The sequence below is a fragment of the Streptomyces sp. NPDC088116 genome, from assembly GCF_044741745.1.
Lineage (GTDB): Bacteria > Actinomycetota > Actinomycetes > Streptomycetales > Streptomycetaceae > Streptomyces.
In genome coordinates this window covers 170,985-227,221 of sequence record NZ_JBIUTF010000010.1, presented here as the reverse complement: position 1 = coordinate 227,221, position 56,237 = coordinate 170,985, and the positions used below count along the sequence as shown (strand labels likewise).

Annotated in this window: 53 protein-coding genes (2 of these 53 cut by a window edge); 23 read left to right on the top strand and 30 right to left on the bottom strand. The window is 70.2% G+C overall.

Features of this window, described 5'->3' with window-relative positions:
• Window positions 1-1,038, top strand: partial view of a DNA integrity scanning diadenylate cyclase DisA gene (gene disA, locus ACIOJD_RS33145; protein ID WP_401889866.1) — the 3' portion only. 87 nt of this gene lie to the left of the window's left edge; 1,038 of the gene's 1,125 nt are visible here — the last part of the coding sequence; its start codon lies off the left edge, out of view; the stop codon is at window positions 1,036-1,038.
• 185 nt (window positions 1,039-1,223) lie between these two features.
• On the opposite strand, the gene ACIOJD_RS33140 is transcribed toward disA, so the two are convergent.
• The gene (locus ACIOJD_RS33140; RefSeq protein ID WP_401919990.1) at window positions 1,224-2,096 is read right to left on the bottom strand and encodes a hypothetical protein; all 873 of its coding nucleotides are present in this window, start codon (window positions 2,094-2,096) and stop codon (window positions 1,224-1,226) included.
• 320 nt (window positions 2,097-2,416) lie between these two features.
• Here ACIOJD_RS33140 and ACIOJD_RS33135 point away from each other — a divergent pair, with 320 nt between their 5' ends.
• The 6 genes from ACIOJD_RS33135 (at window position 2,417) to cseC (ending at window position 8,330) form a co-directional block, all read left to right on the top strand.
• Window positions 2,417-3,106, top strand: coding sequence for a phosphatase PAP2 family protein (locus ACIOJD_RS33135; protein ID WP_401919989.1), 690 nt, complete (start codon window positions 2,417-2,419; stop codon window positions 3,104-3,106).
• Between the two features lie 478 nt (window positions 3,107-3,584).
• On the top strand, window positions 3,585-4,505 hold the full coding sequence (locus ACIOJD_RS33130) for an A/G-specific adenine glycosylase (RefSeq protein ID WP_401919988.1): 921 nt from the start codon (window positions 3,585-3,587) through the stop codon (window positions 4,503-4,505).
• A gap of 236 nt (window positions 4,506-4,741) precedes the next feature.
• Window positions 4,742-5,398 carry a SigE family RNA polymerase sigma factor gene (locus ACIOJD_RS33125; RefSeq protein ID WP_401919987.1) on the top strand — a complete coding sequence of 219 codons (657 nt, stop codon included), beginning with the start codon at window positions 4,742-4,744 and terminating at the stop codon, window positions 5,396-5,398.
• Window positions 5,386-6,255, top strand: a complete 870-nt coding sequence (locus ACIOJD_RS33120) for a hypothetical protein (RefSeq protein ID WP_401919986.1) — start codon at window positions 5,386-5,388, stop codon at window positions 6,253-6,255. The genes ACIOJD_RS33125 and ACIOJD_RS33120 overlap by 13 nt, the downstream gene beginning before the upstream one ends.
• 10 nt (window positions 6,256-6,265) lie before the next feature.
• Window positions 6,266-6,970, top strand: a complete 705-nt coding sequence (cseB, locus tag ACIOJD_RS33115; RefSeq protein WP_401919985.1) for a two-component system response regulator CseB — start codon at window positions 6,266-6,268, stop codon at window positions 6,968-6,970.
• 34 nt (window positions 6,971-7,004) lie between these two features.
• Window positions 7,005-8,330, top strand: a complete 1,326-nt coding sequence (cseC, locus tag ACIOJD_RS33110) for a two-component system sensor histidine kinase CseC (RefSeq protein ID WP_401919984.1) — start codon at window positions 7,005-7,007, stop codon at window positions 8,328-8,330.
• Between the two features lie 100 nt (window positions 8,331-8,430).
• Here the strand turns inward: cseC and ACIOJD_RS33105 are convergent, their stop codons facing one another.
• Window positions 8,431-8,877 carry a VOC family protein gene (locus tag ACIOJD_RS33105; protein ID WP_401919983.1) on the bottom strand — a complete coding sequence of 149 codons (447 nt, stop codon included), beginning with the start codon at window positions 8,875-8,877 and terminating at the stop codon, window positions 8,431-8,433.
• 175 nt (window positions 8,878-9,052) lie between these two features.
• Window positions 9,053-10,753, bottom strand: a complete 1,701-nt coding sequence (locus tag ACIOJD_RS33100; protein WP_401919982.1) for an MDR family MFS transporter — start codon at window positions 10,751-10,753, stop codon at window positions 9,053-9,055.
• Between the two features lie 127 nt (window positions 10,754-10,880).
• On the opposite strand from ACIOJD_RS33100, the gene ACIOJD_RS33095 reads away from it, so the two are divergent.
• Window positions 10,881-11,459, top strand: a complete 579-nt coding sequence (locus ACIOJD_RS33095) for a TetR/AcrR family transcriptional regulator (RefSeq protein WP_401919981.1) — start codon at window positions 10,881-10,883, stop codon at window positions 11,457-11,459.
• Here the strand turns inward: ACIOJD_RS33095 and ACIOJD_RS33090 are convergent.
• Window positions 11,449-12,162 carry a M23 family metallopeptidase gene (locus tag ACIOJD_RS33090; protein WP_401919979.1) on the bottom strand — a complete coding sequence of 238 codons (714 nt, stop codon included), beginning with the start codon at window positions 12,160-12,162 and terminating at the stop codon, window positions 11,449-11,451. The genes ACIOJD_RS33095 and ACIOJD_RS33090 overlap by 11 nt on opposite strands.
• Window positions 12,163-12,943: 781 nt before the next feature.
• Window positions 12,944-15,466, bottom strand: a complete 2,523-nt coding sequence (locus tag ACIOJD_RS33085) for an ATP-dependent Clp protease ATP-binding subunit (protein ID WP_401889898.1) — start codon at window positions 15,464-15,466, stop codon at window positions 12,944-12,946.
• A gap of 433 nt (window positions 15,467-15,899) precedes the next feature.
• Between ACIOJD_RS33085 and ACIOJD_RS33080 the strand changes: the two genes are divergently transcribed.
• A complete protein-coding gene (locus ACIOJD_RS33080; RefSeq protein WP_401919977.1) occupies window positions 15,900-16,574 on the top strand; it encodes an SCO3374 family protein in 675 nt (224 codons plus the stop codon).
• Here ACIOJD_RS33080 and ACIOJD_RS33075 read toward each other — a convergent pair.
• The 10 genes from ACIOJD_RS33075 to ACIOJD_RS33030 form a co-directional block, all read right to left on the bottom strand.
• Complete coding sequence (locus ACIOJD_RS33075; protein ID WP_401919976.1) at window positions 16,553-16,888, bottom strand: Lsr2 family protein; 336 nt, start codon at window positions 16,886-16,888, stop codon at window positions 16,553-16,555. The genes ACIOJD_RS33080 and ACIOJD_RS33075 overlap by 22 nt on opposite strands.
• A 144-nt stretch (window positions 16,889-17,032) precedes the next feature.
• On the bottom strand, window positions 17,033-17,572 hold the full coding sequence (locus ACIOJD_RS33070) for an amino-acid N-acetyltransferase (protein WP_401919975.1): 540 nt from the start codon (window positions 17,570-17,572) through the stop codon (window positions 17,033-17,035).
• 9 nt (window positions 17,573-17,581) lie between these two features.
• Window positions 17,582-18,109: a BlaI/MecI/CopY family transcriptional regulator gene (locus ACIOJD_RS33065; RefSeq protein WP_401920036.1), complete on the bottom strand. Its 528-nt coding sequence runs from the start codon at window positions 18,107-18,109 to the stop codon at window positions 17,582-17,584.
• Between the two features lie 190 nt (window positions 18,110-18,299).
• Window positions 18,300-18,485: a hypothetical protein gene (locus tag ACIOJD_RS33060; RefSeq protein ID WP_401919974.1), complete on the bottom strand. Its 186-nt coding sequence runs from the start codon at window positions 18,483-18,485 to the stop codon at window positions 18,300-18,302.
• Between the two features lie 14 nt (window positions 18,486-18,499).
• Complete coding sequence (locus ACIOJD_RS33055; protein ID WP_401920033.1) at window positions 18,500-19,144, bottom strand: hypothetical protein; 645 nt, start codon at window positions 19,142-19,144, stop codon at window positions 18,500-18,502.
• A 243-nt stretch (window positions 19,145-19,387) separates the two neighbouring features.
• Window positions 19,388-20,185 (bottom strand): type III pantothenate kinase, encoded by a 798-nt coding sequence (locus ACIOJD_RS33050; protein WP_401919973.1) that lies wholly within the window; start codon window positions 20,183-20,185, stop codon window positions 19,388-19,390.
• Complete coding sequence (gene nadC / locus ACIOJD_RS33045) at window positions 20,185-21,231, bottom strand: carboxylating nicotinate-nucleotide diphosphorylase (protein ID WP_401919971.1); 1,047 nt, start codon at window positions 21,229-21,231, stop codon at window positions 20,185-20,187. Before nadC ends, ACIOJD_RS33050 begins: the two co-directional genes overlap by 1 nt.
• 2 nt (window positions 21,232-21,233) lie before the next feature.
• The gene (locus ACIOJD_RS33040; protein ID WP_401919969.1) at window positions 21,234-23,243 is read right to left on the bottom strand and encodes an L-aspartate oxidase; all 2,010 of its coding nucleotides are present in this window, start codon (window positions 23,241-23,243) and stop codon (window positions 21,234-21,236) included.
• Entirely contained in the window at window positions 23,240-24,298 is a 1,059-nt protein-coding gene (gene panC / locus ACIOJD_RS33035) for a pantoate--beta-alanine ligase (protein WP_401919968.1), read from the bottom strand. The genes ACIOJD_RS33040 and panC overlap by 4 nt, the downstream gene beginning before the upstream one ends.
• Window positions 24,295-25,260 (bottom strand): Rossmann-like and DUF2520 domain-containing protein, encoded by a 966-nt coding sequence (locus ACIOJD_RS33030; protein ID WP_401919967.1) that lies wholly within the window; start codon window positions 25,258-25,260, stop codon window positions 24,295-24,297. The genes panC and ACIOJD_RS33030 overlap by 4 nt, the downstream gene beginning before the upstream one ends.
• Before the next feature lie 146 nt (window positions 25,261-25,406).
• Between ACIOJD_RS33030 and ACIOJD_RS33025 the strand changes: the two genes are divergently transcribed.
• Entirely contained in the window at window positions 25,407-26,681 is a 1,275-nt protein-coding gene (locus tag ACIOJD_RS33025; protein ID WP_401919966.1) for a threonine aldolase family protein, read from the top strand.
• A gap of 250 nt (window positions 26,682-26,931) precedes the next feature.
• Here ACIOJD_RS33025 and ACIOJD_RS33020 read toward each other — a convergent pair whose 3' ends face one another.
• The 3 genes from ACIOJD_RS33020 to ACIOJD_RS33010 form a co-directional block, all read right to left on the bottom strand.
• Window positions 26,932-27,531 (bottom strand): AAA family ATPase, encoded by a 600-nt coding sequence (locus ACIOJD_RS33020; protein ID WP_401920031.1) that lies wholly within the window; start codon window positions 27,529-27,531, stop codon window positions 26,932-26,934.
• 14 nt (window positions 27,532-27,545) lie between these two features.
• Window positions 27,546-28,217 (bottom strand): response regulator, encoded by a 672-nt coding sequence (locus ACIOJD_RS33015; RefSeq protein ID WP_401919965.1) that lies wholly within the window; start codon window positions 28,215-28,217, stop codon window positions 27,546-27,548.
• A gap of 95 nt (window positions 28,218-28,312) precedes the next feature.
• Window positions 28,313-29,509 carry a sensor histidine kinase gene (locus tag ACIOJD_RS33010; protein WP_401919964.1) on the bottom strand — a complete coding sequence of 399 codons (1,197 nt, stop codon included), beginning with the start codon at window positions 29,507-29,509 and terminating at the stop codon, window positions 28,313-28,315.
• 225 nt (window positions 29,510-29,734) lie between these two features.
• Here ACIOJD_RS33010 and ACIOJD_RS33005 point away from each other — a divergent pair, with 225 nt between their 5' ends.
• On the top strand, window positions 29,735-30,751 hold the full coding sequence (locus ACIOJD_RS33005) for an SAM-dependent methyltransferase (RefSeq protein ID WP_401920029.1): 1,017 nt from the start codon (window positions 29,735-29,737) through the stop codon (window positions 30,749-30,751).
• 210 nt (window positions 30,752-30,961) lie between these two features.
• A complete protein-coding gene (locus ACIOJD_RS33000; RefSeq protein ID WP_401919963.1) occupies window positions 30,962-32,113 on the top strand; it encodes an NADH-quinone oxidoreductase subunit D in 1,152 nt (383 codons plus the stop codon).
• 75 nt (window positions 32,114-32,188) lie between these two features.
• Here the strand turns inward: ACIOJD_RS33000 and ACIOJD_RS32995 are convergent, their stop codons facing one another.
• The 4 genes from ACIOJD_RS32995 to ACIOJD_RS32980 form a co-directional block, all read right to left on the bottom strand.
• Entirely contained in the window at window positions 32,189-33,328 is a 1,140-nt protein-coding gene (locus ACIOJD_RS32995) for a hypothetical protein (RefSeq protein WP_401919961.1), read from the bottom strand.
• Between the two features lie 185 nt (window positions 33,329-33,513).
• Complete coding sequence (locus ACIOJD_RS32990) at window positions 33,514-34,497, bottom strand: ABC transporter substrate-binding protein (protein WP_401919959.1); 984 nt, start codon at window positions 34,495-34,497, stop codon at window positions 33,514-33,516.
• 48 nt (window positions 34,498-34,545) lie between these two features.
• Window positions 34,546-35,355 (bottom strand): ABC transporter permease, encoded by an 810-nt coding sequence (locus ACIOJD_RS32985; protein WP_401919958.1) that lies wholly within the window; start codon window positions 35,353-35,355, stop codon window positions 34,546-34,548.
• Between the two features lie 2 nt (window positions 35,356-35,357).
• Entirely contained in the window at window positions 35,358-36,155 is a 798-nt protein-coding gene (locus ACIOJD_RS32980; protein WP_401919956.1) for an ABC transporter permease, read from the bottom strand.
• A 144-nt stretch (window positions 36,156-36,299) separates the two neighbouring features.
• Here ACIOJD_RS32980 and ACIOJD_RS32975 point away from each other — a divergent pair, with 144 nt between their 5' ends.
• Entirely contained in the window at window positions 36,300-37,472 is a 1,173-nt protein-coding gene (locus tag ACIOJD_RS32975) for an ABC transporter ATP-binding protein (RefSeq protein WP_401919955.1), read from the top strand.
• A 32-nt stretch (window positions 37,473-37,504) separates the two neighbouring features.
• Here the strand turns inward: ACIOJD_RS32975 and ACIOJD_RS32970 are convergent, their stop codons facing one another.
• Complete coding sequence (locus tag ACIOJD_RS32970; RefSeq protein WP_401919953.1) at window positions 37,505-38,617, bottom strand: alpha/beta hydrolase; 1,113 nt, start codon at window positions 38,615-38,617, stop codon at window positions 37,505-37,507.
• A 148-nt stretch (window positions 38,618-38,765) separates the two neighbouring features.
• Between ACIOJD_RS32970 and ACIOJD_RS32965 the strand changes: the two genes are divergently transcribed.
• From ACIOJD_RS32965 to ACIOJD_RS32940, 6 genes are all read left to right on the top strand, one after another.
• Window positions 38,766-40,661, top strand: a complete 1,896-nt coding sequence (locus ACIOJD_RS32965; RefSeq protein ID WP_401919951.1) for a phosphatidylglycerol lysyltransferase domain-containing protein — start codon at window positions 38,766-38,768, stop codon at window positions 40,659-40,661.
• A gap of 75 nt (window positions 40,662-40,736) precedes the next feature.
• A complete protein-coding gene (gene folP / locus ACIOJD_RS32960) occupies window positions 40,737-41,597 on the top strand; it encodes a dihydropteroate synthase (RefSeq protein ID WP_401919949.1) in 861 nt (286 codons plus the stop codon).
• On the top strand, window positions 41,594-42,052 hold the full coding sequence (locus ACIOJD_RS32955) for a nuclear transport factor 2 family protein (protein WP_401919947.1): 459 nt from the start codon (window positions 41,594-41,596) through the stop codon (window positions 42,050-42,052). Before folP ends, ACIOJD_RS32955 begins: the two co-directional genes overlap by 4 nt.
• A 191-nt stretch (window positions 42,053-42,243) precedes the next feature.
• A complete protein-coding gene (folB, locus tag ACIOJD_RS32950; RefSeq protein WP_401919946.1) occupies window positions 42,244-42,603 on the top strand; it encodes a dihydroneopterin aldolase in 360 nt (119 codons plus the stop codon).
• Complete coding sequence (folK, locus tag ACIOJD_RS32945; protein ID WP_401919944.1) at window positions 42,600-43,214, top strand: 2-amino-4-hydroxy-6-hydroxymethyldihydropteridine diphosphokinase; 615 nt, start codon at window positions 42,600-42,602, stop codon at window positions 43,212-43,214. The genes folB and folK overlap by 4 nt, the downstream gene beginning before the upstream one ends.
• Before the next feature lie 87 nt (window positions 43,215-43,301).
• Window positions 43,302-43,796, top strand: coding sequence for a DUF3180 domain-containing protein (locus tag ACIOJD_RS32940; RefSeq protein ID WP_401919943.1), 495 nt, complete (start codon window positions 43,302-43,304; stop codon window positions 43,794-43,796).
• 64 nt (window positions 43,797-43,860) lie between these two features.
• Here the strand turns inward: ACIOJD_RS32940 and folE are convergent, their stop codons facing one another.
• From folE to dacB, 6 genes are all read right to left on the bottom strand, one after another.
• Complete coding sequence (gene folE / locus ACIOJD_RS32935) at window positions 43,861-44,466, bottom strand: GTP cyclohydrolase I FolE (protein WP_401919942.1); 606 nt, start codon at window positions 44,464-44,466, stop codon at window positions 43,861-43,863.
• A 112-nt stretch (window positions 44,467-44,578) separates the two neighbouring features.
• The gene (gene ftsH / locus ACIOJD_RS32930) at window positions 44,579-46,606 is read right to left on the bottom strand and encodes an ATP-dependent zinc metalloprotease FtsH (protein ID WP_401919940.1); all 2,028 of its coding nucleotides are present in this window, start codon (window positions 46,604-46,606) and stop codon (window positions 44,579-44,581) included.
• 273 nt (window positions 46,607-46,879) lie between these two features.
• Window positions 46,880-47,440, bottom strand: a complete 561-nt coding sequence (hpt, locus tag ACIOJD_RS32925) for a hypoxanthine phosphoribosyltransferase (protein WP_401889973.1) — start codon at window positions 47,438-47,440, stop codon at window positions 46,880-46,882.
• 82 nt (window positions 47,441-47,522) lie between these two features.
• A complete protein-coding gene (tilS, locus tag ACIOJD_RS32920) occupies window positions 47,523-48,551 on the bottom strand; it encodes a tRNA lysidine(34) synthetase TilS (RefSeq protein WP_401919939.1) in 1,029 nt (342 codons plus the stop codon).
• A gap of 187 nt (window positions 48,552-48,738) precedes the next feature.
• A complete protein-coding gene (locus tag ACIOJD_RS32915; protein WP_401919938.1) occupies window positions 48,739-49,869 on the bottom strand; it encodes a zinc-dependent metalloprotease in 1,131 nt (376 codons plus the stop codon).
• 386 nt (window positions 49,870-50,255) lie between these two features.
• Window positions 50,256-51,716 (bottom strand): D-alanyl-D-alanine carboxypeptidase/D-alanyl-D-alanine-endopeptidase, encoded by a 1,461-nt coding sequence (gene dacB, locus ACIOJD_RS32910; RefSeq protein ID WP_401919937.1) that lies wholly within the window; start codon window positions 51,714-51,716, stop codon window positions 50,256-50,258.
• 157 nt (window positions 51,717-51,873) lie between these two features.
• Here dacB and ACIOJD_RS32905 point away from each other — a divergent pair, with 157 nt between their 5' ends.
• Window positions 51,874-52,368: an inorganic diphosphatase gene (locus ACIOJD_RS32905; protein ID WP_401890054.1), complete on the top strand. Its 495-nt coding sequence runs from the start codon at window positions 51,874-51,876 to the stop codon at window positions 52,366-52,368.
• A gap of 227 nt (window positions 52,369-52,595) precedes the next feature.
• The gene (locus ACIOJD_RS32900; protein ID WP_401920027.1) at window positions 52,596-54,302 is read left to right on the top strand and encodes a threonine/serine exporter ThrE family protein; all 1,707 of its coding nucleotides are present in this window, start codon (window positions 52,596-52,598) and stop codon (window positions 54,300-54,302) included.
• A gap of 112 nt (window positions 54,303-54,414) precedes the next feature.
• Here the strand turns inward: ACIOJD_RS32900 and ACIOJD_RS32895 are convergent, their stop codons facing one another.
• Entirely contained in the window at window positions 54,415-55,140 is a 726-nt protein-coding gene (locus tag ACIOJD_RS32895) for a DedA family protein (RefSeq protein WP_401919935.1), read from the bottom strand.
• Between the two features lie 242 nt (window positions 55,141-55,382).
• On the opposite strand from ACIOJD_RS32895, the gene ACIOJD_RS32890 reads away from it, so the two are divergent.
• Window positions 55,383-55,751: a YbjQ family protein gene (locus tag ACIOJD_RS32890; protein ID WP_401919934.1), complete on the top strand. Its 369-nt coding sequence runs from the start codon at window positions 55,383-55,385 to the stop codon at window positions 55,749-55,751.
• Window positions 55,752-55,931: 180 nt separating this feature from the next.
• On the top strand, window positions 55,932-56,237 hold the 5' end (the start) of the coding sequence (locus tag ACIOJD_RS32885; RefSeq protein WP_401919933.1) for an ion channel protein. 969 nt of this gene lie beyond the right edge of the window; only the first 306 of its 1,275 coding nucleotides appear in the window; its start codon is at window positions 55,932-55,934; its stop codon lies beyond the right edge, outside the window.

Genomic DNA, 56,237 nt, shown 5'->3' with positions numbered 1-56,237 from the left:
GTCGCGCCGGGGATGGCCCTGCGCGACGGGCTGGAGCGAATCCTGCGCGGTAACACCGGCGGTCTGATCGTCCTCGGCATGGACAAGACCGTCGAGTCGATGTGCACCGGCGGTTTTGTGCTGGACGTGGAGTTCACCGCGACGCGCTTGCGCGAACTGTGCAAGCTCGACGGCGCGCTGATTCTCGACAAGGACATCACCAAGATTCTGCGCGCCGGCGTGCAGCTGGTGCCGGAGTCCTCCATCCCCACGGAGGAGACCGGCACCCGCCACCGCACGGCGGACCGCGTGTCCAAGCAGTGCGGCTTCCCGGTGGTCTCCGTATCGCAGTCGATGCGGCTGATCGCGCTGTACGTGAACGGGGAGCGCCGGGTCCTGGAGGAGTCGGCGGCGATCCTGTCGCGGGCGAACCAGGCGCTGGCGACCCTGGAGCGCTACAAGCTCCGTCTGGACGAGGTCGCGGGCACGCTCTCCGCCCTGGAGATCGAGGACCTGGTGACGGTCCGGGACGTGACGGCGGTGGCGCAGCGTCTGGAGATGGTGCGCCGGATCGCCACGGAGATCGCCGAGTACGTGGTCGAGTTGGGCACCGACGGCCGGCTTCTCTCGCTCCAGCTGGACGAGCTGATCGCGGGCGTGGCGCCGGAGCGGGATCTGGTCGCGCGTGACTATGTCCCCGAGCCGACCGCGAAGCGGTCCCGTACGGTCGACGAGGCGTTGTCCGAGCTGGACTCGCTGAGCCACCCGGAGCTGCTCGAACTGCCCATCGTGGCGCGGGCGCTGGGATACAGCGGCTCGCCCGAGACGCTCGACTCGGCGGTCTCACCGCGTGGTTACCGGCTGCTGGCCAAGGTGCCCCGGCTGCCGGGCGCCATCATCGAGCGGCTGGTCGAGCACTTCGGCGGGCTCCAGAAGCTGTTGGCGGCGAGCGTCGACGATCTCCAGACGGTCGACGGCGTCGGCGAGGCGCGGGCGCGCAGTGTGCGCGAGGGCCTGTCGCGGCTGGCGGAGTCGTCGATCCTGGAGCGGTACGTGTAGCGGGCGGTACGCACGTAAGCGGCGACAATGCCCCGGCCTCATGCGAGAGGCCGGGGCATTGTCGTCGCCGGTCGCGTCAGCGTTCCTGGTTCCTTGGTTCCTGGTTCCTTGGTTCCTGGTTCCTGGCTCTTTTTGTTCTTGGCTCCCGGATCCCGGCTCCCGGATTCTGGTGAGTTGCCCTGTGCTCAGTCCTTCTCCAGGCGGATCGACTGCTGTCCCTGCTTCACCGTCGCGCCCGACGTCTTGGCCTCGACCAGATACGTCCCCGGCCCGACCGCGCCGGGGGGCGCGGTGGCGCACTCCGGGGCACTCTTCTTGCGGTCCCACTCGACGGTGCGCGTGATGGTGCCGTCCGCCGGGACCTGGAACAGCTGCGGGCCGACCTTCGGGCAGTCCTTGGAGGACCACACCTGGTCGTCATCGGAGTTGGTGATGGTCAGCACCACGGCCTTCGGTCCGAGGTCCACCTTGCAGCCGGTGCCGGAGGTGTTCTCGGCGGTCAGTCTGAACGTGGGCTTCTCGCCCGGCCCGTACGCGACCTTGGTGGTGGTGAGGCGCAAAGTGAGCGACTTCGGGGGGCAGTTGGGGAGGCTGGACCCGGCCGGTACCTGTTGGCCCGAGGTGGTGCTGCCGACGCCTGAACCGCCCGTACCGCCGCCACCGGAAGCGCCTTCGGCGCCCGAGCCGTCCACTCCGCCGGAACCGCCCGCGCCGCCGGAGTCTGCGGTTCCGCCGCTGCCACCGTTCTTGCCGCCGTCGCCACCGGCGTCCGTACCGCCGCCGCTACCGCCGCCGTTCTCACCGGACGCGCCCGAGTCGTCCCGGCCGCCCGGCTGTTCACTGATGGCGGGCCCCGATCCGGAGGGCCCGGGGGTGATGGACGTCGCGGGATTCGCGCCGTCGGATGTGTCGCCGTCCTTCTTGCCGCCGCCTCCACCGGAGGTGACGGCCCATACGACCAGCACGGCGAGCAGCGCGATCAGCGTCGCCGCAATTGCCCTCCGTCGCCAGTAGATGGTGGAGGGTAGCGGCCCGACCGGATTGCGCAAAGATCCCACAGCGCAAACTGTACGAGAGATCGGGCCCAACTCCCGCCCCATATGCCGCTCGTCTTGGCAAGTTTTACGGATCATCATCCCGGAGTGCGACGATCACGTCTCCCGCGTACGTATCCGTACGGATACGGCAGCGTCGTCGGCCCGGTGGCGACAACCACGTCCGTACGGCGGCGGCGACCACGTCCGTACGGCGGCAGCGACCACACCCGTACCGGATCCGGCAGCCGATTCGGCCGGAAACACCCGCGAGGAACGCCCCAAGGGCCGCACAGATCCCGGCCCGTGGCGGGAACTCCCGGCGAACTCTGTACGTTCTCCTCATGAACAGCAGCGCAACCAGCGATCTGTATCGCGATATCACCGATTTCGCCCATACCACCCCATCCTGGGTGCAGCACCTGGCCGAGCTCTGGACGGAGGCCGGACTGCTGTTGTTCGGTGTGCTCTTCATTGCCGTCTGGTGGTACGCCCGTGCGGCGCCCTCACGAGCCGTCGCCGTGGCGGTACTTGCCCCGCTCGCGACCGCCGTCGCCTATGTGTGCAGCGAGGCGTTCAAGTCGGTCGTGGACGAGGAGAGGCCGTGCCGGGCGGTGGCGGGAGCCGCCGCCTCGCTCGTCCCCTGCCCGCCGGTCGGCGACTGGTCCTTCCCGAGCAACCACTCCACGATCGCCGGCGCCGCCGCGATCGCGCTGGCCCTCGCCCGGCCCCGTCTCGCGTTCTTCACCGTCCCGATGGCGCTGCTGATGGCGTTCTCCCGGGTCTTCGTCGGCGTCCACTACCCGCACGACGTGGCGGTGGGGCTGGTGTTCGGCGCGGTCGTGGCCACGCTCGTGGTCCTGGCGGCGACCCGGCCCGTGGCGGCGCTCGCGGAGACGATGCGCACCAGCCGGTCGGGCCTGGCGCTCCTGCTGGCCGGACCGGGCGACGAGGACCGGCCGCGCGGACGGCACGCGGACGCGGCGGGCGGAGTCGGCCGCCAGGACCACCCGACGCGGGCGGGCCGCCGCTAGGGCCTCTCGTTTGGATCTTGCCGGGCTCGCGTGCCCCGGCACCGCGCCTCGCCGCGTTGCCGTCACTCCACGACGCTCCGCGTCGCCTCACTCCTCCGCCTTGCGATCCACGGCACCAGACCCCGCTCCCTGATCCGGCCTGATCCAAACGAAAGACCCCAGGCCCCGTCCGGCCGAAGGTCCCGTCCGGCCGGTCTTCGCCGGGCCCGGACCGCCGGGGACCGGCCACGTACCCCTCGCGCGGCCGGGGCCGGTCCCCCTCGCCCGGCCGCCGCGACGGACAGCAGGACCGGAAACCAACACGGAATCGGGCGCGGGAACGGCTCGGAGGAGTACGTTCCCGAGCCCGAGCCGGGGTACCGACCGGGCACTTCAGGCCACCTGAGGGGCTGATCGCATGCACCCCCGCGACAACCTCGGGCGTACGCCCGCCCGCTGCGCCGTCCGCGGCACCGGACGTGCCAGGATCGGTGGTGCCATGACTGCTACCTCCGCGCATTCCGCGACTCCTCCGACCGCGGGCGATCCCTCCGCCCTCCACACCCCCGTCATCGCGTGGTTCGAGACAAACGCGCGCGACCTGCCCTGGCGCAGCCCCGAAGCGGGCGCCTGGGGTGTGATGGTCAGCGAGTTCATGCTTCAGCAGACCCCGGTCAGCCGGGTCCTCCCGGTGTACGAGCAGTGGCTCGCCCGCTGGCCCCGCCCCGCCGACCTGGCCGCCGAGGCCCCCGGCGAGGCCGTCCGCGCCTGGGGCCGGCTCGGCTATCCGCGCCGTGCGCTGCGGTTGCACGGCGCGGCCCAGGCGATAACTGAGCGTTACAGCGGTGACGTCCCCCGCGAGCACTCCCAGCTGCTGTCGCTGCCCGGGATCGGTGAGTACACGGCGGCCGCGGTGGCCTCGTTCGCGTACGGACAGCGCCATGCCGTGCTCGACACGAATGTGCGCCGGGTCTTCGCGCGCGCCGTGGCCGGCGTCCAGTACCCGCCGAACGCGACCACGGCCGCCGAGCGCAAGCTGGCGCGCGCCCTGCTGCCGGAGGACGCGCCGACCGCGGCGCGCTGGGCCGCGTCCTCCATGGAGCTGGGCGCGCTGATCTGCACGGCGAAGAACGAGGGCTGCGTACGCTGCCCGATCGCCACGCAGTGCGCCTGGCGACTGGCCGGCAAGCCGGCGCACGCGGGCCCGGCACGGCGCGGCCAGACGTACGCCGGCACGGACCGCCAGGTGCGCGGCAGGCTCCTCGCCGTACTGCGCGACGCGGTCGGCCCGGTCCCGCAGGCGGCCCTGGACACCGTGTGGGACGAACCGGTGCAACGGGCAAGGGCGTTGGACGGCCTGGTCGCCGACGGACTGGTCGAGCCGATGGAGGACGGCGTCTACCGGCTGCCGCAAGGCTGAGGCCGCCGAACCGCATCGGCCGCCATCCGGACCCCGCGGGTCCGCGGTCCGCGGTAGGCCCGGCGGCCCGGCACCGGGATTCCGTCGTCCAACGGCCGTTACCCAGCGTCGTTACACAACCGATGGACAGCCGTGCGTCCCCCGACGGCTGTCCCCCACATCCTCGTGACAACCGCTCCGTAATTTCGGTGTCGTAAGCGAACGGCATGGTTGTCACGGGGTCGGAGGCGGTTGGCATGGCGCACAGCGAGGTGCTCGGTTTCGAGGAGTACGTACGGACCCGGCAGGAGGCCCTGCTGCGCAGCGCACGGCGTCTCGTGCCCGACCCCGTCGACGCGCAGGACCTGCTCCAGACCGCCCTGGCCCGTACGTTCGGCCGCTGGGACGGCATCGCCGACAAGTCCCTCGCCGACGCCTACCTGCGACGCGTCATGATCAACACCCGTACGGAGTGGTGGCGGGCGCGGCGGCTCGAAGAGGTCCCCACCGAGCAGCTGCCCGACGCGAGCGTTGAGGACGGCACGGAACAGCGCGCGAACCGCGCCCTGTTGATGGACATCCTCGGAGTTCTGGCTCCGAAGCAACGCAGTGTCGTCGTGCTGCGACACTGGGAGCAGATGAGTACGGAAGAGACGGCCGCGGCCCTCGGAATGTCGGTGGGTACGGTCAAGAGCACACTGCACCGCGCGCTGGCCCGGCTCCGTCAGGAGCTGGAGAGCCGGGACCTCGACAGCCGAGCGCTGGAGAACCGGCGGCCGGGCGGCCACGCGCCGGAGCAGCCGAATCCGCGTCGTGCCGTTCGACGTGACAGGGGTGACGCTCGGGGCGGTCGCGACGCACGCGGCGGCCGTGAGGGTCACGAGGAAGTGGGGCGGGAAAGGTGCGCGGCCTGAGAGGTCCCGGCTGGTGGGGCCGAGGATCGTTCGCGGCGGGTGGCACGGCCATGGCCGGCCTCGCCGCGATATGCCTGCTCACGACGAGTTGTTCGACCGGGGGGACCGGGACCAGGGACGAGGGCGCGGCCGTGCACACACCGGCCCACCGAGGCGGCCCCACTCCCAAGGTGACCGCGTCGTCGCCCGCCGCCACGACCGTCGAGCCGGTGTCGCTCCTCCGGAGCGATCCCAAGGTCAGCAAGCGGATCAAGACGGATCTCAAACCGTGTTCCGGGGACGCCTATCCGGTGGACACCTCGTACGGAGACCTCACCGGCGGCCCGGTGCCCGATGTCGTGATCAATGTGATGACGTGCGACGACTCGGTCGGCATCGCGACGTACGTCTATCGCGCGAAGAGCGACGCGAATGACGCGGACGCCGCGCGTGACGGGACCGGCGCGGACGACGCGAGCGGCGCGGACAGCCCGGCCGAAGCGAGCGGTTCGGACGGCGCGAACCGCTCGGAGCGCGCAGACGGCAGAGGCGGCGCGGACGGCGCGAGCAGCGCGGGCGTCGAGAGCGGCAAGAGCCCCGCGGACAGCGCGAGCGGCGCGGACGGCACGTACCAGAACATCTTCGCCGTCGAGGAACCCGCGGTCTACGCGACGATCGACCGGGGCGAACTGGTCGTCACCCAGCAGGTGTACGGGAAGCGCGACCCGGTCTCGTACCCTTCGGGGGAGGACGTGGTGACCTACACCTGGGCCGATTCCAAGTTCACCGAGCGCTATCGCGTACACAACGACTACAGCAGAGCGGTGGGCAACGGCGACGTGGACGCCCCCACCCAGACCACGCCGAGCGAGAACTGAGAGCCGGGGGATGGCAGAGACCCATGTCCTCTTCGTCGAGGACGACGACGTCATCCGGGAGGCCACACAGCTCGCGCTGGAGCGCGTCGGCTTCACCGTCACCGCCATGCAGGACGGACTTTCCGGCCTGGAGGCCTTCCGCGCCGACCAGCCTGACATCGCGCTGCTCGATGTGATGGTGCCGGGCCTGGACGGGGTCAGCCTGTGCCGGCGTATCCGTGACGAGTCGACCGTGCCCGTGATCATGCTGTCGGCGCGCGCCGACTCGATCGATGTGGTGCTCGGCCTGGAGGCCGGCGCCGACGACTACGTGACCAAGCCCTTCGACGGGGCGGTGCTGGTCGCCCGCATCCGCGCCGTACTGCGCCGCTTCGGCCACGCGGGACGGTCGGCGGGCGAGCTGGACGGAACCGGGGAACCCGACGAGCGCGGTGTGCTGACCTTCGGCGATGTGGAGATCGACACGGAGGGCATGGAGGTACGCAGGGGCGGCGCTCCGGTGGCTCTGACGCCGACGGAGATGCGGCTGCTGCTGGAGTTCTCGTCCGCGCCCGGGACCGTGCTCTCCCGCGACAGGCTGCTGGAGCGGGTCTGGGACTACGGCTGGGGCGGCGACACCCGGGTGGTGGACGTCCATGTCCAGCGGCTGCGCACGAAGATCGGCCAGGACCGGATCGATACGGTCCGGGGCTTCGGCTACAAGCTCAAGGCATGAATCGGCACGGCTCCGGCATGAAACGGCTCACGGCATGAAGCGGCTCGCCCTGCGCACCGGCGTCAGGTGGAAGATCAGCATCGCCATCGCGGGCGTCAGCGCGCTGGTCGCGGTGGCGCTGAGCCTTGTGGTGCACAACTCGGCCCGGGTCTCGATGCTCGACAACGCCCGTGAGGTGCAGCTGGAGCGGCTGCTGTTCGCGCAGCGGATGTACGAGTCCACCAACGAGCCCAAGTTCGGCATGAAGGTCGACGACCCGACGCTGCCGCACGAGCTGCGGTCCAAGACGAACCAGGGCCGGCGCGCGACCTATGTCCAGGAGAACGTGAGCGGCGTGCCCGACGTCTGGGCGGCCGTCCCGCTGGGCAACGGGACGGTGCTCTCGCTGCACAGCAAGTTCGCCGACCGCTCCACCACGATCATGAAGTATCTGGACCGGTCCCTGATCATCGGTTCGGTCTCGGTGGTCTTCGGCGGCTGCGCCCTGGGCGTGCTGATCGGCGGCCAGCTCTCGCGCCGGCTGCGCAGGGCGGCCGCCGCGGCGAGCCGGGTCGCGCAGGGCAATACGGAGGTACGGGTCGGGGAGGCCGTCGGCGGAATCGTACGCGACGAGACGGACGACCTGGCCCGCGCGGTGGACGCGCTGACCGACGCGCTGAACGAGCGGATCGAGGCGGAGCGCCGGGTCACCGCGGATATCGCGCACGAGCTGCGGACACCGGTGACGGGCCTGCTCACGGCGGCCGAGCTGCTGCCGCCGGGACGCCCCACGGAGCTGGTACGGGACCGGGCCCAGGCCATGCGGACGCTGGTCGAGGACGTCCTGGAGGTGGCCAGGCTCGACAGCGCGTCGGAGCGCGCCGAACTCCAGGAGATCGCGCTCGGCGAGTTCGTCGAGCGGCGGCTGACCCTGCTGAACCCCGAGATCAAGGTCCAGGTGGTGCACGAGTCCTGGGTCAGCACCGATCCCCGGCGGCTGGAACGCATCCTGGGCAATCTGCTGGCCAACGCGGCCAGGCACGGCGGCACCCCGGTCGAGGTGACGGTCGAGGGCCGGGTCGTGCGCGTACGGGACCACGGCCCCGGCTTCCCCGAGGCGCTGCTGCGCGAGGGCCCGAGCCGCTTCCGGACCGGCGCGAGCGACCGCGCGGGGCACGGCCACGGCCTGGGCCTGACGATCGCGGCGGGCCAGGCACGGGTCCTCGGGGCGCGGCTGACCTTCCGCAACGTGATACCGGCGGGCGCGAAGGGCCGGGCGGGCGAGGGAGGCGCGATCGCGGTGCTCTGGCTCCCGGAACACGCTCCTACGGCGACGGGCAGCTTCCCGATGCTCTCGTTCCCGGACCTTCCGGACCATTAGCGCCTGTCGGGGCGGTCGGGGCTGTCGGGGCTGTCGGGGCTGTCGGGGCTGTCGGGGCTGTCGGCCCAGGACGGCCGAAGGCACCGTGGTGCGTCCCGTGTCAGCGGGCCCATTCCTTCTCCAGGTCCAGCTCGCCCTCGCGTGGCTGCGTGAAGGAGAACCAGTTGCCCGAGTCGTCGCGCAGGATCGCCTCCGTGCCGTATGGACGCTCCTGCGGCGGCTGGAGGAATTCGACGCCGCGCGCCCTGAGCCGCTCGTAGTCCCCGTGGACGTCGTCCGTGGCCAGCACTCCCGCGCCGAGCACGCCCTTGGCCACGAGCTTCCTGACCGCCTCGGCGGACTCCTCGTCCATCCCGGGGCCGCCGGGCACCATGAGGGTCAGCACCACGTCCGGCTGGTCCTTCGCCCCGACCGTCAGCCAGCGCATCCCGCCTTCGCCCAGGGTCATGTCCGTACGCACCTCCAGGCCCAGCTTCTCGGTGTAGAACTCCTTCGCCCGGTCCTGGTCGAGGACCCAGACGGTGGAGATGACAAGCCCCTTGATCATGATGTGCTCCCTCAGCCGTGCCGTCCCGTATGACCCACACCTACGATGCTGGCACGAGCCACTGACAACGGCCCCGGCGCACACTTTGTGCGCCGGGGCCGTTGTCAGTGGCTCGTGCCAGTGGATCTCGTGAGAATCAGTGGCTCTCGCGAGGATCAGGTACCCCTCGCGGGGATCAGGCGGACTGCGGAACCTTGCCTCCGGCCGCCGCGGCTCCGTCCCGTACCTCCGGCGCCTCCGGTCCGGCGCCCCGCAGCGGGACCTCCTTGACGAAGAAGGCCGCGACGAAACCGATCACCGCGACCGCCGCCCCCAGCGTGAAGGCCGCGTGCGTACCGGACGACACCGCGTGCTGGTACACCTCCCGTACCGCGTCCGGCAGCTTCGCCAGGCTCGCGGCGTCCAGCTGCGCGGACTTCTCGGTCACTCCGGATCCGCCGGAGGACGCCATCTCGTCCTGCACCCGGCCGTTGAACAGGGCGCCCATGATCGCGACGCCGAAGGAGCTGCCGAGCGTACGGAACAGGGTGGTCGAGGAGGAGGCGACGCCCATGTCCTTCATCTCGACGCTGTTCTGCGCGACGAGCATGGTGATCTGCATCAGGAAGCCCATACCGGCGCCGAGCACGGCCATGTAGACGCCCGAGGTCAGCCGGGAGGTCTCGGTGTCCATCTGCGCGAGCAGGAAGAGGCCCGCGACCATCAGCCCGCCGCCCATGATCGGGAAGATCTTGTACTTGCCGGTGTTCGTGGTGACCCGGCCCGCCAGCAGCGAGACGGCCATCATCGACAGGAGCATCGGCAGGAGCAGCAGACCGGAGTTGGTGGCCGAGGCGCCCTGTACGGACTGCTGGTACAGCGGCAGGAAGAGCACCGCTCCGAACATCACGAAGCCGGTCAGGAACCCGATCACGGACATCAGCGTGAAGTTGCGGTTGCGGAAGATGTGCAACGGCATGATCGGCTCGGGGGCCTTGGTCTGCACGATGACGAAGCCGATGAGGGCGACGACACCGATCGCGATCAGCTCCATGATCATCGCGGAGCTCCAGGCGTACTCCGTACCGCCCCAGGTGGTCACCAGCACGATCGCGGTGATGCCGACGGTCAGCAGCGCGGCACCGAGGTAGTCGACCTTGACGCCCGAGCGCTTCTTGGCGGGCAGGTGCAGGACGATCGTGATCATCGCGAGCGCCACCGCGCCGAGCGGCAGGTTGATGTAGAAACTCCAGCGCCAGCCGAGATTGTCGGTGATGGTGCCGCCGACCAGCGGTCCGCCGATCATGGCGAGCGCCATGACGCCGGCCATCATGCCCTGGTACTTGCCACGCTCGCGGGGCGGGACGAGGTCTCCGATGATCGCCATGACGCCGACCATCAGACCGCCCGCGCCAAGGCCCTGAACAGCTCGGAAGCCGATCAGCTGGCTCATGTCCTGAGCCATGCCGCTGAGTACCGATCCGATCAGGAAGATCACGATCGAGGTGAGGAAGACACCCTTGCGCCCGTAGATGTCGCCGAGCTTGCCCCAGATCGGCGTCGAGGCAGCGGTCGCCAGGGTGTAGGCGGTGACCACCCAGGACAGATGTTCGAGGCCGCCCAGCTCGCCGACGATGGTCGGCATCGCGGTACCGACGATCATGTTGTCCAGCATGGCCAGCAGCATCGCGATCATCAGCGCGAGCAGCACCACGCGTACGCTGCGCGGCTGCGGCGCGGCCTTCTCGGCGGCGTCGCCCTTCTCGGCAGCCTCGGCTATTCGGCCCTTACCGGTCCCGTCGGCCGCATCAGCCCTGCCGGCCTCCCCGACCTCTCCGACTTCGCCGGTCCCGTCGGCCGCCGCGGCGTTCCCCGCCCGTTTCCCGGTTGAACTCATCTTCCCCATCCCCTGTACTCCCTGCGCCCCGATACACTTACTTGCCGCCCGGCAAGTTCACTACACTGGGGAAAGTAGACCCTTCACTTGCCGGTCGTCAAGTAAGCAACTTCTCGGGAGAGCACCCATGGGCAGCACGCAGCACCCGCGGCGGGGCAACACGCGCCAGCGCATCCAGGACGTGGCCCTGGAGCTCTTCGCCGAACAGGGATACGAGAAGACCTCGCTACGGGAGATCGCGGAGCGGCTGGATGTCACCAAGGCGGCGCTGTACTACCACTTCAAGACCAAGGAAGACATCCTGATCGGCATCTTCCAGGACCTGAGCCGGCCGATCGACGACCTGATCGCGTGGGGCCGGACGCAGCCGCACACCCTGGAGACGAAACAGGAGATCCTGCACCGCTACAGCGCCGCGCTCGCGGGTGCGGCCCCGCTGTTCCGCTTCATGCAGGAGAACCAGGCGACCGTACGCGAGCTGAGCATCGGCCATTCCTTCAAGGACCGGATGCATGACCTGCTCGAACTGATCCAGGAGCCGGAAGCGGCCATGAAGGACCAGGTGCGCTGCGTCAGCGCGCTGTTCACCATGCACGCCGGGACGTTCGCGCTGGGCGACATGGCAGGAGACCCCGAGGAGAAGCGTCAAGCCATCCTCGAGGTCTCCATCGATCTGATGAGCCAGGCCCACCAGGTCACACCTTGACGCCCACCGACTTCAGGAACGGGACCGGGTTCACGGCGGAGCCGTAGTTCGCGGTCTTACGGATCTCGAAGTGCAGGTGCGGGCCGCTGGAGTTGCCGGTGTTGCCGGACAGGGCGATCTTCTTGCCCGTCTTGACCTGCTGGCCGACGTACACCTTGACCTTCGACAGGTGCGCGTACTGCGAGTACGTACCGTTCTTGTGCTTGATCACGATCGCGTTGCCGTACGCGGGACCGTCACCGGCGCCGTTCGGGCCGGCCTTGACCACGGTGCCGGTGTGGGCGGCGTGGACCGTCGTACCGACCGGCACCGCGAAGTCCTGGCCGGAGTGCTTGTGCGCCCACATGTTGCCGCCGTTGCCGAAGCTCGCGCTCAGCGTGTAGCGCTTGACGGGGTCGGTCCAGGAGGCGGCCTGCTTGGCGTTCGCCTTGGCCTTGGCCTGCTCGGCCTTCACCTGTTTCACCTTGGCGTCGTGCGCCTTGACGGCGGCCTTGGCCTGTATCGCGGCCTGCTGGTGGACGGCACCGGCGGCCGTGGTGACCGTGGTGGTGGTCGCGCCGGCGGCAGCGTCACCACCACCGGTCGCGGCGAACGCGGCCCCGGCCCCGGCCACCACGGACACACCGAGTCCGGCGGCCAGGACTCCGGCACGGGCACGCATGGCGGTCGGGCGGGAGAGACGGAACTGGTTGCGCTGCGACATACGGGAAACCTCCGGGCATGAATGGACCCGGCACTCACGCCGGGCTGGCCTCACCTTGGTAACCCGAACCCCATCTCACCCCAAAACGCCCTTTCTACGACATCGTGTCGTAGAAAACCTGACGACGATCCCCCTCTTGACGGCTCCCGGGGGATCGGTTCAAGCCTTGGTAAATAGGATGATCGCGTCCGGAATGAGCCCATGTGGGGCGATACGGGAGCACGGCTCCACCTCGGCGAGACGACACCCGGACCGCCCCGGAGCCGAAGGACCCGACGACAACAGGGCCCAAGGTCCCGGCGGATGCCCAGCGGTATGACTATTCCGGCTAGTAGCGCCGAAAACGCCTGTGCGCCTTGTCACGGCCCCCGAGCCCCGACCTCCCCGTAGGTCCTTCCGTTTCGGGACCAAGGTCCCGGTTCAACCCCGCCGCCCCGCTCACCGGCCTTGGGCCGCCGGGCCGCCCAAGGGAGAAAGCCGAGCCCCGGCGAGCGAGCCACCCGCGCCACAGGACGGCCCAAAGCCTTCGAGGAGCATCAGGAGCCGCCGAGGGCCATCGCGGCCTGGCTGGTACGGGGGGCCTGGCACGGCTCACGCGTCAGGACGCGGAACGCCAGGTCGAGGCGGCGACCGCCGGCCCCGGTCATCGGCGGCGCGCTCCTCGGCGACCGCCTGACCGTATGCGCGTAAGAGAGGCCCACGCGCACAAAAGGGGCTGCCCCGGAACCGTCGAAACGGTCCGGGGCAGCCCCTTCAGTCACTCAGCCCGAAGGCGTGAGCCCTATGCGTCCTTCGTCAGGTTCGGGCCGCCGCCGGCCGCCTGCTCGATCGGAGGGACGTCCGGCAGAGGCGACTTCTCCTCGCCGCGGAAGCTGAACTTCTTCGCCTCGCCCTCACCCTCGGTGTCGACGACCACGATGTGACCGGGGCGCAGCTCACCGAAGAGGATCTTCTCGGAGAGGATGTCCTCGATCTCGCGCTGGATCGTCCGGCGCAGCGGCCGGGCGCCCAGGACCGGGTCATAACCCTTCTTGGCGAGAAGCGACTTGGCGTTCGGGCTGAGCTCGAGGCCCATGTCCCGGTCCTTCAGCCGCTCGTCCACCTTGTCGATCATGAGGTCGACGATCTGGATGATGTCTTCCTCGGTGAGCTGGTGGAAGACCACCGTGTCATCGACACGGTTGAGGAACTCGGGCCGGAAGTGCTGCTTCAGCTCTTCGTTGACCTTGTTCTTCATTCGCTCGTAGTTGGTCTTGGTGTCGCCCTGGGCGGCGAAGCCCAGGTTGAACCCCTTGGAGATGTCCCGGGTCCCGAGGTTGGTCGTCATGATGATGACCGTGTTCTTGAAGTCCACGACCCGGCCCTGGGAGTCGGTCAGCCGACCGTCCTCCAGGATCTGGAGAAGGGAATTGAAGATATCGGGGTGGGCCTTCTCGACCTCGTCGAAGAGGACGACGGAGAACGGCTTCCGGCGCACCTTCTCGGTGAGCTGGCCGCCCTCTTCGTAACCCACGTAACCGGGGGGAGAACCGAAGAGGCGGGAAACCGTGTGCTTCTCGCTGAACTCCGACATGTCGAGAGCGATCAGCGCGTCCTCGTCACCGAAGAGGAATTCGGCGAGCGTCTTCGAGAGCTCCGTCTTACCGACACCTGACGGTCCGGCGAAGATGAACGAGCCACCGGGACGCTTGGGGTCCTTCAGACCCGCTCGCGTACGACGGATCGCCTGCGAAAGCGCCTTGATGGCGTCCTTCTGGCCGATGACGCGCTTGTGGAGCTCGTCCTCCATGCGGAGCAGCCGCGAGGACTCCTCCTCGGTGAGCTTGAAGACCGGGATGCCCGTGGCGGTCGCCAGGACCTCGGCGATCAGCTCGCCGTCGACCTCGGCGACGACGTCCATGTCGCCGGCCTTCCACTCCTTCTCCCGCTTGGTCTTCGCGGCCAGCAGCTGCTTCTCCTTGTCGCGGAGCGAGGCTGCCTTCTCGAAGTCCTGGGAGTCGATGGCCGACTCCTTGTCGCGGCGGACGCCCGCGATCTTCTCGTCGAACTCGCGGAGGTCCGGCGGCGCGGTCATCCGACGGATGCGCATCCGGGAACCGGCCTCGTCGATCAGGTCGATCGCCTTGTCGGGCAGGAAGCGGTCCGAGATGTACCGGTCGGCCAGCGTCGCGGCCTGGACCAGCGCCTCGTCCGTGATGGACACGCGGTGGTGCGCCTCGTAGCGGTCGCGCAGACCCTTCAGGATCTCGATCGTGTGCGGCAGCGACGGCTCCGCGACCTGGATGGGCTGGAAACGGCGCTCGAGGGCCGCGTCCTTCTCCAGGTGCTTGCGGTACTCGTCGAGCGTCGTCGCACCGATGGTCTGCAGCTCGCCGCGGGCCAGCATCGGCTTGAGGATGCTGGCGGCGTCGATCGCGCCCTCGGCGGCGCCCGCACCCACCAGGGTGTGGAGCTCGTCGATGAACAGGATGATGTCGCCGCGGGTGCGGATCTCCTTGAGGACCTTCTTCAGGCGCTCCTCGAAGTCACCGCGGTAACGGGAGCCGGCCACCAGCGCGCCGAGGTCGAGGGTGTAGAGGTGCTTGTCCTTGAGGGTCTCGGGCACCTCGCCCTTGACGATGGCCTGCGCCAGTCCTTCGACGACCGCCGTCTTGCCGACGCCGGGCTCGCCGATGAGAACGGGGTTGTTCTTCGTACGGCGGGACAGCACCTGCATGACCCGCTCGATCTCCTTCTCGCGCCCGATGACCGGGTCGAGCTTGGATTCGCGGGCGGCCTGGGTGAGGTTCCGGCCGAACTGGTCGAGGACCAGGGACGTGGAGGGCGTGCCCTCGGCAGGACCGCCCGCTGTGGCGGCCTCCTTGCCCTGGTATCCGGAGAGCAGCTGGATGACCTGCTGCCGCACCCGGTTGAGATCGGCGCCCAGCTTCACGAGGACCTGGGCGGCGACGCCCTCGCCCTCGCGGATCAGGCCGAGCAGGATGTGCTCCGTGCCGATGTAGTTGTGGCCCAGCTGAAGGGCCTCGCGGAGCGAGAGCTCCAGGACCTTCTTGGCACGGGGAGTGAAGGGGATGTGACCGGACGGAGCCTGCTGGCCCTGCCCGATGATCTCCTCCACCTGCTGGCGGACCGCCTCGAGCGAAATCCCGAGGCTCTCCAGGGCCTTAGCGGCGACACCCTCACCCTCGTGGATAAGGCCCAGGAGGATGTGCTCGGTGCCGATGTAGTTGTGGTTGAGCATCCGGGCTTCTTCCTGAGCCAGGACGACAACCCGCCGCGCGCGGTCGGTGAACCTCTCGAACATCGTTAATCGCTCCTCAGAGCGGTCAGGCAGTAAAGGGGTCGGTCCCCTCCCTGTCCTTCCGCAGCTTAGTCCCGCAAGCGGGGACCGCTCATTCCAACTGCCGACTACCTGTCCCAGGCTCCCAGCCCCGAACGCCGGACACCAGCTTCAACCTGATGGTGCGAGACGATGTTCCCGCAGGCCAGGCATATACCCTCACCATCAGTACGCCGATGGCGAACGTGAGACGCCCGAAACCGCGTGTCGCCCCTTCCCACTAGGAATGTCTTACCCGCAAGCACTGACACTCCATGCGGGGCACCCCTGTTCCCTCCGCTACGGGCGAACACCCTTGCGCTCCCGATCAGGCCCGCACGCCGCGTGTACGGCGACGCTGTGCGATCGGGTGCGGACGTAGCGTAACTCCGCGCCTGGATCGGGAGTTGCTCCGGGCATGGCTTTCACCGTCCCGCTCCCCCGCGACCCGCTCGAAGGCGGCCGGATCCCCTCCGAAGAAGGCTGTGCGCCTCTCGGAGAAGGCCGCACGTCACTCGAAGACGGCCGCGTCCTCATCGAGGACGGCCGCGCGCAGTGGTACGAGAACGGACTCGGCTGGGCGACGGTGTCCGGCCCTCCGGTCCAGCTGCCGACCGGGCTCCGTTTCGATGTGCTGGAGCTGCCGGCCGACGCCGGGGCCGCCGTGCTCCGGCGGATCGGCCCGACGGGGCCTGTGGCGCTCCACGAGGAGCGCATGCTGCTTCTGGTGGCGGCGGGAAGCGCCGACGAGCTGCCGGGGCTGCTCGACTGGCTGGAGTGGGGCTCGATCGCCCTCGGCCTGACCGGCGTCGGCGCCGGGGGGCGAGTGCCGGCCCCCGTACCACCGCGGTGGCCCCGCGCCACCGCGCAGGGGGCCGCCGTATGGCTGCGGCCCCCCGAGCCGGGACGCGCGGTGGAGCCGACACTGCCCGCGCTCGCCCCGTTCGGGCGGGGCAGCGGCCACGGGGGCGGTGGTGCGAGCGCCCCCGATCTCGTACGACTCGTGGACACGGCGGCGACGGAGTGCCACCGTGCCCGCTTGCTGCGCGGAAATACGCTTCGTACGAATACTCAGCCGTTGGCCTTCTCGTAGGCTTCGCGGATCTCGGCGGGAACACGGCCGCGATCGTTGACGCTGTAGCCGTTCTCCTTCGCCCACTTGCGGATTTCCGCGGTGTCCTTGTTCCCGCCCGCGGCGACACGGCCCTTGCCACGGCCACCCGCGGCACGACCACCGGTGCGCCGGCCACCCTTGGTGTAAGCGTCGAGCAGACCCCGGAGCTTGTCCGCATTGGCGGTAGTGAGGTCGATCTCGTAGGTCTTGCCGTCCAGAGCGAACGTCACGGTCTCGTCCGCCTCGCCGCCGTCGAGGTCATCGACAAGAAGGACCTGAACCTTCTGTGCCACCGGATTTCCTTTCATCGAAAATGCAGTACGCGGAAAGGAAACCGCTTTTCTCAGGAAAACACAAACCCCCGGCAGAGGTTCAGTCCCGCAAGAAGACGGGAAACGTGCGCGATTCGGACATAGGGTTCCGACAGGTTCCGGCGATCACAGGTGCAGAAGCATCCGGCTGTTACCCAAGGTGTTCGGCTTCACTCGTTCGAGACCAAGGAACTCCGCAACGCCCTCGTCATAGGAACGCAGCAGCTCTCTGTACACATCTCGGGCGACCGGAGTCTCGCCGATCTCGGCGAAGCCGTGCTTCGTGAAGAACTCGACTTCGAAGGTGAGGCAGAATACGCGCCGCACTCCGAGCCAGCGGGCCGTCTCCAGCAACTTGTCCAGGAGTTGATGCCCGGCACCGGCACCCCTGGCCGAAGCATCGACGGCGAGTGTGCGCACTTCGGCGAGGTCGTCCCACATCACGTGCAAGGCACCGCAGCCGATGACACGTGCATCCTCGTCGCGTTCCGCGACCCAGAACTCCTGGATGTCCTCGTAAAGCTTCACCGGCGCTTTGTCGAGCAGGATGCCTTCGCTCACGTAAGCGTCAAGGAGACGGCGTACCGCGGGAACATCCCTGGTCCTGGCACGCCGGATGGTGAGGGCATTTGCTTGGGCATTGACGAGTGGAGGAGCTGGGGCCATGACTGGACGCTATCGCCCCGTCCGCTGTTGACCGTCAGCGCCCTCACCGTCTTCCGGCGGATGCCCTTCCGTACGGTTCTCTTCACGGATCTCTTCCGCGCGGTCACTTTCTGTACGGATGCCTTCCGGTTCTGTGCTGATCTCTTCCATACGGATACCTTCCGTACCGATGTTTTCCGGCCGTTGGCCTTCTGTGCGGATGCCTTCCGGCCGGTCTCCCCCGACCATACGGACGGCATCTTCGAGGGACTGGCGCTGCTCGGGCGACATCATGCCGAAGAAGGCGACAAGCGCGGCGGCCGGGTTGTCGCTCTTCGACCAGGCTTCGTTCATCAGCGCGGCGGCGTAGGCGGCGCGCGTGGACACCGCCGTATATCGATAGGCACGGCCGTCCACTTCCCGGCGCACCCAGCCCTTCTGATGGAGATTGTCCATTACCGTCATGACGGTGGTGTAGGCGATGGACCGCTCCCGCTGAAGGTCTTCGAGGACTTCCCTGACGGTGACCGGACGGTTCCATTGCCAGACGCGTGTCATGACGGCGTCTTCCAGGTCTCCCAATTGACGGGGCACAGTGTCACCATAGTAGGAGAAGTTGGAACAACTAGCTATTGACGTAACAAAAAGGACGTACGACTGAGATTCAGTCGTACGTCCAGGTCATGCGCTCATACGTTTAGTTGTCCGGACGGCGAGTGCCGTACGTCAGGCGTTCACGCGTCGGCCGTCAGGCGCCGCGGGCGTCCGGAGCGGTGGCCGGCTCGGCGGATTCCGCGCGGGCGAACGCCGCGTCCACGGCCGCGTCCTCCTTCGCCTTGTTGGGGCCGCCCTGGCTCTTGACGATCGTCACGACCAGGCCGATGAAGAAGGCGGCCATCACCACGGGGGGAACAAGCGCGGATACGTAGTCCATGGTGCCCAGAGTAGCTATCCGACGGCGAGATGTTCCGGCGGGGGCGGCGGCTTGGGCCTGCGGCGCGGCGGGAACACCTCGGAGGGCTTGGGCATCGGCCGGTCCGTCGCCGGGCGCCGGGGCGGGGCGGGCTCCCGGGGCTCGTGGGGCTTCTCGGGGTTCCGGGGCTTCTCGGGACTCTGAGGCTTCTCCGGCCGCTTCGGATCGTCGGCCGCGCGTCCGCCGGGAATCGCGAGGAGCCGGGTACGGGGAGCGGGAGGCAGGGCCACGGAGGGCAGCGCGGCGGAGCCGGCGAGGCGGGCCCTTACCGTCCGGACCGGGCCGAGTGGGCCGCAGCGGTCGAGCAGGGCCGCGGCCACCGGGTTGCCGCGCAGGGCGCGCAGGGCGGCGAGGTCGTCGGGGCGCGGGACGTAACCGGTCGCCATGGCGTCCTGGAGCAGTTCCAGATAGCCGGTGACGGAGCCGGGCAGCGCCTGCCGGTACCGGGCGAGATCGGCCAGCAGGAACGCCCGCAGCCGTCCGGCCTCCCGTACCGCCTCGTCCACGGACTCGGCGAGCCGCATGCAGTCGCGGACGTCCTCGTCCGGGAGCGGGGCGGGATGAAGGGCGACGGCGAGGGCACGTCGGAGCACACGCAGCTCGTCAGCGCCGAACGCCATACCGCCGCGGGATCCGTAGGGCGTGGGCATGCCGCGACAGTACGCGCCAAAGGGACAAAATCGACTTAACGCCCCTCCCTGGGCGCGGCCCACCCGTCGAAAGGGGGACGGTGTCCGCGCCGGGCTGACGGGGCGCCGCGCGAGTGGCCCGCGGCCGTCCTGGACGGCCTCGTCACGGGCGCCGGGCCGTCCGGGGGCGGGGTGCCGGGCCGTCCCGGGGCAGCCCGTCCGCGGCCATACGCGCTACATGCGGGAGACGTTGCGCTCGTACACCAGGCGCAGGCCGATCAGTGTCAGCCAGGGCTCGTGTTCGTCGATCACCGCGGCCTCGCCGAGGACCATCGGGGCGAGGCCGCCCGTCGCGATCACCGTGACCTCTTCGGGGTCGTCGGCCAGTTCGCGTGCCATGCGCGCCACCACACCGTCGACCTGGCCCGCGAAGCCGTACAGGATGCCCGACTGCATCGCCTCGACCGTGTTCTTGCCGATCACGCTGCGCGGCCTGGCCAGTTCGATCTTGCGGAGCTGGGCGCCCTTGACGCCGAGCGCCTCGACCGAGATCTCGATACCGGGGGCGATCACACCACCCGTGTACTCGCCCCGCGCGCTGACCGCGTCGAAGGTCGTCGCCGTACCGAAGTCCACGACGATCGCCGGGCCGCCGTACAGCTCGACCGCCGCGACCGCGTTGATGATGCGGTCCGCGCCGACCTCCTTGGGGTTGTCCATCAGGATCGGCACGCCGGTCTTGATGCCGGGCTCCACGAGGACGGCGGGGACGTCTCCGTAATAACGGCGGGTCACTTCGCGCAGTTCGTGCAGGACGGAGGGGACCGTCGAGCAGATCGCGATGCCGCTGATCCCGTCGCCCAGTTCCTCGCCGAGCAGCGGGTGCATGCCCATCAACCCCTGGAGGAGCACGGCGAGTTCGTCGGCGGTGCGCCGGGCGTCGGTGGAGATGCGCCAGTGTTCGACGATCTCCTCACCGTCGAACAGGCCGAGGACGGTGTGGGTGTTGCCGACATCGATGGTGAGGAGCATCAGGCGCCGACCTCGCGCAGGTCCAGGCCGATGTCCAGGATCGGGGAGGAGTGCGTCAGGGCGCCGACGGCGAGGTAGTCGACGCCCGTCTCCGCGTACGCGCGCGCGTTGTCGACGGTGAGCCGGCCCGAGGACTCCAGCACCGCCCGGCCCGCGACGAGGGCCACGGCCTCCGCCGTCTCGGACGGGGTGAAGTTGTCCAGCAGGATCAGGTCGGCGCCCGCGTCCAGGACCTCGCGGACCTGGTGGAGGGTGTCGACCTCCACCTCGATCGCCATGTCCGGCTCGCCGAGCTTTTCGAGCGTGTCCCGTACGGCCTTGAACGCCTCGGCGACGCCTCCCGCAGCGACCACGTGATTGTCCTTGACCAGGGCCGCGTCGGAGAGCGACATCCGGTGGTTGACGCCGCCGCCGCAGCGCACCGCGTACTTCTCCAGGGCGCGCAGCCCCGGCGTGGTCTTCCGGGTGTCGCGGACCCTGGCCCCGGTGCCCTTGAGAGCGTCGGTCCACGCGCGCGTGGCGGTCGCGATGCCGGACAGCCGGCACAGGAGGTTGAGCGCGCTGCGCTCGGCGGTGAGCAGGTCGCGGGTGCGGGTGGTGACGCTCAGCAGCTTCTGGCCCGCCTCGACGCGGTCGCCGTCCAGAACGTGCCGCTCGACCTCGAACTCCTCCGTGCAGACGAGGGAGATGACGGCCTCGGCGATGTGCAGACCCGCGACCGTACCGCCCTCGCGGGCGGTGAAGTCACCGGTGGCCACGGCGTCCTCGGGGACGGTCGCGAGGGTCGTCACGTCCTCGCCGTTGGCGAGGTCCTCCTCGATGGCGACATGCGCGATGTCCTCGACCTGGACGGGGTCCAGGCCGCCGTCGGCGAGGAGTTGGGCGAGAGCGGGGTCGAGACCGCACTCCAGCTCGTCGGGGCCGTACTCCTCCTCGTCGCCGGAGCAGCCGCAGCCGTCGCCGCAGCCACCCGTGGCCGGGGCGCCGATCTGGATCAGCGGTACGTCCACGGGCTCGGGGCGGGGACTGTCTTCGGGCGTGCTCACGGTTACGGCTCCCTGGGGGCTTCGGCGGGGTGTGGGGATACGGGGACGAGCGGCGGGCTCACGGGCGGGAAGGCGGCCGTTTCGGTGCGCCGGAGCGCGATCCGGCGGTCGGGCAGCAGACGGACGACGAGATGGCGGCGCCAGTCGGTGTCGTCGCGCTCGGGCCGGTCCTCGCGCCAGTGGCAGCCCCGGGTCTCCTCGCGCGCCAGGGCGGCGGCGACCAGAGCCTGGGCAACGCAGAGGAGGTTGGAGGTCTCCCAGGAGTCGACGCCGGGGACGGCGGGCTTGGTTCCGTCGACGCCGGGGACGGCGGGCTTGGTTCCGTCGCTGTCACTGCTCGGTCCGGGAGCGGTGTCCGGTACAGGAGCGCTGTGCGGCTCGGGCTCCGTGCTGCTGTCCGGTCCGGGAGCGCTGCACGGCTCGCGCTCCGTACCGCTGTCCGGTTCGGTGGCCTGGACGGCCGACAGCTCCCGCGCGGCCGCCTCCAGGCTCCGGGCCGACCTGAGGACGCCCGCTCCCCCGGACATGATCCGCTGGACGGCGATGCGCGCCTCGGGGGCGATGAGCGGCAGGTGGACGGAGCCGATGGCCTCTTCCTCATGAGGGCGGTGTTCCCGGGGACCGCGCTCCTCCAGCGGTCGCGCCGCGATGTCGGCCGCGATCCGTTCCGCGAAGACCAGGCCCTCCAGGAGGGAGTTGGAGGCCAGCCGGTTCGCACCGTGGACGCCCGTACAGGCCACCTCACCGCAGGCGTACAAGCCCGGCACGGTCGTCCGGCCGCTCAGGTCCGTACGGACTCCACCGGACGCGTAGTGCGCGGCGGGGGCCACCGGGATCGGCTCCGTGACCGGGTCGATCCCATGGGCGCGGCAGGCCGCCAGTATCGTCGGGAAGCGGCTCTCCCACATCGGGGCGCCGAAGTGCCGGGCGTCCAGATACATGTGCTCGGCGCCCTGCTCACGCATCCGGCGCATGATCGCCTTGGCGACGATGTCGCGGGGGGCCAGCTCGGCCAGTTCGTGCTGGTCACGCATGAAGCGGACGCCGTCGGCGTCAACGAGATGGGCGCCCTCGCCCCGTACCGCCTCGGAGACCAGGGGCTGCTGCCCCTCCGCGCCCGCGCCGAGGAACAGGACCGTGGGGTGGAACTGCACGAACTCCAGGTCCGAGACCTCCGCGCCCGCCCGCAGCGCCAGCGCCACCCCGTCCCCCGTGGAGACGGCGGGATTGGTGGTCGCGGAGAAGACCTGCCCCATGCCGCCGGTGGCCAGGACCACCGCGGGGGCGTGGACCGCGCCGACGCCGTCGTGCTGTCCCTCGCCCATCACGTGAAGGGTGACACCGGACGTACGGCCGTGCGCGTCGGTCAGGAGGTCCAGCACCAGGGCGTTCTCAACCGTACGGAGCGCCGCGTCGCGTACCGCCTCGACCAGGGCGCGGGAGATCTCGGCGCCGGTCGCGTCGCCTCCCGCGTGGGCGATACGGCGGCGGTGGTGGCCGCCCTCGCGGGTCAGCTGGAGTTCGCCGGTGGCGGAGGTGTCGAAATGCGCGCCGGTGTCGATCAGCCGGCGCACGGCGGCCGGGCCCTCGGTGACCAGGGTGCGGACGGCCTCCTCGTCGCACAGGCCCGCGCCCGCGACGAGCGTGTCGTCCAGATGCTGCTCGGGGGTGTCGCCCTCGCCGAGGGCCGCGGCGATGCCGCCCTGGGCCCAGCGTGTGGAGCCGTCGTCCAGGCGGGCCTTGGTGACGACGACCGTACGGAGCCCGGCGGCGGTGCAGCGCAGGGCCGCCGTGAGGCCGGCGACACCGGAGCCGACCACGACGACATCGGCGTCCACGGACCAGCCGGGCGCGGGGGCGGTCAGTCGTATGCCGGTTGTTGTCCCGGTCTCTGCTCCGGTCTCCGGCCCCGTCGCTGTTCCGGTATCCGTCCCCGGTGCCGTTCCGGTCTCCGTCCCCGGCGCCGTTCCGGTCTCCGTCCCAGCCGCTTTTCCGGTCGCTGTTCCGGTCATGGGGAGGCTCCGAAGGTCAGGGTGATGTTGTCGATCAGCCGCGTGGCACCGACGCGCGCGGCGACGGCGAGGATCGCTTCGCCGGTGTGGTCGTCGGGGACCTCGGTGAAGTCGGCGGGGTCGACGAGTGCCAGGTAGTCCAGAGTGAGGGGTGGCACGGTACGGGCCGCCTCGCCCAGGACGACGCGGGCCGCTGCCCGTACGGCGTCCGCTCCGCACGGCCGCGACCGGGGGACCGCCGCCGCCACCGCGTGGGCGTCGGCGGCGAGCCGGGCCTCTCCAAGGGCGGAGAGCCCGGCGGCCCGGCCGTTGGCGGTGGGAGCGGACTCGGCGCGGGCGCGCAGGGCGTGCTGTGCGCCGAGGCGGTCGCGGGCGGCGAAGAGGGCCCTGGAGAGGACGAGGGCGGTACGGCGCTCCGCCACGGACAGATAGCGGTTACGGCTGGAGAGCGCGAGGCCGTCGTCCTCGCGGACCGTCGGGACGCCGACGATCTCGACCGGGAAGTTCAGATCGCGGGCCATCCGGCGGACCAGGGCGAGCTGCTGGGCGTCCTTGCGGCCGAAGAAGGTGAGGTCGGCCCGGGTGAGGTGCAGCAGCTTGGCGACGACGGTGAGCATGCCGTCGAAATGTCCGGGGCGCGACGCGCCTTCGAGGCGCTCGCCCATGGGACCGGCGCTGATGGTGACCTGGGGGGAGCCGCCGGGGTAGACCTCGTCGGCGGACGGCGCGAAGACGGCGTCGGCGCCCGCCTCCTCGGCGGTCTTCAGGTCCGCGTCGAGGGTGCGCGGATAGCGTTCGAGGTCCTCTCCCGCGCCGAACTGGAGCGGGTTGACGAAGATGGTGACCACGACGAATCCGGCGGGTCCGACACGGGCGCGGGCGGCCCGTACGAGGGTCGCGTGCCCGTCGTGGAGCGCGCCCATGGTCATCACGACGGCGGTACGGGCACGGGCGGGGGCTTCGGCGCTCACGCTCCTCGCGGCGCTGCCCGAGGCCGCGTGCCGCTCCAGGAGTCGGTCGAGGTCCGCGCGCGTGGGGGCGAGTTCGAAACTCATCGGGTGCCTTCCGCTCCGCCGCCCGCGCCGCCCCCGGGGACGTCCCCGGGCCGGCCCCTGTCGGCGAGGACGTCGAGAAGGTCTTCCGCCAGCTCCGCCTTGAGCAGGCCGTGTGCCAGCGCCCGGTCGGCGGTCGTGCGCGCCATGGCGAGGTATCCGGCGACGGCGCCGGGCGCGTGCTCGCGCAGCTCGGCGACATGCGCGGCGACCGTACCGGCGTCACCGCGCGCGACCGGTCCGGTGAGGGCCGCGTCGCCGGAGCGCAGGGCGTTGTCCAGGGCGGCGCCCAGCAGCGGGCCCAGCATCCGGTCGGGGGCGGTCACCCCGGCCGTACGGAGCAGTTCCATCGACTGCGCCACCAGCGTGACCAGGTGATTCGCGCCCAGCGCGAGGGCCGCGTGGTAGAGCGGACGGGACTCCTCCGCGATCCACTCGGGCTCGCCGCCCATCTCGATCACCAGCGCTTCGGCGGCCAGCCTCAGCTCGTCGGGCGCGGTGACCCCGAAGGAGCAGCCGGCCAGCCGCTGGACGTCCACCGAAGTGCCGGTGAACGTCATGGCGGGGTGCAGGGCGAGCGGCAGGGCGCCGACGCGCAGGGCGGGGTCCAGGACTGCGCTGCCGTACCGCCCCGACGTGTGGACGAGCAGCTGTCCCGGCCGTACGGCACCGGTCTCGGCGAGCCCCTCGACCAGCCCGGGGAGGGCGTCGTCGGGCACGGTCAGCAGCACCAGTTCGGCGCGGGCGAGGACTTCGGCGGGGGTGACGATCGGGACGTCGGGGAGCAGAACGCCCGCCCTCCGTACGGAGGCGTCCGAAACGCCCGAGACAGCGACCGGACGGTGCCCGGCCAGCTGAAGGGAGGCGGCGAGAGCCGGGCCCACCCGGCCCGCGCCGACGACACCGACGGTGAGCCGGGCGGGCCGGTCCCGGGGGTCGAAGGGGTCCTGTGCTGTTGGATTCACGCGGCGACAGCCTTCCGTTCCAGTCCGCGAGGGGTACCGGACGTACGTACACCAACATGCTACGGGAGCGGGTTCCCGCCCCGGCCCTCCGTCACAGCCCGGGAATATGACATGACCTCGCGCCCCTGCCACGAGAACATCGCCGGATGGATAAGAAAAGCGAGCCGGAACGGGAGCACGGCCTGGAGCCCGGACAGGCGCGGGAGCCGGAGAACCGGAACGAAGAGGACGGGCACGGACAGGACGGACAGGAAGAGGACGGGCACGGACAGGAGCCGGTGCGGCAGCGCCTGCGACGGCTGGCCGCCTGGCGCGCGTGCGAGCGTGTGCTGACGCGTCCCCCCATGGACCAGCGGCTGGGCGAGCGGCTGACGGCCCTGGCCGCCGACGCGGGAGCCGTCTACGACCTGGACGAACGGACCGACCTGTACGGGGACGGGGTCGTCGCCGCACTGGAGCGCCGGGTGGCCTCCCTGCTCGGCTTCCCGGCCGCGGTCTTCTTCCCCACCGGCACGATGGCCCAGCAGGTGGCGCTGCGCAGCTGGGCCGGGCGTACGGGGAACCGGACCGTGGCCCTGCACCCGCTCGCACACCCCGAGGCCCACGAGGGCGGTGCGCTGTCGTGCGTCAGCGGGCTGCGTACGGTCCATCCGACCACGGAGCCACGCCTTCCGAACGCCGAGGAGATCCACGACCTGGCCGAGCCCTTCGGCACGCTGATGCTGGAACTGCCGCTGCGGGAACCGGGGTTCGTCCTGCCGTCCTGGGACGAGCTGGTCGCGGTGTGCGCCGCGGCGCGCGAGCGGGACGCGGTGGTGCACTTCGACGGCGCGCGCCTGTGGGAGTGCGCATCCCACTTCGGGCGCACTCCGGCGGAGATCGCGGGGCTCGCGGACAGCGTGTACGTGTCCTTCTACAAGTCGCTGCGCGGCCTGTCGGGCGCGATGCTCGTCGGCCCCGCGGAGCTGGTGGAGGAGGCGCGGGTCTGGCGCCACCGGTACGGGGGCCGGCTCTTCCAGCAGTACCCGGCGGCCCTGTCGGCACTGCTGGGCCTGGAGCGCGAACTGCCCCGGCTGCCCTCGTACGTGGCGCACGCGCGCGTGGTGGCCGCGGCGCTGGCCGAGGGCTTCGCGGCGTCCCGGGTGCCGTGGTTCCGCGTACAGCCGGAACCGCCGCACACGCACCAGTTCCAGGTGTGGCTGCCGTACGCGCCGGAGGTGCTGAACGAGGCGGCGGTGCGGCAGGCGGAGGAGACGAAGGTGGCGCTGTTCCGCGTGTGGTCAGCCCCGGTCGCGGGCCCTCCGGGGGTCGCGTTCACCGAGGTCACGGTGGCGGAGGCGGGTCTGGAGTGGACAGCCGGGGACATCCGGGGAGCGGTGGAGGAGTTCGTGGGCCGGGTGGTGGAGGAGGGCGGGCGCTGATCCCCGCGCCCTCTCGCGCTCCCCGGCGTACGCCGCCGACCGGGGACACGCCTCCGAGAGACGCCGGCCAGGAGCCGCCGAGCGGCGGCCACCGACCGGGAGCCATCGTTCCGTCCACGCCCGGGGCCGCCGTTCCGCATACGCGCGCCCCCCGGGGCCATCGTTCGTCAACGCCCAAAAGCCGCCGTTCCGCGTGCGCGCCCCGGGGCCGCCGTTCCGTATGCGCGCGCCCGGGGCGGGACTCGCGCGCTCAGTCGAAGCGGATGTGGCGCAGGCCGATCCCGACCCGGCGCAGCCGGTGTCGCAGCCGCCCGTCCCTGTTCGGCGTCAGCCGCAGCCCGGCCGACCCGGCGATCGTGTCGGCGACGCGGGGCACCGTCAGCCGGTCCGTGCGGATGTGCTCGGCGAACAGCGGCCGGGCCAAGGACTCCAGGCAGTCGTCCAGTCGTCCCTCGGCGAAGGTGTCCCGCTTCAGGCCCGGCAGCCCGCGCTCGCGCAGCCGCCGCAGTACGGTCTCCCGCTCGGCGAGCAGTGCGAAGTGGCGCACGTCGTGCCCGTTCTCGCGCAGCCTGCCGACGATCTCCTCGAAGTAGCCGCTGTCCACCAGCGTCATCGGGACGATCACCGTGCCCTCGTGCCGATGGAGGGTCAGGTCGAGCATCTCGTACACGCTCCGGCGCCATGCCGGCAGATCCTGGAAGTCGCCCCGGAGCGTGCCGGGCAGCATGCGGTGCAGGCCGAAACCGACATGTTCCGGGTCACAGACGACGCTGCCCGGCAGCCGGCGCCGGATCTCGTACGCGGTCTGCGTCTTGCCGCCCCCGAAGGGACCGTTGAGCCACAGGAGCATCGATGTCACCGGGGTCAGCCCGCGTTCCCGCCGGCCCGCACCATCCCCGTCTCGTAGGCGAGGACGACGACCTGCACCCGGTCGCGCAGACCGAGCTTCGTGAGGATCCGGCCGACATGGGTCTTCACGGTCGCCTCGGAGAGCACCAGCCGCCCCGCGATCTCGCCGTTCGACAGCCCCTGCGCGACGAGCATCATCACCTCGCGCTCGCGGCCGGTCAGCCGTTCCAGCTCCTTGTGCGCCGGCTTGGTGCTGCTCGGCAGCATCGACGAGAAGCGGTCCAGGAGCCGCCGCGTCGTGGACGGCGCGACCACGGCGTCACCGCTGTGCACGGAGCGGATCGCGCTCAGCAGCTCACTCGGCGGCACATCCTTCAGCATGAACCCGCTGGCCCCGGCCTTGAGCCCGGAGAAGGCGTATTCGTCCAGGTCGAAGGTGGTCAGGATGAGCACCTTCGGGGCTCCGGGCTCGGCGCAGATCCGGCGGGTAGCCTCGACGCCGTCCAGCCGGGGCATACGTACGTCCATCAGTACGACGTCCACGGCGACGGAGCGGAGGATGGCTATCGCCTCGGCCCCGTCCCCGGCCTCCGCGACGACCTCCATGTCCGGCTGCGCGGCCAGCACCATACGGAAACCGGTGCGCAGCAGTACCTGATCATCGACGAGCATGACGCGGATCGACATCTGCGGGTTCCTTGTCCAGTAGACCGGCGGGGAGGGGAAGAAGAGAGAGGGGGACTGCGCCCGGCGTGGCGCCGGTCGCGGGAACGGGACAGGACCTAGTTCGCGGGCTTCAGCGGCAGCAGCGCGCTGATCCGGAAGCCGCCGCCGGGGCGCGGTCCGGCGTCCAGCGTGCCGCCGACCATACCGACCCGCTCCCGCATACCGATCATCCCGTGTCCCCGGCCGTCGGCGCCGCCGTCCTCGTACAACTCGTGGGCCGCTCCCCGGCCGTCGTCCTCGATGAGCAGTCCGAGCCCGTCGTCGAAGTAGACCAGCCGCACACTGGCGCCGACGTCCGGGCCGCCGTGTTTACGGCTGTTGGTGAGGGCCTCCTGCACGATGCGGTACGCGGTGAGCTCCACGCCGCTGGGCAGCTGCCGGGGCGTTCCCTCGATCCTGAAGTCCACGGCGAGGCCCGCGGTCCGTACCTTCTCGACCAGATCCTCGATCTGACCGACATCGGGCTGCGGTACGTACTCCCCGCTCTCCTCGGAGTCACCGGTCCGCAGCACTCCCAGCAGCCGGCGCATCTCGGCGAGGGCCTGACGGCCGGTGGTGGAGATCGTCTCCAGGGCCTCCTTGGCCTGGCCGGGCGCGGCGTCCAGCACATAGGCGGCGCCGTCCGCCTGGACGATCATCACCGAGACGTTGTGGGCGACGACGTCGTGCAGCTCGCGCGCGATCCGGGCCCGTTCCGCGGCGACCGCGACCTTTGCCTGCGCCTCGCGCTCCTTCTCCAGCCTGGTGGCACGCTCTTCCAGCTGGTCGAAGTAGGCGCGGCGGGTGCGTATGGAGTCGCCCAGGACCCAGGCGAGGACGAACGGCACGCTCATGACGACGGTGAAGAACACCAGGCCCGCGGTGCCGCCGCTGGTGGGCCAGCGCACCTGCGAGATCGGGGTGGCGAGCACGCCGCCGATCAGGGCGAGCTGAGAGGCCCAGCGTGGTCCGCCCTGCGCGGTGACGGTGTAGATGACGACCAGCATCGCGAAGTCGGCCGGGTTGATCTGTACGTCCAGCACGACCTGGATGATCCCCAGGGCCACCACGAGCAGCAGCATCTTCTCCGGTGCTCGGCGGCGCAGAGCCACGGTCAGGCTCAGCAGCAGGACCATCGCGATGGCGACGAGCCGTGGTGCGACGCCGGAGAAATTCTGGACCGTCCACAACATGGAGAACCCGAAGAGCATGACAGCCCAGAAGCTGTCGACGCCCGTCGGGTGTCGGCGGAGAAAGTCGTAGAAGCGCTGCACGAAACCCAGCGTAGGGAGGCGGAAAAGGCGATCAGGTCAACCGGAGGGGCGATCCGGTCGGCGGAAGCCTACTCCCCAAGGTGGAGACTTGACTCCGTGACGGATGACGTGACGGATGAGACGTGTAAACCGCGGGGGAAGCGGAACGGTGGAACCGCACGGTCCGTCCGGGCCCTCCCCGACGGCCCCGGTCCCGTCCGGTGGCGTACGGCGGCGCAGGCGGCGCTGTACGGTCCCGGCGGCTTCTACCTGCGCCCCGAGGGACCTGCCGGGCACTTCCGCACCTCCGTGCACGCCTCCCCGCTGTTCGCCGCCGCCGTCGCCCGGCTGCTGGCCGGGACGGCCCGGCTGCTGGGGACGGACGAGGTGGCGCTCGTCGACATCGGCGCGGGCCGCGGCGAGCTGCTGACCGGAGTCCTGGCCACGGTCGACGAGGGGCGCGTGAGCGGGCTCGCGAATGACTCCCCGGCCGAACGCGCGAGCGGTCGGACAAGTGGCCCCACGGTGCGTCCGTACGCCGTCGAGCGCGCCCCCCGTCCGCCGGGGCTCGACCCGCGCATCGAGTGGCGCGCGGAACCCCCGGCCGGTGTCCACGGGCTGCTCTTCGCCAACGAGTGGCTGGACAACGTCCCCGTCGACATCGCCGAGACCGGTCCCGACGGAGTCGTACGGTACGTCCTCGTACGGCCCGACGGCTCCGAGGAACCGGGCGAACCGGTCGAAGGACCCGACGCGGAGTGGCTCGCCCGCTGGTGGCCGCAGGCAGGCCCCGGCACCAGGGCGGAGATCGGCCGGCCCCGCGACGAGGCATGGGCGACGGCCGTCGGCGCGCTGGAGCGGGGACTCGCGGTCGCCGTGGACTACGCGCACGTACGGGATGCCAGGCCGCCCTTCGGCACCCTGACCGGCTTCCGGGAGGGCCGGGAGGTGCACCCCGTACCGGACGGCGGCTGCGATCTCACCGCGCATGTGGCGCTGGACGCCTGCGCGCTGCCCGGCGCGGAGCTGCTCGGCCAGCGCGAGGCGCTGCACGGCCTGGGGGTGAGCGGTGGGCGTCCGCCGCTGTCGCTCGCCTCCGCCGACCCGGCGGCGTACGTACGGGCCCTCTCGGCCGCCGGGGAGGCGGCCGAGCTGACCGCGCGGGGCGGTCTCGGTGACTTCGGCTGGCTGATGCAGCCGGTCGGCATCGCGCTGCCGGACCTCCGTCGTACGTCAGGGAGCCTGAGTACGTCGGAGGCCTGAGCCCCTCGCAGGCACGAGCACGGGCACGGGGCAACGGGGCACAGGAACGGGCACGGGCACAGGAACGGGCACGCGGGCACGAGCAGAGGCGCAGGCACGGGAACGGGAACGAAACACAGGCGCAGGCACGTCAGAGGAGCCCTCCGCGCCGGCCGGGGCTCCGTACCACCGCCCCCGAAGGCCCGGCGGCGCTCTGAGAGACTGTCGCCCATGACGGAGACCACCCGGACGACGGTCGGCATCGGCGGCGCGGCGGAGAGCACCGACATGGTGCTCAACATCGGGCCACAGCACCCCTCCACGCACGGCGTGCTCCGCCTCCGTCTCGTCCTCGACGGGGAAGTGATCCGGCACGCGGAACCGGTCATCGGCTATATGCACCGCGGCGCCGAGAAGCTCTTCGAGGCCCGCGACTACCGGCAGATCGTGATGCTCGCGAACCGCCACGACTGGCTGTCGGCGTTCTCCAACGAGCTGGGTGTGGTGATGGCCGTCGAGCGGATGCTCGGCATGGAGGTGCCCGAGCGCGCCGTCTGGACCAGGACCCTGCTCGCCGAGCTGAACCGCGTTCTCAACCACCTGATGTTCCTCGGCTCGTACCCCCTCGAACTGGGCGGTATCACCCCGGTGTTCTACGCGTTCCGGGAGCGCGAGGAGCTCCAGACCGTGATGGAGGAGATCTCCGGCGGCCGGATGCACTACATGTTCAACCGGGTCGGCGGCCTCAAGGAGGACCTTCCGGCCGGCTGGCTCGGCCGGGCCAGGCAGGCGGTCGCCGGGGTCCGCTCGCGGATGGACGTGTACGACCGGCTGGTCCTCGGCAACGAGATCTTCCGGGGCCGTACGCGCGGTGTCGGTGTGCTGTCGCCGGAGACGGTCCACGCCTACGGGGTGTCCGGCCCGATCGCCCGTGCCTCCGGGGTCGACTTCGACCTGCGCCGCGACGAGCCGTATCTCGCGTACGGCGAACTCCAGGACACCCTCGAGGTCGTCACCCGCGAGGAGGGCGACTGCCTGGCCCGCTTCGAATGCCTGCTGGAGCAGACGACCAACGCGCTGGACCTGGCGGACGCCTGCCTGGACCGGATCACGGAGCTGCCGGCCGGGCCGATCAACCAGCGGCTGCCCAAGGTGCTGAAGGCCCCGGAGGGGCACACGTACGCCTGGACCGAGAACCCTCTCGGCATCAACGGCTACTACCTGGTGTCGAAGGGCGAGAAGACGCCGTACCGGCTGAAGCTCCGCTCGGCCTCGTTCAACAACATCCAGGCACTGACCGAACTGCTGCCCGGGACGCAGGTCGCCGACATGGTGGCGATCCTGGGATCGCTGTTCTTCGTCGTCGGCGACATCGACAAGTAACCGCGCACGTCACACGCCACAGGTCACCCGGACACATGAGTCGGGCAGGAGGTCCGGAGGTCCGGACCTCCCGAGTCAGGAGCCGATCGCGTTGCGCAGCGCGCCGAGGTCGAACTGCTCGGTCTCGTCGTGCGCCGTGAGGTCGATGACCTGACCCACCGCGCGCCCCTCGGTCCTGCGGCGCTCGGCGAGGACTTCCTCGCCCACCACATCGGCGAGATCCTCATGCTCCAACTCGGCGCCCTGCGACCGCTGATCCGCGTCCGGCCGAGCCGTCCCGGCCGTTCCGGCCGTCCCGAAGGCATCAGCGGCCGTCTTCGCGGCACCGTCCTGCGTGCCCGGCTCGTCCCGCTCTTCCCGCTTGCCCCGCTCAGCCTGATCGGCGTCGTGGGCGGTCTGATCCGTGTGGGCCTGGGCTCCCAGCGTGCCGAAGAAGTCGAAGCCTCCCTCGGTCCGCCGTACCGGACGGCGCAGGGAGTACGGAGCGATCGCGGACGCGACGGGCACCTGGGTGGCGGGGAGGGCGGACGACGGGCGGCTGTGCTGCTCTTCCCCGGCGGCCGCCGCGTGCTTCCCCTGCGGCTCATCCGCCTCCGAGGCACGGCGCTCGGCCAGATCACGCTCGCGGGCCGCCTCGACGGTCCGCTTCGCCTGCTGGGTCGCGCCGTTGCGCGAGAGCTCGGACAGCGCCCGCGCGGCACCGACGTACGCCGCGCGCGAGGGCGTACTGCCCGCGGCGGTCAGGGCCTTGGGCTCGGCCGCCGCCTCCAGGGCGAGCCGACGCCGCCCCTCCAGCGCGCTGGCGCGCTCGGTCTCCGCCGTGGCGTACCGGCGCAGCAGCGCGGCGTGCTCGCCCCGCAGCCCGGCCAGCTCGATCCGCTTGGAGCGCAGCTTGGCGTCGAGCTTGAGCCGCAGCTCGCGCGACTCCTCGACGTCGGCTTCGAGTTCCGCTATGCGCTCCTCGGTCTTCCACTGGTCGCTGTCCCGCGCGCGCGTCAGTTCGGCGACGCGGCGCCCGGCGCTGCGGTCCCAGCCGCGCATCATGACCGCGCCGCCGATGGCCGCGACGGCCGTCGCGGCCACCAGACCGCGCAGCACCACGGGCTCCGAGAAGAGCCAGGCGCCCGCGGCGCAGAGGACCGCGGCTCCGGCGACCGCCGACGGCGGCAGAAGCTTGTGGAGGGGTGGGGAATGGCGGTGGCGTCCACGTGGCATGGCCTGAAATTTACCGTGCGTCGGGACCTTATGGGGCGCCGGTCGGACAATCTTTCTCAGCCCGTTGCCCGCGCCCCTACCGTCCCTCCCCTGATTCCTCCGCGGAACTGCTCTTTGCCCGCGGCCACTTCTCCCGTCGCTCAGGAGTCGTTACCAGTCCTTACCCCGCCGCCACCGTCCCACGGCTACTTCTTGACCAGGCCTTTGGACTCCAGGTACTCCTTGGCCACATCCTCCGGCTTCGCCCGCTCGGCATCGACCTTGAGGTTCAGCTCCGCGAGATCGTCCGTGGTCAGCGTGTCGGTCAACTTGCCGAGGACATCGGCTATCTCCTTCGATCCGGCGTCCTTGGCATTGACCACCGGCAGTACGTTGTCGGCGTTCTGGAGCTTCTTGTCGTCCTCCAGCACCACCAGGCCGAAGCTGTCGAGTGTGCCGTCGGTCGTACTGCTCAGGACGACTTGATCCACACCGTCCTTGACGGCCTGCTTGGACTGCGGAGTGCCGACACCCTTGGGGTCGATGCCCGCCACATCGATGCCGTACGTCTTCTTCAGACCCGGCGCGCAGAACGGCCGTACCTCGCACTCGTCGCCCGCCGCGATCTTGACCTTGAGCTTCGACTCACCAAGATCGGAAAGGGACTTGAGCTTGTTCTTCTCCGCGAATTCCTTGGTGACCGCGAAGGCATTCTGGTCGACGGCCTTGCCGGGCGGGAGTACCTTCAGTCCGCGCGGCTCGGCCAGCTTCGTCAAAGCGGCAACGGTCGCGGCCGCGTCGCTGGACGCCAGCGGCTTGGACTCGGCGGCCTTGGCTCCATTGGCCTTGGCATTGAGGAATTCCGTGATCGTCGCGGCGTATTCGGGCACCACGTCGATCTCTCCCTTCTCCAGGGAGGGTTCGTACAGCTCACGGTTCTTCACCGTGGTGACGGACGTGGCGTAGCCGGCGTCGCCGAGTATCCGGGCGTACAGCTCCGCGAGCACCTTGGACTCCGTGAAGGCCGCCGCCCCGATGACGAGCGCGCCCTTCTTCCCGGAACCGGAGCCGGAGTCGGCCCCGGAACCGCTCTTGCCCTCCTCCAGGCTGTCGCCGCCGCACGCGGCGAGCGACGCGGTCAGCGCCATCACTCCGAGTGCCGCACCCGCGAGGCGCGAGGTCTTGCTCATGAGGTTCACCATTTCCAAGAGGCCGGAAGATCTGTCATCACGCGGTCGTCACACGGTCGTACGGGAAGACGTCCCGCCACCGGAGGATCCGGAGGCGACGGAGGTGTCCGAGGTCCCGGAGGCGACGGGGGCGCCGGCCGCGAGGGACACATCGGGCGCGGCAGAGGCGTCGGAAGCGACGGCCGCCACGGAGGCGGGGGACGGCGCCGGGTCGATCACCCGGTCCAGCGCCACCAGCACACCCTCGACGAGCAGCGCGAGCAGCGCCACCAGGAGCGCGCCCGCGACCACCTGCGGGGTGTTGTACGTGTTGAAGCCGGCGGTGATGATCCGGCCGAGGCCGCCCTGACCGACCATCGCCGCGATCGTGGCGGTGGCCACCACCTGTACCGAGGCGGACCGGAGGCCGGTCATGATCAGCGGGTACGCCAGGGGCAGTTCGACCCGTACGAACAGCTGGCGCCCGGACATGCCCATCCCCCGCGCGGCCTCCACCACCGCGCTGTCCACCCCTCGCATACCGACATAGGCGTTGGTCAGCAGGGGCGGTACGGCGAACAGCACCAGCGCGATGACCGTGGGCACCGAGCCGGCGTTGCGCAGCGGCGAGACCATGAACAGGGCGAGCACGGCGAAGACGGGGATCGCCCGGCCCACGTTGGAGATATTGATAGCGAGCGCGCCGCCCTTGCCGATGTGCCCCAGGTACAGCGCCACGGGCAGGGCGATGGCGCAGGCCAGCGCGAGCGCGACCCCGCTGACGTACACATGCTCCCCGAGCCGGTTCCACACACCGCTGTCGCCCGACCAGTTGGCACCGGTCGTCAGCCAGGTCCAGGCCTCTCCCATGACACCCATGATCAGCTCCCCACCTTCGCCGGGCCTGACCGGCCGATCGCGTCCGCCGGACCGGGCTTCCCGGCCTCATGGGAGTCCAGGACCTCACCGGAGGCGGCACGGGACAGGCGCGACGTACGGGACGGGCCCGACGGACGTATTCGGGTCCAGGGCGTCAGCAGCCGCTGGACCCCCAGCAGCAGCAGATCGGCGACGACCGCCAGCAGCACGCACAGCACGGACGCCGTCAGCACCTGTGCCTTGAAGAAACTCGGCAGCGCGTCCTCGATGAGATTGCCGAGTCCGCCCCGCCCGACGATCGAACCGACCGTGGTCAGCGCGATCGTCGACACCGTCACTATCCGCAGACCCGCCATCAACGCGGGCAGCGCCAGCGGCAACTCGACTTCCCAGAGCAGCCGCCCCGGTCCGTACCCCATCCCGCGCGCCGCTTCCCGGGCCTCTTCCGGTACCGATTCCAGACCCGCCATGATGTTCCGCACGAGAATGGTCAGCGAATACAGCACCAGACCGGTGATCACGAGCCCCGCCGACAGCCCGAACAGCGGCAGCAGCAACGAGAACAGCGCCAGCGAGGGAATCGTGTAGAGCAAGGTCGTCAGCCCGAGCACCGGTCCGGCGAATGAGGGCCTGCTCCGTGCCAGCAGTGCCAACGGAAATGCCACCACCAGCCCGATGACGACGGACACCACGGTGATCCACACATGCTGGACCGTGGCATCGGTCAAGTCCTGGCTACGGGAGCGGAGATATTCCCCGCAGATCCAGTCGTTCGCCGCCAGGCATCCCTGCGCGTTCATCCACTCCGCCTCCCCCGTCTTCCGGCTTCCTTCGTCTTGCATCACCTATGTCCGGCGACCTTATCCCCGACCACTGACATTCGCGGAAGCCCGCCACATTCCAGCAACATGGCCTTCACACAACACGCCGCACAATGGGGAACCATGATCCGATTCGAGCACGTCACCAAGCGGTACCCGGACGGCACAACCGCCGTCGACGATCTCTCCTTCGAGGTCTCCCAGGGCGAACTGATCACGCTCGTCGGACCTTCCGGTTGCGGCAAGACGACCACCATGAAAATGGTCAACCGTCTCATCGAACCGACCGAGGGGCGCATATTCGTCGACGGGGACGACATATCCGCCATCGACCCGGTCCAGTTGAGGCGCCGTATCGGCTATGTCATCCAGCAGGTGGGCCTGTTCCCGCACAAGACGGTCCTGGAGAACACCGCGACCGTCCCGCATCTTCTCGGCTGGCAGCGCGGCAAGGGCCGTGAGCGCGCCGCCGAACTCCTCGACCTGGTCGGGCTCGACCCGTCCGTCTACGGCGACCGCTACCCGGAGCAGCTCTCCGGCGGCCAGCGCCAGCGCGTCGGCGTGGCCCGCGCGCTGGCCGCCGACCCGCCCGTCCTGCTGATGGACGAGCCGTTCGGCGCGGTCGACCCGGTCGTACGCGACCATCTCCAGAGCGAGTTCCTGAAGCTTCAGGCCGCCGTGCGCAAGACGGTGCTGTTCGTCACGCACGACATCGAGGAGGCCGTCCGCCTCGGCGACCGTATCGCCGTGTACGGGCAGGGCAGGATCGAGCAGTTCGACGCCCCGGCCGCCGTGCTCGGCGTCCCCGCCACCCCGTACGTCGCCGATTTCGTCGGCGCCGACCGCGGTCTCAAGCGGCTCTCGGTCACGCCCATCGAGGAGGGCGACCTCGAACAGCCGCCCGTACTCCACCTGGAAGACCCGCTCGGACGCGCCGCGGCGAAGCTCGCCGAGGACGGCGCGCGCTGGGCCGTCGTCCTGGACTCCCAGGACAATCTGCACGGCTGGATCTCCACAGACCAGACGGGGGCGTCGGGGACCGTACGCGAACACGCCCGCCGGATGGAGGCCTGGCTGCCCGTCGGCGCCTCGCTCAAGCAGGCGTTCGCCACGATGCTCCAGCACGACGCGGGCTGGATCGCGGTCATCGACAAGGAGGAGACGGGACGGTTCCTGGGGGTCCTGACCCCGGCCCGGCTGCACGAGGCGCTGCGCCGGTCGATCGACGCGGACGCCCAGGCCATCCCCCGTACCGACGTGCGCCTGGAGACCGTCGACAAGGTCTCCGCCTCCTGAGGAGAGGAACGGGAGGAGAGGGGGCGCGGGGCCTACTCCGCGCTGAGCCGCCCGCTCAGCCACTCCAGCGCCGACGGGATCTCCCGCCGCCAGGTGTTGAAGTTGTGCCCGCCGCTGTCGAGGATGATCGACGAGACGTGCGCGGGCGCCCTGACCTTGCTGATGAACCGCTCCGTGGACCTGAGGTTCCCCTCCCCCGACCTGGAGCTGGTGACGAGAAGCGACGACCTGCCCTGCGGCAGGTGGTCCAGGCTCCACATCAGGTCGGCCCGGTTGCGCAGCGCCTTCCTCCCCTGGAAGAGGTCGCCCGTCGTCGGGTCCTCGGCCGCCTTGTAGTACGCGGAGAGCCCGACGCCCGCCGCGTACCGGTCCGGGTGGTGCAGCGCGATCTTCAGGGCGCAGTAGCCGCCGGTGGAGTTGCCGATGATGCCCCAGTGCCGCGGCCCGGTCCCGACGCGGTACGTCTTCGAGATCACCCCGGGCAGATCCCTGGCGAAGAACGTCTCGGTCAGCGGGCCGCCGGGGATGTCCACGCATTCGGTGTCCCGCGGCGGCGCCACGGTGGGACGCAGCATCACCAGGACCATCGGCTGCGTCTTGCCGACCTTGGCCAGCTGCCAGGCCGTCGTCGGGTAGTTCAGCCCCTTGATCAGGTTGTCCGCGATGCCCGGGTAGCCGGTGAGCACCACGGCGGCCGGGAAGTGCCGGCGCGCGAACTGCGGCCGGAAGTACTCGGGGGGCAGATAGACGTACGCGCTGCTGTCGATCCCCGATTCCGGTCCGCCGAGGACGATCTTCTGGATCTGCCCGGCCACCGAGGGCCGCGTGCCGCCCGGGACGGGTGCCCGCCGCGTCTCCATGACCGTGAGGTGCCTGCCGCCGGCCGAGTGGTCCACGACCGCCCCCAGAGACTGCTGCCGGCCGAAGAGATCCGCCCAGGAACCGTAGAAGAGGAACGAGCTGTTCGCGGCGAGGCCGACCGCGGCGAAGAGCGCCACCTGGGTGGCGAACAGCAGGCCGACCCGGCCGAACACCGCGCGTGGCGTACGGCGGGACAGCCTCGGCCAGAGCCAGACCGTGGCGACGAACAGCAGAACGGCCAGCAGAATGGCCAAGGCCAGGACTTTACGGCTGGTAAGACCCATGGTGACCGAGCCTTCTCCTCTTGAGATTTTCCCGAATGCGGAGGAACCCGCTCCCCGAAAGCCTCGTCCTAGAGGTCGCGAAATGTCCGGCACCGCGCGGAAGAAGCGATCCTGGACGCCACAATCTCTCGCGGAGCCACGGGAAGCGATGTCTGTGACGCTAGATGGGGATAAATCGGGATCGGTTCCGGTTCGGGCCCGGCGGCCTCCAGGGATACCCCCGGGCCGGGTGACACCCCGTCTGGCCCACCGAGCGCGGCGGCTGTTCCGCGGACCCCGGCCCGAGGCCGTCCCCGCGCTGGTCGGTACCGCCTGCTCCGTCATCGGGCTGATCGACATCGCCGCCGGGGTCTTCCCCCGCTTCCGCCACAGCCGGATGCACACCCTCGCCGAGGTCCTGCCCGGGGCGCTCGGCCCCTTCGCCGCCGCGCTCTCCCTGAGCGCCGGCGTACTCCTGCTGCTGCTCGCCCACGGCCTCAAGCGCCACAAGCGCCGCGCCTGGCGCGCCGCCGTCGTGCTGCTGCCCGTGGGCGCGGTGGGGCAGTTCACCTACCGGCACTCGCTCGCCGGTGTCGTGCTCTCGCTGGTCCTGCTCACCCTGCTGGTACGGCACCGGCGCGAGTTCGCCGCCCTGCCCGACCCGCACAGCCGCTGGCGGGCCCTGGCGAACTTCGTCCTGATGGGCGCGGGCTCCATCGGCCTCGGTCTGATCATCGTCAGCGCCCATCCGCACCGGATCCTCGGCGACCCCAGCCTGACCGACCGGCTCGAACATGTGCTGTACGGCCTGTTCGGCCTCGAAGGCCCCGTCGACTACAGCGGCAGCGTGGACTGGACGGTCGGCGCCTGCCTCGGCGCGCTCGGCCTGCTCACCGCCCTCACCACCGTCTACCTGGCCTTCCGTCCCGAGCACCCGGCCGCGCGCCTCACCGAGGACGACGAACAGCGACTGCGCGCCCTGCTCGCCCTGCACGGCCGCCGTGACTCACTCGGCCATTTCGCGCTCCGCCGCGACAAGGGCGTGGTCTTCTCCCCCAGCGGCAAGGCGGCCGTCTGCTACCGCGTCGTCTCCGGGGTGATGCTCGCCAGCGGCGACCCCATCGGCGATGTCGAGGCCTGGCCCGGCGCCATCGAACGCTTCATGGACGAGGCCAAGGCCCACTCCTGGGCCCCCGCCGTCATGGGGTGCAGCGAGACCGGCGGCGAGGTCTGGACCCGCGAGACCGGACTCGACGCCCTGGAGCTGGGCGACGAAGCGGTGGTGGACGTGCCGGATTTCTCCTTGCACGGACGCGCCATGCGAAACGTACGCCAGATGGTGAAGCGCATCGAGCGCGCCGGCTACGAAACGCGGGTACGGCGCGTCCGTGACCTCTCCGACGGCGAACTGCGGCGTATCCGCCTCGCCGCCGACGACTGGCGCGGCACGGATACGGAACGCGGCTTCTCCATGGCCCTGGGCCGGATCGGCGACCCCGCCGACGGCGACTCGGTGATCGCCACCGCCCACAAGCCGGGCGAGGACACGACAGGACCGTACGGCGACCTGAAGGCCGTCCTCCACTTCGTCCCGTGGGGCACGGACGGCATGTCCCTGGACCTGATGCGCCGCGACCGCTCCGCCGACCCCGGCATGAACGAACTCCTGATCGTCGCCGCGCTGCACGAGGCCCCCGCGCTGGGCGTGGTGCGTGTCTCCCTCAACTTCGCGATGTTCCGCTCGGCGCTCGCCCGGGGCGAGCGGCTGGGCGCGGGACCCGTCCTGCGCGGCTGGCGCGGCCTGCTGGTCTTCCTCTCCCGCTGGTTCCAGATCGAGTCGCTGTACCGCTTCAACGCCAAGTTCCAGCCACGCTGGGAGCCCCGTTACGTCGTCTTCCGCCACAGCGGTGACCTGCTGCGTATCGGCTTCGCCGCGATGCAGGCCGAAGGCTTTGTGACGATGTCGCTGCCCCGCCCCCTGCGCCGCCTCGCCCGCGGCGGGCTCCCGCGCCCGTGCGCACACACCACCGGGGCCACGCCGGACCATGAGGTCCGTACGGCGTAAGGACCTGCGTACGGAGCCTCCTGCGGGGCTTTCGTGCCCGGGAAAGATCGGCGGGACAGCCCTTAGGGTGGGCGTATGAGTACGTTGCGTGGACGGGGCACGGTCGAGGGACTGCCGGAGTGGGACCGCTGCGCGGTCATGGGAGTCATCAACGTGACGCCCGATTCCTTCTCCGACGGCGGCCGCTGGTTCGACACGACCGCCGCCGTCAAACGCGGTCTCGACCTCGTCGTCCAAGGCGCCGACCTGGTGGACGTCGGCGGCGAATCGACCCGGCCGGGCGCGCCCCGCGTCGACGAGGACGAGGAGCTCAAACGCGTCCTCCCGGTCGTACGCGGCCTCGCCTCCGAAGGCGTCGCCGTCTCCGTCGACACCATGCGCGCCTCCGTCGCCGAGCGTTCGGTGGAGGCCGGCGCCCTACTGGTCAACGACGTCAGCGGCGGCCTCGGCGACCCGGCCATGGTGCCCGCCGTCGCCGCGGCCGGAGTGCCCTTCGTGGTGATGCACTGGCGCGGCTTCAGCGAGGAGATGAACAGCCGCGCCGTCTACACGGACGTCGTCGCGGAAGTCGTCACCGAACTGCGCGCACGGATGGACGCCGTGATCGCCGGCGGTATCCCACCCGAGCGCCTCGTCATCGACCCCGGCCTCGGCTTCGCCAAGCACGCCGAGCACGACCTGAAGCTCCTCGCGCACCTCGCCGACCTGCGCTCCCTGGGCCGGCCGCTGCTGGTGGCCGCCTCCCGTAAACGATTCCTCGGCCATGTCCTCTCCGGCGGCGAGGGCTCCCCGCCACCCGCCAGGGAACGCGACGCGGCCACGGCCGCCGTCTCCGCGATCGCCGCCCACCAGGGCGCCTGGGCGGTCCGGGTCCATGAGGTACGGGCCACGAGGGACGCGATCCGCGTCGCGCGCGCGGTCGAGGGCGCCCAGTGACCGCGGGTACGGAGGTCGAGCAGGTCGAACTGGCCAACACCACGTTCTACGACGCCATGGAACACGGCGACTTCGAGGCGCTGTCCGGACTCTGGCTCGACGGCGACGACGAGAGCGTCTCCTGCGTCCACCCGGGCTGGCCCGTGCTCACCGGCCGGGCCGAGGTGCTGCGCTCGTACGCCCTGATCATGGCGAACACCGAGTACATCCAGTTCTTCCTCACGGACGTCGTGGTGTCCGTCTGGGCCGACACCGCCGTGGTGACCTGCACCGAGAACATCCTCAGCGGCGGCCCCGCCGAGGAGAACGGCGACCTGGGACCGCTGGTCGGTCAACTGGTCGTCGCCACGAATGTGTTCCGTCGCACGTCCGAGGGCTGGAAGATCTGGTCACATCACGGGTCGCCCGTACTGGCCGAAACCGATGAGGAACCGGACGACGAGACCCCCGCGTGAGGGGGTGAACAACCCTGGTGGGTTGGCTGGTGGGAGCCGAGGGTAGACGCGGATTCCAACCACGGCGCGCTCCTCCGGTCACCCCCGCGGGAGAGCGCTGCCGAAGTCCGCAGGTAGATTCGAATCAGGGCATCATGCCTCCCGGACGCGGCCGGGTGCCCCGACGACCAACGACAGCAGGAGTGATTCGCGTGGATCGAGTCGCGCTGCGCGGCCTCAAGGCCCGCGGGCACCACGGCGTCTTCCCCCAGGAGCGCGAAGAAGGACAGACCTTCGTCGTGGACCTGGTGCTCGGCCTGGACACCCGTCCCGCGGCTGCCGAGGACGACCTCACCAAAACCGTCCACTACGGAATCGTGGCGGAAGAGGTTGTCGAGATCGTCCAGGGCGAGCCGGTCAATCTGATAGAGACCTTGGCGGAGCGCATCGCCCAGCAGTGCCTCGAGCACGACGGTGTCCAGGAGGTCGAGGTGATCGTCCACAAGCCCGACGCCCCGATCACCGTGCCCTTCGACGATGTGACCATCACCATCACCCGGAGCCGAGTATGACTGTGTTTTCGACTAACGGGCCGCAGAGCGACCCGACCGTACAGCCGGTGCCCGCCTCCGTGGTCGCACAGGTGGACGCGGCGGACAGCACGCTGTCGAACCCGAAACAGGCCGTGGTCTCCCTCGGCTCCAACCTCGGCAACCGGCTGGAGACGCTCCAGGGCGCCATCGACGCCCTGGAGGACACCCCTGGCCTGCGGGTCAAAGCGGTCTCGCCGGTGTACGAGACCGAGCCCTGGGGCGTCGAACCGGGCACCCAGCCGTCGTACCTCAACGCGGTCGTCCTGATCAGGACGACGCTGCCGCCGTCCTCGCTGCTGGAGCGCGGCCAGGCCATCGAGGAAGCCTTCGAGCGGGTCCGGGACGAGCGCTGGGGATCGCGCACGATCGACGTGGACATCCTGACGTACGCGGACGTCGTCTCGGACGACCCGCTGCTGACCCTCCCCCACCCCAGGGCCCATCAGCGCGCCTTCGTGCTGGCCCCGTGGCACGACGTGGACCCTCAGGCCCAGGTGCCGGGCCAGGGCCCGGTGGCCGAACTGCTGACGGACGTCGGCCGGGGCGGCGTGCGGCCCCGCGCCGACCTGGAACTCCGCCTGCCCGAGTAGTCGTTAGGCTCTGCGGAGCGGAGCAGGCGGGTGGCTCGGACCGGGTCGGTCCGGCTCGGTACAGCAAGGCGAAGGGCGGCTTTCTCGGTGAAGCAATTGCGGATCGGCGTCCTCGCCGGCCTGTTCGTGGTGGCGGGCGTGCTCTCGTGGGCCGCCGCCCGGCTCTGGGACTCGTTCGGCACCCTGCCGAGCGTGCCGCTCGCCGCGCCGATCGTCCTCGCGGCGATCGCCACCGTCCTCACCGCGACAGCCCTCTCCCTGCGCGCCCGGCTGAAGGCCCAGCGGGAACGGCGCCCGGACGCGAAGGGCGTGGACCCCATGATGGCCGCCCGCGCGGTGGTCTTCGGCCAGGCCAGCGCGCTGGTGGCGGCCCTGGTCTCCGGCATGTACGGCGGCGTGGGTGTGTTCCTGCTCGGCTCCCTCGACATACCGGCCCGCCGCGACCAGGCCATCTACGCGGGCTTCTCGGTGCTGGCGGGAATCGCGGTGATCGCCGCGGCCTTCTTCCTGGAGCGCGTCTGCAAGCTCCCGGACGACCCGGAGAACGAGAAGAACGGCGCGGCCCCGGCCGGACCCGCGTAAGCCAGGGCCCGCGCCGGAGCCAAGGCCCCGCTGTCGTGGGCGCTTCAGCGGTCGGCCGGCCGGCTCAGCGGGCCATGATCAGACTCATCGCTTCCGCACGGGTCGCGGGATCACGCAGCTGGCCACGGACCGCCGAGGTGATCGTCTTTGCCCCCGGCTTGCGTACCCCGCGCATGGTCATGCACATGTGCTCGCACTCGACGACCACGATCACCCCCCGCGGCTCAAGGATCTTCATCAGGGAGTCGGCGATCTGCGTGGTCAGCCGTTCCTGGACCTGCGGCCGGCGGGCGAAGACGTCCACCAGCCGGGCCAGCTTCGACAGTCCGGTGATCTTCCCGTCGGCCGACGGGATGTAGCCGACATGGGCGACCCCGACGAACGGGACCAGATGATGCTCACAGGACGACATCACTTCGATGTCCTTCACGAGGACCATCTCGTCATGACCGAGGTCGAACGTCGTCGTCAGGACGCCTTCGGGCGTCTGCCGCAGCCCAGCGAATATTTCCCGGTACGCGCGCGCCACCCGGCCGGGAGTCTCCAGCAGGCCCTCACGGTCCGGGTCTTCCCCGACCGCGATCAGCAGCTCACGCACTGCGTTCTCGGCCCGCTTCTCGTCGAACTCGCGCACCGGGGTCTCCCCCTTCAGCGTCACCGGGTCGGTCATGTGTGCCTCGTTCCTGTGCGGTCCATGGGGCGAGGCAAACGAAAGCCGCGCCCCCACAGGCTAAAACCTGGGGAACGCGGCATCCATTCCGGGCCTGGTGAGGCGCCCGGGATCAGCTCTCCGGACGGTCCTCGGGGACCGCTTCGGTGGGCGTTTCGCCGTTCGTCACCGCGGGGATCCCGCCGTTCGAACCGGACGCGCCGTTGGTCAACGCCAGCTCCTTGGGCGAGAGAACCGGCGGCCGCGTCGAGGGTGTACGACGCGAGGAGCCGGTCCACGCCGGGCGGGACGGGCGCTTCACGATCGTCGAGAAGACCTCGGCGATCTGGTCCTTGTTGAGCGTCTCCTTCTCCAGGAGCTGAAGGACCAGATTGTCGAGAACGTCGCGGTTCTCGACGAGGATCTCCCACGCCTCGTTGTGCGCGGTCTCGATGAGCTTCTTGACCTCTTCGTCGACCAGCGCCGCGACCTCTTCCGAGTAATCGCGCTGATGCGCCATCTCCCGGCCGAGGAACGGCTCCGTGTTGTCGCCGCCGAACTTGATCGCGCCGAGCCGCTCGGTCATGCCGTACTGCGTGACCATCGCGCGGGCCGTGGCCGTGGCCTTCTCGATGTCGTTGGCCGCGCCCGTCGTCGGGTCGTGGAAGACCAGTTCCTCGGCCGCGCGCCCGCCCAGCATGTACGCCAGCTGGTCGAGCATCTCGTTACGCGTGGTCGAGTACTTGTCCTCGTCGGGCAGGACCATGGTGTAACCCAGGGCCCGGCCTCTCGACAGGATCGTGATCTTGTGAACCGGATCGGAGTTCGGAGATGCCGCGGCGACCAGGGCGTGACCGCCCTCGTGATACGCGGTGATCTTCTTTTCCTTCTCGGACATGATCCGGGTCCGCTTCTGCGGGCCCGCCACGACACGGTCGATCGCCTCGTCCAGGAAGTGGTTGTCAATCAGCTTCCCGTCGCTGCGCGCCGTCAGGAGCGCTGCTTCGTTCAGCACGTTCGCCAGGTCCGCGCCGGTGAAGCCGGGCGTACGACGGGCAACCGCGCCCAGATCGACGTCCGGAGCGACCGGCTTGCCCTTCTGGTGGACCTTGAGGATCTCCAGCCGGCCCTGCATGTCCGGGCGGTCGACGGCGATCTGCCGGTCGAAGCGGCCCGGACGCAGCAGCGCCGGGTCGAGGATGTCGGGCCGGTTCGTGGCGGCGATCAGAATGACGCCGCCCTTCACGTCGAAGCCGTCCATCTCGACGAGCAGCTGGTTCAGCGTCTGCTCGCGCTCGTCGTGGCCACCGCCGAGACCCGCACCACGGTGCCGGCCGACGGCGTCGATCTCGTCGACGAAGACGATCGCCGGAGCGTTCGCCTTGGCCTGCTCGAAGAGGTCACGCACACGGGAGGCACCGACACCGACGAACATCTCGACGAAGTCGGATCCGGAGATCGAGTAGAACGGCACCCCGGCCTCACCCGCGACGGCGCGGGCGAGCAGCGTCTTGCCCGTACCGGGCGGGCCGTAGAGCAGCACACCCTTCGGGATCTTGGCGCCGACGGCCTGGAACTTCGCCGGCTCCTGGAGGAACTCCTTGATCTCGTGGAGTTCCTCGACCGCCTCGTCGGACCCCGCCACATCGGAGAAGGTCGTCTTGGGAGTGTCCTTGGTGATGAGCTTGGCCTTGGACTTCCCGAACTGCATGACCCGGGAGCCGCCGCCCTGCATCTGATTCATCAGGAACAGGAAGACCACGACGATCAGGACAAAGGGCAGCAGCGAGAACAGCACCGAGACGAACGGGCTCTGCTTCGACGGCGAGACCGTGTAGCCCTTGCTGATATCACCGTTCTGGAACTTTTTCTGCAGCGTCGAGGCCAGCGACGAACCCTGGTTGCCGATGTAGCTGGCCTGGATCTTGTCGCTGCCCTTGATCTTCTGGCCGCCCTTGAGGTCGACCTTGATGATCTGATCGTCACCGGTGGTCAGTTTGACCTGCTCGGCCTGGTTCTTGTCGATCGCCTGGACAACCTCGCCGGTGTCCACCGTCTTGTAGCCGCCCGACGAGCCGACGACCTGCATCAACACGACCACGGCGAGGACGGCCAGCACGATCCACATGACCGGCCCACGGAAGTATCGCTTCACGTCCATCCATACGAGGCGAAGTCGCCCCGTCCCTCCTGCCCGTAGGTAAATGCTGCTGTGTGAAAAAGAGTGTTCTTCGGACGGTACCTCAGCATCGTCACCCGCGACCGCACGGGACAGCTGACAAACCCGTCTTCCCATGCTTCAACGGCGCGAAGCGGTCCGGGGTTCCCGGCAACGGCGAAGCCTTTCCGAAATGCTTCGCCGCTCGACCGGGCTCCACGAGACTCGGCGGAGCTTCCGGAGCCGTGGGATCCGGCCGATCTTGTCGAGCCGGACCTATCCGCCGTACACGTGCGGTGCGAGCGTGCCGACGAAAGGAATATTGCGGTACTTCTCCGAGTAATCCAGCCCGTATCCGACAACAAACTCATTGGGAATGTCGAAGCCGATCCATTTCACGTCGATCGCGACCTTTGCGGCATCCGGCTTACGGAGCAGGGTGCAGACCTCCAGCGAGGCCGGCTCCCGTGAACCGAGGTTGGAGATCAGCCACGACAGGGTCAGACCCGAGTCGATGATGTCCTCGACGATCAGGACGTGCTTGCCCTTGATGTCGGTGTCCAGGTCCTTCAGGATCCGGACCACACCGGAGGACTGGGTGCCCGCTCCGTAGGAGGAGACGGCCATCCAGTCCATCGTCACGGGGGTGGACAGGGCGCGTGCCAGGTCCGCCATGACCATCACGGCGCCCTTGAGGACCCCGACGAGAAGCAGATCCTTGCCTGCGTACTCCGCGTCGATCTTCGCGGCCAGGTCGGCCAGCTTCGCGTCGATCTCTTCCTTGGTGATGAGCACCGACTGAAGGTCGTCGCCCATGTCCTTGTCGTCCACCCGCATCACTTTCGTTGTCGGCCTGGGTCCTGGGTCCGAGGACCCGGGAGACACAGCCGTAGCGCATCAGCCGTCACGCGTCGGCGCTTCAGCCCTGCCGGATGACCAGTCTGCCACCCTGCCGCCTGGCCTCCACGCGGCCGGGCAGGTTGATGGCCCCCTGGCCGCGCCAGCCCGTGATCAGGCGGTCGACCTCTTCGATGTGACGGGCGAACAGCGAACCGGCGGGGGATCCCTCGTCGATGACCGCCCGGCGCAGCACCCGGCGGCGGACGGCGGCCGGCAGTGCGTACAGCCGGGCGCACACCAGCTGCCCCGCCTCGTCCCGCACCACGCCCTCCGCGTCGGCGGCCCAGGCGTCCAGGGCGTCGGCGTCGTCGCGGGAGAGCTGTGCCGTACGGGCGAGGGCCTCGACGACGCCTTTGCCGAGCGCCTTCTCCAGGGCGGGCAGGCCCTCGTGGCGCAGTCGCGAGCGGGTGTACGAGGGGTCGGCGTTGTGCGGGTCGTCCCAGACGGGGATCGACTGGACCAGGCAGGCCTTGCGGGCGGTCTGCCGGTCGAGCTGGAGGAAGGGGCGGCGGTACCGGCCGGCCGCTCCCGCGACGGCGGCCATTCCGGACAGGGAGCGGGTGCCGGAGCCTCGGGCGAGACCGAGCAGGACGGTCTCGGCCTGGTCGTCGCGGGTGTGGCCGAGCAGGACGGCCGCCGCCCGGTGGCGCTCGGCGGCGGCGTCGAGGGCTCCGTAACGGGCGTCCCGGGCGGCGGCTTCGGGGCCTCCGTCGCGGCCTACGGTCACGGCGACGGATTCGGCGGGGTCGAGCCGCATGGAGCGGAGCCGGGCGACGAGTTCGGCGGCGCGGAGTCCGGAGCCCGCCTGGAGGCCGTGGTCGACCGTGATGGCACCGGCCCTGACGGAGAGTTTGGGGGCCTCGAAGGCGAGGGCGGACGCGAGCGCCATGGAATCGGCGCCGCCGGAGCAGGCGACGAGCACGAGAGGCGGCTCGCCGGAGGGGGGGAGCGAGGTGGTGGCGGAGGCTTCCGTCCGCCCGGTGAGAATGTCGTGGAGTACGCGGCGGACCGCCAGGCGTATCGCCGCGACCGCAGGATGGGGACCCATATCCGGTGCCCTTCGTGATGTTTTTCGGGGGGTGCCTCGGTCGGAGTCAGGACGGAGACCGTCACTCAGAGTGCGTCGATGGTGACAGAGCCGAGCCATTACCCGAGCATCGCACGCCTATCCCTCACCCACGGTCCCTCGGATGGGTGATACCTGAGGCGTTCTTATGCTCCGAGCCCGATCCGGCTCACGAATCTGCCTTACGGTGCACCCGCGCGACCCAGTCCGCCGGTTTGGCGATCTCCGCCTTTGTCGGAAGGGTGTTCGGCGAGGTCCAGACCCGGTTGAAACCGTCCATGCCGACCTCCTCGACAACGGCCCGTACGAACCGCTCCCCGTCCCGGTACTGGCGCAGCTTGGCGTCGAGGCCGAGCAGCTTGCGCAGTGCCTGGTCGAGGCGGCTGGCGCCGCGCGCCCTGCGCTGCTGGAACTTCTCCCGGATCTCGGCGACCGAGGGCACGACCTGCGGTCCGACCCCGTCCATCACATAGTCGGCGTGGCCTTCGAGCAGGGACATCACGGCGGTGAGCCGGCCCAGGATCTCGCGCTGCCCGGGGGTCTGTACCAGCTCGACGATGCTGCGGCCGGTGTCGTTCTCCTCGCCCTCGGGGCGGCCACCGGCGAGCGACTGGGCGGCCTCGCGGAGCCGTTCGACCACGGTCATGGGGTCGACCTCGGTCTCCTCCAGGAAGGACTGGATCTCTCCCTGAAGGTGGTCCCGCAGCCAGGGCACGCCGGTGAACTGGGTGCGGTGGGTCTCCTCGTGCAGGGCGACCCAGAGCCTGAAGTCGTGGGGATCGACGTCCAGTTCACGCTCGACGTGGACGATGTTGGGGGCGACGAGCAGGAGTCGGCCGCCGCCGTCCGCGGCCGACGGGAGATCACGGGTTGCGGGGGCGAACGTCTCGTACTGGCCGAGGACCCGGGACGCCATGAACGACAGCAGCATGCCCAGCTCCACGCCGGTCACCTTGCCTCCGACGGCGCCGAGCACGGCTCCGCCGGGGCCGCTGGAGCGACGTTCCTGCATCTTCTCGAACAGGGGCTTGAGCAGCTCGCGGAATCCGGCGACATTGGCCTTCACCCAGCCGGCCCGGTCCACGACCAGGACGGGGGTGTCGACCGGCTCATGCCCGTCGGGGATCATCCGCGTGTACGCGCGGACGTGCTCCTCAGACGCCTTGGCATGCCGCCGCAGCTCGGCGACGATCTCGCGCGCCTCGTCCCTGGTCACTTCCGGCCCCGGCCGCACCAGGCGGGTCGCGGTCGCCACCGCGAGATTCCAGTCGACCATCTCGGCACCACCGATGCTCGTCATGCGTCAACCGTACGTGGTCGGCCCGGAGAGCGGTGAGGTGTCGGGGGCCCGGATTTTCCCCTATGCCGACCCTGTGACACCCCTGTGCCGTGCTGTGCCGTCCCCTTACGGGATCGTCGGCCGTTTGCCGGTCGCGGGATGGTCGGCCGTGTTCCGGGGACGGAATCGCCTGCCACGTATCGGCCACGGGATCACCTGCCGCGTACCGGGGACTCCCTCTCGTACCCGTACGGCGAACGCCCCGAGCCGCACGGGCACGACCCTCGATCCGGCCCGGGTTTCGGCCCCGTATTCGGCCCCGTACCGGTTGGGCTGTCGGAGCGAGCGTGGCCGAGGGCCGCCGGAGAGTCCGCCGTGGTCGAGCGCGTCCGTCAGGAGCGCGTCCGTCAGGGCTTGCGCGGGGGTGCCTTCGGGTCCTTCGGGGCCTTCGGGGCCTTCGTGTCCTTCGGGGCCGTCTTCGGGACCAGGGCCGCGGACAGCCGGTCCAGGGCCGCCTGCGCGGCGCCCGGCTCCGGCGTGGAGCCCGCCATGAAGGCGAAGGCCAGCAGCCGGCCCCGCCGGTCGACGACCGTACCGGCCAGGGTGTTCACGCCGGTGAGCGTGCCGGTCTTGGCCCGGACGAGTCCGGCGGCGGGTGCCTCGTCCCCGTACCGGCCGCGCAGGGTGCCGCTGAAGCCGGCGATGGGCAGACCGGTCAGGACGGGACGCAGCTCCGGGTGTGCCGGGGAGGCGGCGCGTGCCAGCAGGGCGGTGAGCAGCGCGGCGCTGGCCCTGTCCTTGCGGTTCAGGCCGCTGCCGTCGGCGAAGCGGGTACCGCCCAGCGGCAGTCGGAGCTTGCCGAGCCGGGCCGTGACGGCCCGTCCGGCGCCCTCGAAGCTCGCGGGCTCGTGCGCGGCGATGGCGGTCTGGCGGGCCAGGGACTCCGCGATGTCGTTGTCGCTCTCGGTCAGGGCCCGTTCGACCAGGGCCGAGAGCGGGCGCGAGTAGGTCCTGGCGAGAGGTTTCGCGCCCTTGGCGGCCCTGCCGGAGGCGGGGGCCGCCGTGACGCGGATGCCGCGGTCGCGCAGCAGCCCGGTGAAGGCGTCGGCGGCCCCGCGGGCCGGGTCCTTCTCGCGCGGAGCGGGCCCGTTCCTGGATTTGTCGAGGCGGCCCTGTTCGACCATCAGGGGGACGACGGGGGCGATGTTGTCGTTGGGGCCGATGGAGTGTTCACGGGGGCCCGTGTAGCGGGAGGTGTCGTATCCGACCTTGACGGAGGTGACGCCCCGGTCGCGCAGGGCGCGGGCGGTGTCGTCCGCCAGGGCGCGCAGGCCCGCGCGGTCCAGGGTGGCGTCGCCGCCGCCGACGAGGGTGAGTGTCCGGCCCTTCGGGGTGGCCGCGACCGTCGTGGCGATGCGGTGGTCCGGGCCGAGCGCGGAGAGCGCGGCGACCGCCGTCGCGATCTTGACCGTGGAGGCCGGGGTCATCGGCTTGTCGGCGGCCCTCCCGTACAACCGCTCGCCGGTGACGGCGTCGACGACGGACGCCGTACGCGTCCGGCCGAGTTGGCCGTCGTCCATCAGTGGCCCGAGCTTCTTCTCCAGGTCCGCCGACAGGTCCACGGGTGCGGCGGCGCGCGCGTCGAGCGCCGGGAGTACGCCGGCGGCACTGGGGGCAGGCGCGGGCGCGCCGGGGGCGCTCGCGTCGTGATGTGCGCCACCCGTTCGGCTCTGAGCGACCGCCCAGTCCCGCTCGGCCTTACGCTGACCCGAGTCCCAGGGGCCGGCCGCACCCACCGCACCGGCGGCGAGGCTGAGACCGACGACGACAGAACCCGCCGTGAGCTGCCACACTTTCGGCTCAAGCACGGTTGACCAGCCCCTTTCGCGATCACACTGCTGCGTGGGGGACACTTAATCACTGCGCCTTGCCACGAGCACGGCACCCTGGCCCCGTGGCCGGGGGGTCTCCTCCGCGAAGACGCACCATTACCTGACAAATGTGTTGATCATGGAGGAGCCACTCGTGGAGTTCGACGTCTTCATCGAGATCCCTAAGGGTTCGCGGAACAAGTACGAGGTGGACCACGAGACCGGTCGGATCCGCCTGGACCGTCGCCTCTTCACCTCGACCAGCTACCCGGCCGACTACGGCTTCGTCGAGAACACCCTCGGCGAGGACGGCGACCCGCTGGACGCGCTGGTCATCCTTGACGAGCCGACCTTCCCGGGCTGCCTCATCAAGTGCCGCGCCATCGGCATGTTCCGGATGACGGACGAGGCCGGCGGCGACGACAAGCTGCTGTGTGTCCCGGCGTCCGACCCCCGGGTGGAGCACCTCCGCGACATCCACCATGTCTCGGAGTTCGACCGCCTGGAGATCCAGCACTTCTTCGAGGTCTACAAGGACCTGGAGCCCGGCAAGTCCGTCGAGGGCGCCGACTGGGTCGGCCGCACCGAGGCCGAGGCCGAGATCGAGGCCTCGTACAAGCGACTTGAGGCCCAGGGCGGCGCTCACTGACCGCGGACTCCACCGTGTGACCGGCGGAGAGCCGGACGGACGACGGGCGGCGTACCTCTCACGGGGTGCGCCGCCCGTCCGCGCGTGTGCCCGCCCCATGTACGTGCCCATACTGGGCAGATGCGTGCCGGGCAGCACGGTTGACGATCGAACACCAGAGCCGCGGGACCGGAAATCGGGACGCAGGAGTGACGGGACTGGCACGACAGGGAATGAGGAAGCAGACAGTGGTGGCCGAGCCGGACGGTTCCGATGACCGTAAGCCTCAGACGGACGAGGCGCGCAGTGCCTTCACCCCGCCGCCCGGGGTGGGTCAGCCACAGCTCCTCGAGGACGACCAGCCGACATCGGAGTTCGCGCTTCCCGAGGGGCTGAGCACGGAGCCGCCCGCCGAGCCCGAGGGTTCGGCCTTCGAGATGCCGGGCGGCGGGCCGGCGGGTGGACCGGGCAGCGGGCCGGGGGGATCGTACGGCGCCCGGCAGCCGTCGTCGGCGTTCACTCCGGCGCACGGCATTCCCATGATCAGGCTCAGCAAAGAGGCGCCTTGGCAGGACCGGATGCGCACCCTGCTGCGGATGCCCGCCGCCGAACGTCCCGTGGTCGAGATGATGCAGCGGCACGACGACCAGCAGGGGCCGGCCGTGCCCCGCGTGCTGGACCTGACGCTGCGTATCGGTGAGCTTCTGCTGGCCGGCGGCGAGGGCGCCGAGGACGTCGAGGCCGCGATGTTCGCGGTCAGCCGCGCGTACGGCCTGGACCGCTGCGAACCGACCGTCACCTTCACGCTGCTGTCGATCTCCCATCAGCCGTCGCTGGTGGACGACCCGGTGACGGCCAGTCGGACCGTACGCCGGCGGGGCACCGACTACACCCGACTGGCCGCCGTCTACACACTTATCGACGACATCACCACCGAGGACACGGATGTCACGCTGGAGGAGGCGTACCGGCGGCTCGCGGAGATCCGCCGTAACCGGCACCCGTACCCCGGATGGGCGCTGACCGTGGCGAGCGGGCTGCTGGCCGGCTCCGCCTCGGTGCTGGTCGGTGGTGGTGTGCTGGTGTTCGTGGCCGCGGCGCTCGGCGCGATGCTCGGTGACCGGCTGGCCTGGCTGTGCGCGGGGCGCGGACTGCCGGAGTTCTACCAGTTCGTGGTGGCCGCGATGCCGCCCGCCGCGATGGGCGTGGCGCTGACCCTGCTGAGCCCGGTCATATCGGTGGAGGGCGGGACCTCCGCGGTGATCACCGGTGGTCTCTTCGCGCTGCTGCCGGGACGGGCTCTGGTGGCGGGGGTGCAGGACGGCCTGACGGGCTACTACATCACCGCCTCCGCGCGTCTGCTGGAGGTCATGTACTTCTTCATCGCGATCGTCACGGGTGTGCTGATCGTGCTCTATCTGGGAGTGCAGCTGCACGCCGAGCTGAACCCGGACGCGGCGCTGAGCCCCTACGAACAGCCCTGGGTGCAGATGTGCGCGGCGGTCGGCATGAGCTTCGCCTTCGCGATCCTGCTTCAGCAGGAACGTTCCACCGTGCTGATGGTGTCGCTCAACGGCGGGGTGGCGTGGGTCGTCTACGCCTCGATGCATCTCACCGGCGACATCTCCCCGGTGGCCTCGACGGCGGTCGCCGCCGGTCTGGTGGGCCTGTTCGGACAGCTCTTCTCGCGGTACCAGTTCGCCTCGGCGCTGCCGTACATCACGGCGGCGATCGGTCCGCTGCTGCCCGGTTCCGCGACGTACTTCGGTCTACTGGGCTTCGCGCAGAACGACCTCGACCGCGGGCTCGCGTCACTGTCCAAGGCGGTGGCGCTGGCGCTCGCGATCGCCGTCGGGGTGAATCTCGGTGGGGAGATCTCCCGGCTGTTCCTCAAGGTGCCCGGGGCGGGCCGGGCGTCGAGCCGCCGCGCGGCCAAGCGGACGCGCGGCTTCTAGGTCCTGTCCGGCTGATCCGACAAGAACGGCGGGACAGGGCCTGGGCCCTGTCCCGCCGTGTTCCACCCCGGGCCGTCTTCGTGGACCAGGCCCGGGGCGTCCGTGTGCCGCGTCAGCGCTTGGCGTGACGGCCGCCGCGCTGGCCACCTGCCGGGTCGTCCGGACCCTCGTCCCCGGCGGCGGCGCCGGAACCGGCGCCGTCCGTCAGAGGCGCCTTCTTGGACTGGGAACGCGCCCGCAGGACCTCGATCACGATCGGCAGCACCGAGATCACCACGATGGCGATCAGGATCATCTCAATGTGCTCGTGAACGAAGTCGATCTTGCCGAGCGCGGCGCCCAGCAGGGTGACTCCCGCGCCCCAGAGGGTGCCGCCGACGACATTGAAGATGATGAACGAGCGGTAGTTCATCCGGCTCACACCGGCGATGATCGGCGTGAACGTCCGGACGATGGGCACGAAGCGGGCCAGGACCAGCGACTTGGGGCCGTACTTCTCGAAGAAGTCGTGCGCCTTCTCCACGTTCTCCTGCTTGAAGAACTTGGAGTCCGGGCGCTTGAACAGCGCCGGGCCGACCTTCCGGCCGAAGAGATAGCCCACCTGGTCACCGATGATCGCGGAGAGCACGATCAGCAGGCAGACGAGCCAGAGCGGGGTGTCGAGCGCGCCGGTCGTCACCAGCAGGCCAGTGGTGAAGAGCAGCGAGTCGCCCGGCAGGAAGAAGCCGATGAGCAGGCCGGATTCGGCGAAAACGATGACCAGGACACCGATCAGCCCGAAGGTCCCGATCAGATAGTCCGGGTCCAGCCAGCTGGGTCCGAGCGCAAGGGTGGTCACGGTTTCCGGACTCCTGAGTCATTGGGTCGGTCGATCGTCGTTCGGCGTGGTCGGCCGCGCACAAGTTATCAACGCCCGCCGACGCCCTCAGGTTCCACCCGCCTCCTTGCGGTCCCGCCGGCCGGCACACTCCGGATGCACTCCGGGCAGAGCGGTACAAAGCTGTCCGTCACAAGGCTTCGAGCAGAGCTTCGGGCGGGACTCCGAGGAGCTTCCGGGAAGGTCGAGGAAGGTGGACACGGATGGGCATCGAGGATTACGGCGGTGGGCAGGGCCCTGGGGTCGACGTCCTGGTCGTCACCACGAACGACGTGCCCGGCTATCAGGTGCGGAGAGTGATCGGCGAGGTCTTCGGCCTCACGGTCCGCTCACGGCACCTGGGGAGCCAGATCGGCGCCGGGCTGAAGTCGATGATCGGCGGCGAGCTCAAGGGGCTCACGAAGACGCTCGTGGAAACCCGCAACCAGGCGATGGAACGCCTGATTGAGCAGGCACGCGCGCGTGGCGCCAACGCCGTACTGATGATGCGCTTCGACGTGGCGGAGGCGGCCGACGTGGGGACGGAGGTGTGCGCCTACGGGACGGCCGTCGTGATCAGCGAGGCTCTGTAGCGGATCGGCGAAGAAGCTCCGTCCTCAGGAAGAAGCTCCGTCCTCAGGAAGAGGCGGCGAGGAGAGAGCGGGGCGCAAGACGGACGGGAAGGACGGGAAGGGTCCGGGAGCCCCGCGGATCCCGTCGGTCAGGGACTTCGCCTGCCACGGGCGCCGCTTTTGTCCCGTTACGGTGAGCGCGTGGCCAACGACGCTCCGTCCGCTGCTCCCGCGCCCTCCGCCCGTACGCTGCTGCCCCTCGTCGTGCCGTCCCTGGTGGTCGGAGTGGCCGCGGCCCTCCTGCTGCTGGGCGTGGACACGCTCGCGGGCGAGTTCAAGGACGTGCTCTGGGGGACGCTGCCCGACGCCCTCGGGATCGGCCGCTACTCCACGCTCTGGATGATCGTGATGCTCACGGCCACCGGGCTCGCGGTGGGACTCGTCGTCCACCGGGTGCACGGGCACGCGGGCCCCGACCCGGCCACCACCGGGCTGGTCGACGAGCCG

Bases quoted from the DNA above. Each gene is read 5' to 3' on its own strand.
- ACIOJD_RS33135 (WP_401919989.1), top strand. From the start codon at position 2,417: ATGAACAGCAGCGCAACCAGCGATCTGTATCGCGATATCACCGATTTC.
- ACIOJD_RS33130 (WP_401919988.1), top strand. From the start codon at position 3,585: ATGACTGCTACCTCCGCGCATTCCGCGACTCCTCCGACCGCGGGCGAT.
- ACIOJD_RS33125 (WP_401919987.1), top strand. From the start codon at position 4,742: ATGGCGCACAGCGAGGTGCTCGGTTTCGAGGAGTACGTACGGACCCGG.
- cseB (WP_401919985.1), top strand. From the start codon at position 6,266: ATGGCAGAGACCCATGTCCTCTTCGTCGAGGACGACGACGTCATCCGG.
- cseC (WP_401919984.1), top strand. From the start codon at position 7,005: ATGAAGCGGCTCGCCCTGCGCACCGGCGTCAGGTGGAAGATCAGCATC.
- ACIOJD_RS33105 (WP_401919983.1), bottom strand. From the start codon at position 8,877: ATGATCAAGGGGCTTGTCATCTCCACCGTCTGGGTCCTCGACCAGGAC.
- ACIOJD_RS33100 (WP_401919982.1), bottom strand. From the start codon at position 10,753: ATGAGTTCAACCGGGAAACGGGCGGGGAACGCCGCGGCGGCCGACGGG.
- ACIOJD_RS33095 (WP_401919981.1), top strand. From the start codon at position 10,881: ATGGGCAGCACGCAGCACCCGCGGCGGGGCAACACGCGCCAGCGCATC.
- ACIOJD_RS33090 (WP_401919979.1), bottom strand. From the start codon at position 12,162: ATGTCGCAGCGCAACCAGTTCCGTCTCTCCCGCCCGACCGCCATGCGT.
- ACIOJD_RS33085 (WP_401889898.1), bottom strand. From the start codon at position 15,466: ATGTTCGAGAGGTTCACCGACCGCGCGCGGCGGGTTGTCGTCCTGGCT.
- ACIOJD_RS33080 (WP_401919977.1), top strand. From the start codon at position 15,900: ATGGCTTTCACCGTCCCGCTCCCCCGCGACCCGCTCGAAGGCGGCCGG.
- ACIOJD_RS33070 (WP_401919975.1), bottom strand. From the start codon at position 17,572: ATGGCCCCAGCTCCTCCACTCGTCAATGCCCAAGCAAATGCCCTCACC.
- ACIOJD_RS33065 (WP_401920036.1), bottom strand. From the start codon at position 18,109: ATGACACGCGTCTGGCAATGGAACCGTCCGGTCACCGTCAGGGAAGTC.
- ACIOJD_RS33060 (WP_401919974.1), bottom strand. From the start codon at position 18,485: ATGGACTACGTATCCGCGCTTGTTCCCCCCGTGGTGATGGCCGCCTTC.
- ACIOJD_RS33055 (WP_401920033.1), bottom strand. From the start codon at position 19,144: ATGGCGTTCGGCGCTGACGAGCTGCGTGTGCTCCGACGTGCCCTCGCC.
- ACIOJD_RS33050 (WP_401919973.1), bottom strand. From the start codon at position 20,185: ATGCTCCTCACCATCGATGTCGGCAACACCCACACCGTCCTCGGCCTG.
- ACIOJD_RS33040 (WP_401919969.1), bottom strand. From the start codon at position 23,243: ATGACCGGAACAGCGACCGGAAAAGCGGCTGGGACGGAGACCGGAACG.
- panC (WP_401919968.1), bottom strand. From the start codon at position 24,298: ATGAGTTTCGAACTCGCCCCCACGCGCGCGGACCTCGACCGACTCCTG.
- ACIOJD_RS33025 (WP_401919966.1), top strand. From the start codon at position 25,407: ATGGATAAGAAAAGCGAGCCGGAACGGGAGCACGGCCTGGAGCCCGGA.
- ACIOJD_RS33020 (WP_401920031.1), bottom strand. From the start codon at position 27,531: ATGCTCCTGTGGCTCAACGGTCCCTTCGGGGGCGGCAAGACGCAGACC.
- ACIOJD_RS33015 (WP_401919965.1), bottom strand. From the start codon at position 28,217: ATGTCGATCCGCGTCATGCTCGTCGATGATCAGGTACTGCTGCGCACC.
- ACIOJD_RS33000 (WP_401919963.1), top strand. From the start codon at position 30,962: ATGACGGAGACCACCCGGACGACGGTCGGCATCGGCGGCGCGGCGGAG.
- ACIOJD_RS32995 (WP_401919961.1), bottom strand. From the start codon at position 33,328: ATGCCACGTGGACGCCACCGCCATTCCCCACCCCTCCACAAGCTTCTG.
- ACIOJD_RS32990 (WP_401919959.1), bottom strand. From the start codon at position 34,497: ATGAGCAAGACCTCGCGCCTCGCGGGTGCGGCACTCGGAGTGATGGCG.
- ACIOJD_RS32985 (WP_401919958.1), bottom strand. From the start codon at position 35,355: ATGGGTGTCATGGGAGAGGCCTGGACCTGGCTGACGACCGGTGCCAAC.
- ACIOJD_RS32980 (WP_401919956.1), bottom strand. From the start codon at position 36,155: ATGAACGCGCAGGGATGCCTGGCGGCGAACGACTGGATCTGCGGGGAA.
- ACIOJD_RS32975 (WP_401919955.1), top strand. From the start codon at position 36,300: ATGATCCGATTCGAGCACGTCACCAAGCGGTACCCGGACGGCACAACC.
- ACIOJD_RS32970 (WP_401919953.1), bottom strand. From the start codon at position 38,617: ATGGGTCTTACCAGCCGTAAAGTCCTGGCCTTGGCCATTCTGCTGGCC.
- ACIOJD_RS32965 (WP_401919951.1), top strand. From the start codon at position 38,766: ATGTCTGTGACGCTAGATGGGGATAAATCGGGATCGGTTCCGGTTCGG.
- folP (WP_401919949.1), top strand. From the start codon at position 40,737: ATGAGTACGTTGCGTGGACGGGGCACGGTCGAGGGACTGCCGGAGTGG.
- folK (WP_401919944.1), top strand. From the start codon at position 42,600: ATGACTGTGTTTTCGACTAACGGGCCGCAGAGCGACCCGACCGTACAG.
- folE (WP_401919942.1), bottom strand. From the start codon at position 44,466: ATGACCGACCCGGTGACGCTGAAGGGGGAGACCCCGGTGCGCGAGTTC.
- ftsH (WP_401919940.1), bottom strand. From the start codon at position 46,606: ATGGACGTGAAGCGATACTTCCGTGGGCCGGTCATGTGGATCGTGCTG.
- hpt (WP_401889973.1), bottom strand. From the start codon at position 47,440: ATGCGGGTGGACGACAAGGACATGGGCGACGACCTTCAGTCGGTGCTC.
- tilS (WP_401919939.1), bottom strand. From the start codon at position 48,551: ATGGGTCCCCATCCTGCGGTCGCGGCGATACGCCTGGCGGTCCGCCGC.
- ACIOJD_RS32915 (WP_401919938.1), bottom strand. From the start codon at position 49,869: ATGACGAGCATCGGTGGTGCCGAGATGGTCGACTGGAATCTCGCGGTG.
- ACIOJD_RS32890 (WP_401919934.1), top strand. From the start codon at position 55,383: ATGGGCATCGAGGATTACGGCGGTGGGCAGGGCCCTGGGGTCGACGTC.